This is a genomic window from Streptomyces sp. NPDC037126, assembly GCF_055605965.1.
On record NZ_JBVJTD010000007.1, the window covers coordinates 280512 to 336114 of the forward strand.

Here is a 55603-nt window from a genome sequence, read left to right on the forward strand (position 1 = left end):
CTGTTCGCCGACGACGGGTCCGGCGAGGGCCGCTACCGGCTCGTGCCCCGGCGCCGGTCGCGGCTGGCACCGGTGGACACGGCGGTGCTGGGCGTGCCGGTGGGGCTGGTGTTCTTCGTGCCGCGCTCCGACGGGACGGTCGAGGCCCAGGGGCCGAGCCCGGCCGGGGCCATGCGCTGGGAGGTGGACCCGGCGGCCTGGCAGCGGCTGGCCGCCACGGTTCCCCCACTCGCCGCCATGGCACCCGACGTGGAGGCGCTGCTGGTGAACACCGTGCGCGGCCTCGACGAGCACTGGATCGTGCCGGTCGACGACTGCTACCGGATGATCGCCGTCGTCCGCCGCGAGTGGCGGGGCCTCTCCGGTGGCGGCCGGGTCTGGCCGGCCGTAGAACAGTTCTTCAGGGGGCTGACCGAGCGGTCGTGAGACCCGGAAGGAGAACCGACATGGGCAGCATCCGAGTGGGCCGCGCCCAGGCGAAGCCCGACACGCCCAGCCATGTGCCCGGACTGCACCAGGGCAACAGGGGTCCGTACAAGCACCAGACCGGACACCACAAGGACGGCAGCTCCGACGCGCGCCGATCCACCGGTGTCCAGTGGAAGCGGCACGACGCGCTGATCAAGGACATGCCGAACATCTCGCCGGGATGAGGGAGCGGAAAAGTGACCGTCATGAACATGGGCACGAGACGAAGGACCGCCCGGACCGGAATGTCGGGGCGTCAGCTGCTGGCGGCCCAGGCCGCGGTGGTGGGCAGCGTGGTCGTGGCCCTCTTCGTCAAGGAACTCCCGGGAATCCTCCGCGAGTTGCGCATCTACCGGATGACCGGCGGGCTGCGCGCCAACCGCCGCTATCCCTGAGCCGGCCGTGCACGAACTGTCGATCGCGACCGCGATCGTGGAGCAGGCCGCGGAGATCGCCCGCGCGGACGGTTCGGACCGTGTGTCGTCCGTGACCGTCCGCGTCGGTGAGCTGGCCGGAGTCGTGCCGGACGCTCTCCACTTCGCCTTCGAGGTGGCCCGCGACGGCACGGCGCTCTCCGGCGCGCGGCTCGTCGTGGAACCGGTGACCGCGCGGGCCTGGTGCGGGGGGTGTGCCGAGGAGTTCGCCGTCGGCATGCCGCCGTTCTTCTGGTGCCCGGGCTGTGACCTGCCCTCGCAGGATCTGCGCAGCGGACGGGAACTGGAGATCACCGGCGTCGAAGCATGAGCTCCGGCCCCGCTGCCTGCAGCGGGGCCGGAGGCCGGTCAGCAGATGCGGGGCAGCTGCTCCCCGAGCGGCAGGTCCACGACCCGGGTGCCGCCGAGGCCGGTGGCGACGACGACCATCCCTGGGTGGTCCTCGACGCACTCGCCGATGACCGCAGCGCCGACGCCCTGCGGATGCGCGTGCATCGCCGCAAGGACCGCCTCGGCGTGCTGCGGGGGCACGAAGGCGACGAGCCTGCCCTCGTTGGCTACGTACAGCGGGTCGAGACCGAGGAAACCGCAGGCGTTCGCCACCTCGTCCGGGACGGGGACGGCCCGCTCGCGCAGCCGCACCCCGGTGCCGGAGGCGCGGGCGATCTCGTTCAGGGACGTGCCTAGGCCGCCCCGGGTGGGGTCGCGCAGCACATGGACGTCCTTGGTGACATCCAGCATGGCCGCGACCAGGCCGGCCAGCGGCGCGGTGTCGGAGGCCAGCTCGACCCCGAACTCCAGGCCCTCGCGCACGCTCATGATGGCCACGCCGTGCAGCCCGATGGGGCCGCTGACGATGACGGCGTCACCCGGCCGGGCGCGCTGCGGGCGGATGTCGACCCCCTCGGGGACGAGGCCGATACCGGCGGTGGTGACGTAGACGCCGTCGCCGTGCCCGGACTCGACCACCTTGGTGTCCCCGGTGGCCACGGTGACGCCCGCGGCCTCGGCCGCCGCGCCGATCGCGTACGCGATCCGCCCGACGTCGGCGAGCCGCACCCCCTCCTCCAGGATGAAGGCCGTGGAGAGGTAGGCGGGCCGGGCGCCGCTCATCGCCAGGTCGTTGACGGTGCCGTTGACGGCGAGGTCGCCGAGGCAGCCGCCGGGGAAGAACAGCGGGCGTACGACGTAGGAGTCGGTGGAGAACGCGATCCGGGCGCCCCCCATGCCGACGACGGCCGAGTCGGTCATCGCGGCCAGGGTGGGGTTGCCGTAGGCGGGGGCGAAGACCTGGTCGATCAGCTCGGCGGACAGGGCGCCGCCCCCGCCGTGGCCCATGACCACGACGGGCTGGTCGCGCAGCGGGGCCGGGCAGGTCCAGTTCGCGGGGTCGACGGCCGCCGCTTCGGTGGGAGCGAGGTCAGCCAACGGTGTTCATCTCCTCCTGCGGGATGCGGGATCCCTGGGGTGCCGGGGCGTTCATACGGCGGTACAGGTAGTAGGCGGCGCAGGCACCCTCGTTGGAGACCATGGTGGCTCCGAGCGGGGTGCGCGGGGTGCAGGCCTTGCCGAACGCCTCGCACTCGGTCGGCTTGATCAGGCCCTGGAGGACCTCGCCGGCCCGGCACACGGCGGGCTCCTCGGTGCGGATGCCGGAGACGTCGAAGCGGTGCTCCGCGTCGAACGCGCGGAAGGCGTCGCTGAGCCGCCAGCCGCTGTCCGGGATGCGGCCGATGCCGCGCCAGTTGCGGTCGGCGACCTCGAAGACCTCCTCGATCATGCGCAGGGCGGCCGGGTTGCCCTGGTCGCGCACGGCCCGCGGGTAGGCGTTCTCGATCCGGTGCTCGCCGCGCTCCAGCTGATGGACGGCGCGCCGGATGCCCTCGAGGATGTCGAGCGGCTCGAAGCCGGTGACGACGATCGGCACCCGGTGCCGGTCGGCCAGGTCCGGGTACTCGGCGGTGCCCATCACGCTGCACACGTGCCCGGCGGCGAGGAAGCCCTGCACCCGGCAGCTGGGGGCGGTCATGATCGCCTCGATGGCCGGGGGGACCCGGACGTGGGACACCAGCAGGCTGAAGTTGTCGATGCCCAGGCGGCGGGCCTGGTGCACGGTCATGGCGTTGGCGGGGGCGGTCGTCTCGAAGCCGATGGCGAAGAACACGACCTGCCGGCCGGGGTTCTTCCGGGCCAGGTCGAGCGCGTCCATCGGCGAGTACACCACCCGGACGTCACCGCCCTCGCCCTTGACCCGGAACAGGTCCCGGTCGGTGCCGGGCACACGCAGCATGTCCCCGAAGGAGCAGAAGATCACCTCGGGACGGGCGGCGATCTCCAGGGCCTTGTCGATGACCTCCAGCGGTGTGACGCACACCGGGCAGCCGGGGCCGTGAATCAACTCCACCTGCTCGGGCAGCAGTTGGTCGATCCCGTGCCGGATGATGGAGTGCGTCTGGCCGCCGCAGACCTCCATCAGGGCCCACGGCCGGGTGGCCGTGGCCCGGATCTCGTCCAGCAGCCGGCGTGCCAGCTCGGGGTCGTTGAACTCGTCGATGTACTTCACCGGATCTCACTCCCGCTCTCCTGCCGCGCGGCCTGTTCCCACGCGTCCCCGAACTCCTCCTCCAGCAGCCCCAGTTGCTCGAACAGCTCCAGGGACGCCCGGGCCGACTCCTCGTCCAGCCGCTGCAGCGCGAAGCCGACGTGGACGATCACGTACTCACCGACCCGCACATCGGGCAGGTACTCCAGGCAGGCCTGTTTCTGTACGCCGCCGAAGTCGATCAGTCCGGTGAGGGGGTCGGCGCGGTGGTCGATGGACACGACCTTGCCGGGCACAGCCAGACACATGGGTCACTCCGTCTCGTGGTGGGTTGCGGTTCCCGCGACCACGAGCTGGCCGAGCGCCAGTCCGCCGTCGTTCGGGGGCACTTCGCCGTGCCGCAGGATCGTGAAGCCGTCGGTGCCGAGCAGCCGCGCGCACTCCTGCTCCAGCAGGGCGTTGGCGAAGACCCCGCCGGTCAGGGCGACCGTACTCAGGCCGGTCGCCGTCCGGGCCCGGCGGCAGATCTCCGTGACGGCCCGGGCCACGCCCCGGTGGAAGCGGACCGCGAGCACCGGGGCGGGGGTGCGCCGCCGCAGGTCCGCGAGCAGGGCCTTGAACATCGGGGTGGGGGTGCAGGCGAGGACGTCCCCGCCGGTGAGGCCGAAGGGGTACGCCTCCGCGTCGGCGTCCCGGGCCTGGGTCCCCGCCGCCTCCAGCTCCAGGGCCGCCTGGGCCTCGTAGCCGGCGCGGTGGCACACGCCCACAAGGGAGGCGACGGCGTCGAAGAGGCGGCCCATGCTGGACGTCGGCACGCAGGCCACCTGCTTGTCCAACTGCTGTCGCAGCACGGCGAGTTCGGATGTCGAGCAGGCGGCGACGCTGGGCAGTTCCGGGTCCCACGGCAGCCCGGCGGCCCACAGCCGGGCCAGGGCCAGCCGGCAGGGGTTGGCCACGCCGGCGTCGCCGCCGGGCAGCGGGGCGGGGGCGAGGTGGGCGAAGCGGCGGTAGCCGGTGTAGTCGGCGAGCAGGATCTCGCCGCCCCACACCGTGCCGTCGTCGCCGTACCCGGTGCCGTCGAAGGCGATCCCGATGACCGGGGTGGTGCCGTCGAGGCCGTGTTCGGCCATGGCTGAGGCGATGTGGGCGTGGTGGTGCTGGACCAGCCGCACGGGGAGCCGCCCGGCACGCCGGCGGGCCCAGGCGGTCGAGTGGTAGCCCGGGTGCCGGTCCGCCGCCACCAGGCCCGGGGTGACGCCGGTGAGCCGGGTGAGGTGCAGCTCGGCCCGGCGGGCCGCTTCGAGCGTCGCCAGGTCGCCCATGTCACCGATGTGCGGTCCCAGCCATGCCTGGTCGCCCTCGCCGAGGCACAGCACGTTCTTCAGGTCGCCGCCGACCGCGAGGGTGGGCGGGACCGGGACCGGCAGGCGCAGCGGGCGGGGTGCGTGTCCGCGGGAGCGGCGCAGCACCTGTTCGGTGCCGTCGGGGCGCACCCGCACCAGGGAGTCGTCGCAGGGGGAGGCGATGGGCCGGTCGTGGGCGAGCCAGGCGTCGGCGAGGCCGGCGAGCCGGGTCAGCGCCTCGACGTCGTCGGTGACGATGGGTTCCCCGGACCGGTTGCCGCTGGTCATGACCAGCGCGCGGGGGCCGGGCGGATCGCCGGGCAGCCCGAACAGGAGGGTGTGCACGGGGGTGTAGGGCAGCATCACACCGACGTGCGGGCTGCCGGGGCAGACCTGGTCGGCCAGCCGGGGGCCGTCCGCCGGTGTGCGGCGGCGCAGCAGGACGATGGGGCGGCGGGCGCCGGTGAGGGCGGCCCGTTCGGCGTCGGAGAGGACCGCGATGCGCTCCGCGGTGGCCAGGTCGGCGCACATCACCGCGAAGGCCTTGCCACCCCGTTCCTTGCGGTCGCGCAGGGCGGCGACGGCCTGCGCGTCCGTGGCGTCGCAGGCCAGGTGGTAGCCGCCGACCCCCTTGACGGCGACGATCCGCCCGGCGGCGAGCAGCTCCCGCGCGGCGGCGAGGGCGTCCGCGTCCCGGGCCGGGCGGATCCCGAGGCCGTCGGCGGCGGTCAGGGTCAGCCGGGGTCCGCAGTCCGGGCAGGCGACGGGCTGGGCGTGGAAGCGCCGGTCGGCCGGATCGCCGTACTCCCGGGCGCAGGCCGGGCACATCGGGAAGCCCGCCATGGTGGTCGCCGCGCGGTCGTACGGCATGCCGGTGGCGATGGTGAAGCGGGGGCCGCAGTGGGTGCAGGTGATGAACGGGTGGCGGTGGCGGCGGTCGGCCGGATCGGCCAGCTCGCGCAGGCAGTCGGCGCAGGTCGCGGTGTCGGGCGGCAGCTGGGTGCGGCCGGTGGCCCGGTCGGTGGAACGGATGGCGAAGGGCCCGGCGTCGCCGGTGGCGGGCAGGTCCTGCCCCGCGATGTCCGTCACCGTGGCCAGGGGCGGTGGGCGGTGGGCCAGCAGGTCGCAGAAGCGGTCCACCCCGTCCGGCGGGCCCTCGACCTCGATGAGCACGCCGTCCCCGGTATTGCCGACGAACCCGGTCAGGGCGAGTTCGGCGGCCAGGCGGTGCACGTACGGCCGGAACCCGACGCCCTGCACGGTCCCGCGCACGGTGAGCCGGCGCCGGACCACCCCGGTGGCCGGCGCGGTCATGCGACCGGCGCCGACGGGCTGTGGTGGTGGCCGTGCGGGTGCGGGGCGAGCGGGGGCCGGTGCGCGGGGGCGCCGTCGAGGGTGGCGAGGGCCCGGTCGAGGAGGGTGCCGACGCCGTCCCCGGTGCGGGCGCAGGACCGTACGATCTCCACGCCCGGGTTGACCCGGTGGACGTTCTCCCGGAAGGCGGCCTCGTCGAAACCGGCCGCCCCGGCGAGGTCGGTCTTGGTGATGACGACCAGGTGGGCGGAGCCGAAGGCGGTCGGGTACTTCAGCGGCTTGTCCTCGCCCTCGGTGACCGCCATCAGCACGATCCTCAGGGTCTCGCCGAGGTCGTAGGAGGCCGGGCAGACGAGGTTGCCGACGTTCTCCACGAAGAGCACGGAGGTGTCCGCCGGCAGCCAGCCCGCCAGCCGGGCGCGTACCTGGCCGGCCTCCAGGTGGCACAGCCCGTCGGTGAGCAGCTGCTGCACGGGCGCGCCGGACCGGGCGAGGCGGACGGCGTCGTTCTCGGTGGCGAGGTCGGCTGTGAGGGCGGCCACCGGCACGCCCCGCTCGACCGCGGCGGCCAGTACGCGGCCGAGGAGTTCGGTCTTGCCGCTGCCCGGGCTGGACAGCAGGTTGACCACGGTCACGCCCTGCCGGGCCAGGTCCTCGCGCAGGCTGGCGGCAAGGTCGTCGTTCTTCGCCAGGACGGCCTGTCTGACGTCGGACCGGCACATGGGCGCTGCTCCTCGGATTCGGCGGCGGGGCCCGGGCCGCGTCCCGCGCGGCCCGGGGTGTCACCGATCTTCGGCGGTGCGGGCCCCGTGGGCGGGCAGCGCAGCCGCGTGCGGGGGCCCGGATTCCACCGGGCGGCCCAATGACGGTGCGGGTGCGTGCGGATCGGCCAGCAGGACGGGGACCAGCGTGTGCAGCGCGTCCACGGCATGGTCGACGGCCGCCCGCACGGGTGCGCTGAGTCCCGGCAGGATGTCCTCGCCGCCGCCGGGCAGCACCTCCGGCTCGCAGGCCAGGACGAGCACCCGGGGCAGCGGCTCGTCGCCCAGGTGGGTGGCCAGGGCCAGCACCTTCGCGGGGTCCATCCCGTGTGCCTCGGGCGGCACGGTGCCGTCCGGGGGTTCGGCCTCGATCAGGGAGAGGGTGCCGGGGCGGTGGCCGCGCCGGGCCGCGTCGACCAGGACGGCGGTGACGCAGCCGCCGAGCAGGGCGTAGGCGAGATCCAGGCCGCGGATGCCGAAGTCGTGCACCCGCGCTCCGGGCGGCAGGGGCCTCTGGTCGAGGGCACGGATCACCTCGGGGCCGAAGGCGTCGTCCGCGAGGAAGATGTTGCCCACGCCCGCGACCAGCAGCGGCGCCGTCATCGGACCTCCCCGGCGGGCGCGGCGAGGGGCCGGGGCGAGCCCGTCGGCACCTTGCGGACGAAGGCCGAGCGCAGGGCGTGGTAGGGCGCCGCGGGGTCGAAGAAGATAGCGTGCATCCGGGCGAGTTCGGCCCGCCGGTACTCGGCGAGGGGCCGCTCCCGTTCGTCCGCCGCGTGTGCGGCCGCCTTGGCGGCGATCCGCAGGTCCAGGTCGGGGGCGGCGGCGAGGCCCGTCGCGAGCCGCTCCACCTCGACCGCGAAGTGCCCGGGCGCGGCGGTCACGAGCCGGTCCACGAGCCCGAGCCGCTCGGCGGCCGCGGCGCTCAGGGGCAGCGCCTCGGCGGTCAGCCGGTGGGCGTGCTCCGGCCCCACGCGGCGCGGCAGCGAGTACGTCCAGAACTCCGAGCCGTACAGGCCCATGCGCCGGTAGTGCGGGTTGAGGACGGTGCCGGTGCGGCACCACACCTGGTCGGCGGCGAGGGCGAGCATGACACCGCCGGCGGCCGCGTTGCCGGCGAGCGCCGACACCACCAGCCGGTCGGTGGTGCGCAGGACGGCCTCCACGAGGTCGTCCATGGCGTTGATGTTGCCCCAGGACTCCTCGGCCGGGTCGGGCGCCGCCTCGATGACGTTCAGGTGGATGCCGTTGGAGAAGAAGTCGCGGGCGCCGCCGAGCACCAGGACCCGGGTGGGGCGGGTGAGGGCGTGCTCGTAGGCGGCGAGCAGGCGGCGGCACTGGCCGGTGCTCATCGCGCCGCCCGGGAAGGAGAAGGTCAGCAGGCCGACGTCGCCCTGTTGTCGGTAGCGGATGTCGGTGAACGTGCGCCGCCCGGGCGGCAGTTCGAGGGGCACGGGGGCCTCGGGCAGGGTACGGCCGGGCTCGTGGGCGGCGAGGACCGAGGCGGCGGGGCGGCGGAAGGGCGCCGGGTCGCCGGAGCTCTTGCGCGGGCGGAGTTCGGGGATCCAGACCGCGCCGTCCCGGGTGGCCCGGCAGACGGCACCGGCCCGCTGGGCGAGCAGCTCGCCCGGGCGGCCGCGCAGCACGTCCTCGGGGTGCCCGCCGTGCAGGAACACCTCACGTCCGTGGAGTTCGTCGAGGACACCGGGCTGCGAGTCGGCGCCGCGGAGCTTGCCGAGGACGGTCTCGGTGTCGTCGTGCTCCCAGTCGATGCGGCGCCGCTCCTGGCGGAAGAAGTCCCGCCAGACGACACCGATCGACGGGTCGCTCTGCGGGCGGGGCTTGTACGAGCCCTCGGCGTGGCGTCGTACGGCCGCGAGGACGGCGGTCACGGCGGCGTCGGAGGCCTCGTTGCGGTACAGGTCGCTCTTGCCGACGGGGGGCACGGGAAAGGGTTCCGCCGCCCAGACGGGGCCCGCGTCCATGCCCGCCTCGGCCTGGAGCACGGTGACGCCCCAGCGGGGTGCCTGTTCGGCGATGGCCCAGTCCAGCGAGGAGGGTCCGCGGTCACCGGGCGGACCCGGGTGCACGACGAGGCAGGTGTGCTCCTGCCAGACGTCGTCGGGCAGGGCCGTCCTGAGCATCGGCGCGACGACCAGTTCCGGGCGCAGCTCCTGGACGGCGGCCCGGACGGGGTCCGGGCCCTGCGAGGCGAGGACGACGTCCACGCGGTGGCCCTGGTCCGACAGTTCGGCGTAGAGGCGCTGGGAGAGGCTGTTGAACGCGCTGGCGACGAGCAGAATGTCCATGCCACGGCATATTCGTCCCTGTGCCGGATGCCGTGAAGGACCGCTGCGGCGTTTCTCCCCGCCCGGCCGGGTCTCTTCCTCCATCCGGATCGAGCCGCCCGGATCCTGGAACGCGCCGACCCGGTCCAGGGTGCTGGGCGGGCGCCGCCGGCCGGACGACGTCAGGCGGTCGACCTCATGCGGTCGACGTCAGGCGGACGACGTCAGGCGGCGAGGGCGCTGCCCGGCCTGAGCAGGTCGATGAGCCCGCCCTGGTGGAGTTCGGCCACCGGGGCGAGGAGGTCGGGGTGGCGCAGCAGTGCGGCGGCGCGCCGGTCGCCGTCGTCGGGGGCGAGCAGCCGCCGGAACTCGGCCGGTGCGCCCGAGGAGTGCTCGCCGTCGGCGAGGGCGGCGACGGCGAGCCCGGCCAGCTCCGGATCGGTGAGCAGACCGGCCGCCCAGCTGGCCACGACCTCGTCGACCCAGGTCCGCCAGGCCTGCTCGCCGGCCGGTGCGCCGTCGGCGGGCTCGGCACCCGTGATCCAGTCCAGTCGGCCGGCGCCGCCGGGGCCGGCCATCGCGACGAGGGCCGCGTCGACCTCGGTCGGGTAGCGCAGCCATGCCGCCACCGTCGCGGCCTGCCGGGCCTGCGCCTCGCACAGCGCCGTGGCCAGCGCGCCGCCGGACGCGGGGTAGGCGACCGTCAGCCAGCGCGCCGTCGCGGCTATCAGGGGGGAGAGATCAGTGAGCACAGCCGGGCCGTCCGAGATGCGAAGGGGAAACAGGGGCTCGACGCCACGGTAGCCCGGCGCGGGGCACGGCAGGGAGGGGGTGCGAAACAGGTCATATGTGGCCTGCCCCACGCCACGGCACCACCGGCCCTTGATCACGTGTCGCCCGCACCCCCGGGGAACTCGGTCCCCGCCGCTGGCGGGGCCGGTCACGCGCGGGGCACGGAGGAGGTCCGGGAGGCCCCCTGACGACGGACGCCGCACACTGCGACGACGAGGGCGAGGCGCCCCTCGCCGGCTGAGCCGTCCTGGCCTCCGTGTTCGCGGCGGGCGCCGGCACGTTCGCGACGCTGGCCCGGCGCCGGGGCGTGCGGCTGCCGCAGCAGGTGCCGCCGTGGGACGTCGTACTGCTGGGCGCGGCGACGTACAAGACGTCCAGGCCGCTGACCCGGGACAAGGTCACGAGCTTTCTCCGGGCACCGTTCACGCACCGCACGGGCGAGGGCGAGGCGCGCGAGGTCACGGACGAGCCGCGGGGCAGCGGGGTCCGGCGCTACCGGGTTCACCGGCGCCCCGCCCGACGGCGGGTGCCCGGTCGTGCTGTCCCTGCCGTCATCGGGGGTACTCGGCGGGGGCGGCCGTGTCGGGGTGCCGCGGTGTCGAGTGGGTTCGTGAGGAAGGGGTTCGGCCTCATGCATCACGACGAGATGATCGGGAAGGTGCAGGCACTCGCCCAGCTGCCCGACCGGGGGACCGCCGAGCGGGCCGCGCACGCGGTGGTGAGCACGCTGTCGGAGCGGCTGCCGTCCGGACTCGCCCGCCATGTGGCCGCGCAGCTGCCGCCCGACATGGCGGACGCGATGGTGCGGGCGTGCGACGCGTCCGGCGACTCGGGAACGTCGGCCGAGCGGTTCGGGCTGACCGCCTTCGCGGGACGCATCGCGGACCGTGCGGGCACCGACGAGGACACGGCCCTGCGGGAGGCCGCCGCCGTGATGGAGGTGCTCGACGCCGCCCTCGCCCCCGAGCTGACCGAGCGCATGGCGGGCGCGCTCCCCGCGGACATCCGCCAGCTGCTGCCGGTCGGCCGAGCGACCGACGACACGGGGACGGCGGGCTGAGCGGGAGGGCCGGGCACCGGCCCGGTCGGGCGGATCCGGTGCCGAGGGTTCGACCCGCGGCTCCGGTGTGCCCCGGCGGAGTGGCGCCGGCCCGGGCGCGCCCAAGGCGTCGGAGAAGACGACGCCGGTCAGCGCCGGTGCGTCGCCGGCAGCTCGGCTCCGGGGGTGGGGCGGTGCCCGATCGGCCACACGCGGCGGCGCCGGTGGGCGCGGGCGTGCCGGGACGGCCTCGCCGGGCGCATGACCCATCGGTCCTCGACCTGATCGAGCCCGAACAACAACACGCTGAGCACGGGGAGCAGCAACACCGCCACGGTGATCACTGGAGGTCACCCCCTCCTGGCCGAGGACAGCTCCCGAGTGCCCCCGGCCGTCCGCGTCCACCCGGAATGCCTGTGAAGGTCCTGTGACCACCCGCCCGTCGACCAGGGCCTCCGGGGACCCGCACGCGGGCGCGTTGCGCGAGCCCCTCCTCCGGCTTGCACTTACGGTGCTGTACATGTGACCGGCCGTGACCGGGGTGACGGAGCAGGCGGGAGCTGAGGTGGGCGATGAGCGTCGGCGGGCGGCGGCCGGACCGGGAGGCGGAGGCCGGCCGGGGCGTGCGGTGCTGGGCAGCCGGCCGGCGTACTCGGTACGGCTCTCGGCCTCGCCGCGCCCCGAGCCGCAGGCGCCGGTGACCGAACGGACGGTGCCGTGGCTGCGGATCGCCGCGTCGTACGCCTGGCGGCTGATCCTCGTCGGCATCGTCGTCTACGGCGTCTTCATGGTCCTCGGCAGCTTCCAGCTCATCGCCGTGGCCCTGTTCCTGGCGCTGGTGATCACCTCGGTGCTGCGGCCGCTCACCGATCTCCTCAACCGGGTGCTGCCCAGGCCGCTGTGCGTGGCGATCGTGCTGGTGGGCAGCCTGATGCTGCTGCTGACCCTGCTCGCCCTGGTGGGCAACGCGGTGGCGGGCGAGTCGCCCCGGCTCGCGGGCGAGTTCCGCGGCGGTGTGCACCGTATCGAGCAGTGGCTCCAGCGGCCTCCGTTACGGCTCAGCCCCGGCAGGCTCTCCGCCCTGGAACGCCAGGTGACCAACTACATCGCCGCGCATAGGTCGAACCTGCTCAGCAGCGCCGTCTCCGGCCTGGGCAGGCTGGTCGAGCTGATCACCGGCGGGGCGCTGGCCCTGTTCGCCTCGGTCTTCTTCATCCACTCCGGGGAGCAGCTGTGGGGCTGGATCCGCGACCAGCTGCTGCCCCGCGGCGCGCGCCCGGCCTGGGACCGGGCGGGGCGCGCGGCCTGGCGGAGCTTCGCCGGGTACACGCGCGGCATCATCATCGTGGCCGCCACCAACGCCGTGCTGGTCGGTGTCGCCCTGCTCGTGCTGCGGGTGCCGCTCGCGCTGCCGCTGACGCTGCTGGAGTTCTTCGCCGCGTTCGTGCCGCTCGTGGGATCACCCGTCGCGCTCGCGGTCGCCACGGTCGTGGCGCTCGCCGGGCGGGGCCCGCTCACCGCCATGGCCGTACTGGCGCTGATCGTCGTGATCGGCCAGCTGGAGGGCCATGTGCTGCATCCCCTGGTGATGAGCTGGGCGGTACGCCTGCATCCGCTGGTCGTCGCCGTGTCGGTCCTCGCGGGCAGCATCGTCGCGGGGGTGATCGGCGCGATCGTCGCCGTCCCGCTGATCTCGGTGGTCTGGGCGGTGCTGCGCGCCCTGCGCACGGCGCCGGCCTGACGGTCCGACGCCGGTGGCCGTCGCACGGGCCCGCCGCGGCACCGAATGCCACCCACGGCCGGCCTTCGCCGCCACCCCGGCCCGCGAGCCGCGACGGCGGTCGGGGCGGTGCGCGCTGGCGCGGGTGTACCGGCCACCTGGGCGGTGTGCGAGGTGTGCGTGCGGCCACCTGTGTGCATGGGACGGGGCCGGGGTGGCACCCGGGCCGCTGTGCGTGGGATACGAGGAAGGCTGCCGGCGATCCGGCGCGGCCTGTCGGCGAAGATGAGCGCCGTGCGCCGGGCCTGGTCGGGGCCGGGCCGCGAGCGCGATCTGGCGGTCCAGACCGGGAAGGCGGCGCTGGCCGCGTGGCTGGCCTGGGCGGTGGCGGGCTGGTGGCTGCACGCGCCGGTGGCGTTCGTCGCGCCGTGGGCCGCGGTGGTCCTGGTGGAGTCGACCGTCTACCGGTCGTTCGCGCACGGGCTGCAGCAGCTCGCCGCGATCGCGGCGGGCACGATCGCGGCCACCGCGGCCGGGCTGCTGCTGCACGGCACGGTGACCGCGATGGCGGTGGTGCTGCCCGTCGCGATGCTGCTCGGCCAGTGGCGGCGCCTGGGCAGCCAGGGGATCTACGCGGCCACGGGCGCCCTGTTCGTGCTCACCAACGCTCCCGTCACCGTCGCCACCTCCGCCGCCCGGCTCGCCGAGGCCCTGTTCGGCGCGGTGGTCGGCATCGCCGTCAACGCGTTGGTGCGCCCGCCGCTCTACGTGCACGACACCCGGGCCGTCCTGCGGGACGTGACCGACGAGGCCCACGACATCCTGTGCGCGGTGGCCGACGGGCTGAACGACGGCCGCTGGGACCCCGAGGAGGCCGGCGAGTGGCACGAGCGGGCCCTGCGGCTGCACCGGCTCGTGGACCGGGCCCGCTCGGCGGTGGGCTGGAGCCGGGAGAGCATGCGCGGCAACCTGCGCAGGCGCCGTACCGGAGGGGTGCCGCCGCCGGGCAAGGGGTACGACGACGCGATCGTGGTGCTGGACTACGCGGCCGTGCACACCACGGGCGTGACCCGTACGGTGCTGGAGGCCTCGGCCGAGGAGCGCACGGCACCCCGCCCGCACCCCGAACTCGCCGGAGACTACGCGCGGTTCCTCTGCCAGAGCGCCCACGCGCTGCGGCTCTACAGCCACAGCCGCTTCGGCGACGCCGGCGAGGACGAACTGCGCACGGCGGTGGCGGCCCTGCGCGACACGCTCGACGGACTGCGCCGGGACCTGGCCCGCTCCACCACGGACGACCCCGACGAGGTCGCCACCTACGGCGCGCTCCTGACCCAGGCCAACCGCCTGGCCCGCCAGCTGCTGGTCTCGGGCACGTGACCGCGTGCGGCGACCGGCGCCCGCAGCACGGCCGCGGCGGCCCGGCTCACGTGCCGGCCCTGGGCGCGCGCCGGCTCCGTGCGCACGAGCCGGGCACGTCACGGCGCGGTCAGTTCTCGCGTTGCCGCAATTCCGCGCCGGTGGCGCCGCCGTGCCGGGCGCGGGCCGGACGGGGCGGAGGTGGCCGCAGTACGCCCAACTCGGCCGGGCCGACGGTGAGGATGCCGTCGGTCAGGGGCCGGCAGCGGACTCCCCCGCCGCCGCGCAGGGCGCGCTGGGCGCCCGGACCGAGGGTGGTGTCCATCCAGGCGCAGGGCCGGGCCGCGCTGCGCACCTCCAGCTCCACCGGTCCGGAGCCGCAGTCGAGGAAGACGATCGCGCCGATGTGGGCGTCGATGTCGATCCCGCGCAGCAGGACGTTGCGGCGGGTCCGGAGCAGGTCCGCCTCGTGCGGTTCGTGCCGCGGCCCCGGCCGTGGGAGCCGTTCGGCGGCCATGAGGGTGATCGACGCGTCACGGTGGGCGGGCCGGTTGAAGTAGCGGTCGCCGACGATGCCCAGTCCCGCGCGCACCTCGGCGGTCGTCACCAGCTCGTCCGGCGGCAGCTCCGGCAGGCCGTCGCCGGGCCGGCCCGAGAGCCGGTGCACCGGAGACACCAGCAGCTGAAGGATGTCGACATGGGGCACACACCGAGCCTAACCAGCGCTCCGGGTCAGCCCGCCGCGCTCCTGCCGGCTTCCGCGCTCCGCACGAGGAGCCGCCCGCTCGCCCCGGCCACCAGGAGTCCGGCCACCATGCCGATCAGGCCGAGCCCGGGCCCGGACGACCAGTCGACGTGCGGGGCGCGGGCGGCGAGGACGACGGTCATGGCGACGGCCGTGCCGGGCAGGGACAGCAGTGCGGGGCGGATGCGGTCGAGGTCGTCCTCGGTGAGGGAGCCGAGGACGCCCACGCCGAGGGCGAGCGCCCAGACGCCGAGGGCCTGCGCGTCGACGCGGTCGGTGTGACAGGGACCGAAGTCGGCCCAGAATCCGGGGCGGACGAGCAGGCCGGTGCCGATGCCCAGCCAGGAGGAGCCGGGCACGCCGAGGGGCGGCTTCGACCAGGCGGGCAGCGGGGCGGTGCGCGGTGCGGCCGGCTTGCCTCATACGACCGGTATCGGCTTCAGTGGGCCCACTACCTGCGCCGCCGAGCCGCCGAGGTCGGCGACGATCATGGGCTGATCCGCCTGGTCCGGATGCGGGAGGAGACTGGTGACCGCTCGGGGGCGGATGCCCTCGCGCGGCAGGCCGCGGACGCCGGCGACGCCTTCGCCCTGAGGGAACCAGCCCGCATGCGGGAGGCGGCGGGGGTCCGCTCGGGGCGCCGAGACCCTCTACCTCAAGGCCGCCGACTCCGCTCTTTTCCAGATAGAACCGGTAGAACTCGATCTTCATCTGCTCCAGGGTCTGCCCCTGCAGGGCCAGCTCGTGGGTCTGTGCCTGCCGCTGCATGGCCAGCTCGTGCTGCTCCCGCAGGAGAGCTGACTCGAACTCCACCCTCTGGTGCTCGATGGCCTGGAGCCGGCGCTGGTGGTCGATGTTCTCCTGGTCGCGCCGCAGCCGCAGTGTCCAGGTCGCCCGCAGTCCCGCGGCCGCCCCGAGCGGCTCCCACGTGGTGCCCTCCTGCAGCAGCGTGCGCTCGGCGTCGGCGCTGGCGGCGATGGCGAAGCGCCGGGTCACCCGCCGGGCCGCACGCTGCAGCTCGCCGAGCAGCAGCGCCTGCACGTCCCGGTGTCCGCCGGCCACGAACCGGGCCGGGTCGAGACATTGCCAGGACAGGTCGACCGCGGCTGTGAACTCGCACGCGTCGTTGTCGCTGGGCAGGGCCAGCTCGGCCGAGAACGAGTGCACGCCCATGTCCACCTCGTACACGGCCGTGTACCGCTGCATCGCCATCTCGACGCGCGTGGGCCGCCGACCCGGCAGATACGTGTCGTAGCCTCCGCTCGGGGTCACGAACACCAGCGCGTGATCGATGCGGACGGCTTGTGACCTGGTCAAATCGGCGCGTGACAGCCGACGTACGGTAAGGACCGGATCCACCAGCGCGTACCGGTCGGCCGGCGGCTTCCGCTCGGGGTGGCGGTCTCCGGTGTCAGGCATGTCTGTGCGCTTTCCGCTCGGCAGCGGCCTCTCGACACGAGTGGACCGCGGCAGTTTCGGACAGGACCTTCGTCATGATGCTCCCCGGTTGCGGGACTCAGCGTGCGGTGTCTCTCCAGGACGCGCCCATGACGTCACCGATGACCGAGGCCACGGCAGGGAGGTCCCAGTACGCCGAGTGCGTCCACATACCGGTGCTCGCCCGATGGCCGACCGACAGATCCACCGGCTCCGTGCCGTCGTGCAGCCGGAACACCTTCGAAGCGGCGAAGGCCAGGACATCCAGGGGTTCCCAGAGATTGGTCCAGCGGTTCAGCGAAGCCGGCAGCTGGACGGGCAGGCTGCCCTCGTAGGGCCGCAGTTGCCCCCCTCTGGGATCGCACACGTGGAAGAAGGCCGCCTGGGAGCCGAAGGTGACCAGGGAGTCGGTCCACAGGGGTGTGGCAGCGGTGGCCATGTCGACCGCGATCACACCGCCGAGGCTGTGAGCCACCATGCGCACCGGCCGAGAGGGACTGCGCCCGAGGTCGGGATGCACTTGGTCGATGACCTCGCGGATCCGTGCGTGGATGGTCTGCTGGTGGCGTTGGTAGACAAGCACGTCGCCGAGAAAGCGTGTGGTGCCGGGCCCGAAGCGGCTGCGCAGGGCGTGGTTCATCCGGGCGCCCGCCGCCTGGATCGCGGCGCCCGCGACACGGTCCAGGTCCTGCAGCCGGCGCCGCACCAGAGTACGGAGGTGGGTGTCGCGCCCGGTTCCTCCTCCGCGCAATCCGTCAGAGGCGTCACCGCCGTCAGGGTCGGTCTCGTCCAGGAGGGCATGCGCCAGAGAGCGTCCCGTCTCCAGCAAGAGCTGCACGTCGCCCGTACGACACAGCCACTCGGTGTCGCCCCACACGTCTCTTACGCACTCCAGGACCTGTCCGGCATCGAGCCGGTCTCCCCCGCCCTCCCGCAGCTCCTCGTCCTCCCCGTCGTCCACCGCGGCCAGGCGTTTGCGTACGGCGGCCTCGACCTGGGACAACTGCCAGTCCTCGTCGACGGGTTCGGGAAACAACGCCGCGGCGTAGCGATCGGCCGCCGGGGGTTCTGCGGTCTCACCGTCACGCAGCGTCGCCGCACCGGTCCGGTAAGCGGGTAGAGCGGCGGCGATGAACTCCTCCTGGGCACCCAGGTCCCCCCAGTGCACCGGGACCATCTCAACTCCGGATGCTGCAGCGAGGGCCGCCACGGCGGAGGAGAACCCATCCCGGTCGCGGTTGGCGACGCCGTGAACGACGAAAACGGGATCTGCCATGGCCCGACTCCTCCTAAGCGGTGGCCCGCACAGTGGCAGCGGGGCTGCCGTACACGGCGTAGGCCAGCCATGTCGGATCGCCGCCGTGCTGGTCGCGGATGGTTTGCCGGGCCGACAGCGAAGCCTGGCCCAGGGTCCGGTGGTGGCTGAGCAACTGCTCGTAGAACGCTTCGGCGAACTGCAACGCGGTGTGTGACCGCACCGGCCAGAGGGTGCCGATGAACGCCCCCGCGCCGGCGTTGAGAAACTGCGGCGCCCACCCCAGGCTCTCGCCGAACCAGTCGATCTCCCCGGCGCTTCGGCAGGCGTTGAAGAACACGAGAGGACGATGGGCTCGCAGCGTACGGAGCTGAGCCGCGGACGCCAGGTCGATGGGGTCGAAGGGACCGTCGGCCATGGTGACGCAGGAGCCTGTCCCCGTGAAGGCGTTATGACAGGCGAAGTGGATAAGTCCGGCGTGCCCGCCTTCGATGAGGGCGGCAAGTTCCGTCCGCTCACTCAGCACACCGGCGTCGGCCACGCCGGCGCCCAACCGGGCCCGCAGGCTGGTCACTTCCTCGCCCGCGTCGGCGGGCGACCCGGGCGGTACGACGAACGCCGCGGTCGGCACGCTGAGACTGCGGACCCGGTCCTGGCCGAACACGCGACGAACGACGGGCAGCCATTCGGCCAGGAACCCTCTGTCCTCACGTCCTTCGTTCAAGGGGTAGAGCAGTTCCCAGGGGACGATGTCGTGCTCTCCCAGGACCGTGAAGGCGGTCACGCTGTCCGCCTCCTCCCAGAACTGCCGCTGGACTGCCTGCGGTACGGCTGAGGTCCACAGTTGGACGCCGTGATTGCGAAGGCGACGACGCACCCGCATCCCATGCCCGTCGTCTCCGCCTGTCACGACGGCTTTGGCGGCTCGCCTCAGCTCCGCGTAGATTTGCTCGGTCGCCCGGCGGGGGTCGCCCGCACGGAAGTGAAAGGGCTCCGGTGCGTAGAACCGCTCGCTGATGAGTTGAAAGCTGTACGTGCCGGCCACCTCGTCCTTGAGGACCTGCAGGGTGGCTTCGCCTGGATCGAAAGCCATGGAGGGCAGTGGAGCGTGATGCTGCGGACCGTCTCTCGTGACGCTGCCGTGCTCCACCGAGATCTGACAGGCCACCTCTCCGAGGAAGGTGCCGCCACGGAAGACCCGCACCGTCACCTCATGGAGGCCGGGCGTCGGGGCCCGCAACCGGAATCGCAGCACATCCGAGTCCTGCCCGGGCATCACGTGCAGCTCCTGCTGGAGGTCGTCGACGACCACCAGCCCGGGGGCATGGATGGTGACCAGCACCCGGATCCCGTCCCGAGGGACGGAGAAGGAACGCAGCTGTACGCCCTGTCCACCGCCTCGCACGATCTGTACGTGCAGGGGTACGACGCGCCCGGGTGCGGTCTGCGCGGTGAGCTCGGCGACCAGCGACCGCGGCTCCGCCGAGGCGCCGGCGCTGTCCGTGCCTGTCCCCGGCGGAAACTGTGGCGGAGCATCGATGCGGGAGTGGTCCATCGGGAGCCCGCCGGGTCGGTCGGCACGCGCTTCGGCCGGGGTATCCCTCTCCCCCGTCACCCCGAGCACCTCGTCGATCTGCGCCAGGTTGAGTCGGTCGTTCGGGGAAGCCGACGCCGCGAGCATCAGCTCGGCGCACAGTTCGATCTCCGCAAGGGCCACTTCGTCGCGAACTGCCCCGGCCTTGCGGGCAGGTTCCGCATCCCGCGGGGCTGTGGTCACCCGACCGGCCTGCCCCGCGCCACGGCTGATGTGCGCGAACTCTACGGAGTCGGCGCGCTCGGGCCGGGGTGTGACGCTGTGGACGGTGTGCTTGGTGCCGCTGCCACCCGGACGCGGGGCGGCGGTGGGTGTCGGGTGCGAGGGTTCGGTCGACGCCTCTGCCGGGATCGCCGGGGCGGGCCGGCCGGGCAGGTGGAACCAGGCGCTGACCTCGCCGTCTTCGAGGCGCAGCCTGGCCGGGGCGTAGCGCGCGTGCCGGACGGGTCCGGCGCCGTCGCTGACCCAGCCTTCATACAGGGATCGGGAGATCACCAGCACCAGGTCGGCTTCCTCGGCGTCAAGGAGCCGCCGGGCGAGGGGGGCTTCGGCCAGCCGGCAGGCGAGGGCGACCGCCTGCCCCCGGATGCCCCGCTCGTCATGCGAGATGGGACCGGTATGCATACCGATGCTCAATCTCAGCGGTCGGCGCAGAAGCCGGTTCTCGTACGACAGGTTTGCGTGCACCTCCACAAGCCACGACCCGAGCAGATGGATCGGACTGATATGGGGTGCCACGACTACGAGTACGGCGTCGCCTCGATCGTCCAGGTACAGGGCGTCACCCGTGACCCCGGCGTTCTCGAAAGCCGTCTTCAGCATACGGTGGACACGGTCGCGCAGGGACAGCTTGTAGAGGCCGTCGCACTCGGCAGAACACATGGTTTCGACGGCTATCACCAGGGCGTAGGAGTACGAAAACCCGCGAGCGTCATGCCTCACGCGTCACCCCTGCCCCAGGCCGTCGCCGTTGCAGAGCTTGCGGGTGTTCGGGTGGCGCGGTGGACGCGGCCGCCTGGCTGCGGGCGGCTTCGATCGAATCACAGCATCCTCCCCCCGGTCCTTCCGCGATGACCTTCCACAGTAGGTGGGGCGAGTCGCGGTATGGGCCAGTTCGCGGATTATGCCAAGGGAGCACGGCTGTGACGGGGCGCGATCGGATCGGCCTCCTACGGCAGTACGTCGCAGGCTTCTGCGGATCAGTGCGGGGCGTCGATCGCTCGAACGGGGGCGTGCCTTTCCCCTCTGCCATCAGTTGATCGACGAGCGGTCGGCCGCGTTCCGGAGTGCGGTTGCCGCCGCGCCCGGCCTTGACACGCCGGTGCCGTCCTGCCCTGAGTGGACGTTGTTCGATCTGGTGCAGCACCTGGGTACGGGTCAGCGCTGGTGGGCCGCGATCGTCGCCGCGGGCCCGGCCGAGGCTCCGCCGGCCAAGGATGCCGCGGAGGTGCCGCACGAGCTCGAGGCGCTGCTGACCTGGTACGCCGAGTCAAACGAGCTGCTGCTGAGTGCGCTGCGCGAGGCTGGCCCGGAGCGCGAGTGCTGGGCGTGGTGGGGCGCCGGCGTGTCGCCGGTGAACGCCTGGGGCGTTGCCCGGCGCCGGGTGCACGAGGTGCTGGTGCACACCTATGACGCCCAGCTCGCCGCAGGCGCCCTGCAGCCGATGCCGGCGGACGTCGCGATCGACGGCGTGGCCGAGTTCCTCGACACCTGCAACTCCACCCCGGCGGCCTGGCCGCACGAGGCCGCCACCATCCACTACCACGCCACCGAGGGCCGCTCCTGGCTCCTCGCGCTGGACAGCACCGGTGCCTGGCCCGCACCCCTCACGGACGACGCCGCGCCCGCCTCCGCTTCGGCCACGGGCACGGCCGAGCAGCTGCTCCTCTTCGTCTGGGGCCGCCGCACGCTGAGCGACCTGAAGATCGAGGGCGACCAGCAGGTGTTCGAGCAGCTGATCGCCTGGGAGCCCGAGGAGTAGCCAGTCAACACCGTGCCTGCGAGACAGAGGCACGGCGGGCGCTGGCGTCGTGATCACTGAAGACGGTGCTCATGTTCCAGCAGACGCATCCTCCTGAGGTGCGAGGCGTGGTCCCGGCGAGCGACTTCACGAGGTTCCATGAAGTCCGCGAGCCCACCCAAGATCACGCAGTACCCGCTCGCACTCGCGGTGATCGTGGCGACGCACGTTTCCTGGACCCCTGTCGGGCCGCGAAGTACCTGCGCGGAACCTGCTGGCGCCTGCCTCGCGTCGGGTCGCTTGGGCTGACGTGCAGAAGAATGCGGGCTCGCCCGTGGCCGTGCCGTCCGGCCTGGCGAACGCCCTGGTCATCGTTGCTGACAACACTGTGCACCTGGCGATCAACGCCGCCGCCCTGGTGTGTTGGGGGTGATGGCGATGACTGCGTCAGGGCGACGGACCGGAATGCGCCGGGAACCTGCCGTGGTGACCGGTAAGCACCGGCGGTGGAGCTTGGTAAATGGTCACGGCCGAGCGGCTCGGGCTTGCGGTACGGAGTCGCGGTTGCCAACCAGATCACTCCGTTATGGGCAGGCACTCTGCGAGCAGGTTGACGACGTCACGCCACGCTCGCTGCGCGTGCCGTGGGTGGTAGCCGACGCCGGGTCGCACGGTGTGGTCGACCGGTGGGTGGTGGAAGGCGTGCAAGGCGCCGCCGTAGACCACGAGGCGCCAGTCGACACCCGCGGCCTGCATCTCGGCGGTGAATGCTTCCCGTTGCGCGGGCGCCATGATCGGGTCTTCCGACCCGACCCCGGCCCATACTGGGCAGCGGATGCGCGTCGTCTCGCCCGGCCGGCCCGTGGTCAGTGCGTTGACTGTCCCGATCGCGCGCAGGTCGACGCCGGCGCGCCCGAGTTCCAGCGCGATTGCGCCGCCGGTGCCGTAGCCGACGGCGGCGATCTGGTCGGGGTCGGTCCGCGGTTCGGCGCGGAGCACGTCGAGCGCCGCGTGGCCGATGCCTCGCATCCGGTCGGGGTCGGCGAGCAGTGGCATGCAGCGGGCAAGCATCTCCTCGGGGTCGCCCAAATAGCGCCCGCCGTGGAGGTCGAAGGCCAGCGCCACGTATCCCAGCTCGGCGAGCGCATCGGCTCGGCGGCGCTCGACGTCGCTGAGCCCCACCCCCTCGGGGCCGACCAGGACCGCGGGCCGGCGGTCGGCACCGGCCGGGAGCGCGAGGTGCCCGATCATCGTCAGGCCGTCGGCCGCGTATTCGACCGTGCGCGTTGTAACCGTCGTCATGAGCCTGGACTGTAGTGATCGCCGAGCCCGGTGGGGCCGGTGTTCTGCCGCTGGCAGAGCTCATGCATCACGCGCTTTCAACGACACCTACGACGTCCACGACACGGCGACGTGCAGCGTCGTACACACCCCCCCCACCTGCGGGTGATGCGACAGCGCACGACGCTTCCGCGAACCAGAGAGAACGTCGCCTCGTACACCGCCGTGCAGCTCGGAGCGACCGTCGCGATCACCCACGCGCTCGGCTACCGCGTCATGCCGACCGCGCTGCTCGCGGGCGCGGCCGTCAACGCCTCGACGCACGCCGCGATCGGCCGCGGAGCCGTTCTGCTGTGGCTGGCGGAGAAGACCGGCAAGATCGGATGCATCGAGCACTGCAAGGCCGCCCGCGTTGACGACGACGGCCAGGCCACCTCGGAACTCACCGGGCCGGCAGCGCGTGGCTGGAGCTGGACGCAGCCCTGCACCGCTCCATCGGCATCGCGGCCGCGGCCGTCACCACCTGGCCCACCACGCGTTCCGGGGTCCGCCGGTGAGCCGCACCCGCATCGAACGCGTCCGCGCCGCGGTAGGCATCGCCTCGCCGGCCCTCCAGCAGATCACGGACGACCTCGGCGCCGACGACATCGACCAGGAGGAGCTCGCCGCGATCCTGCGTGAGCTCATCGAGGACGACGACCGCCCGGCGGCCTCATCCCGACCCTCGCGCAGATGGTCACCGCCGTCGCGCGCCGTGCCGAGCAGATCGAGCCGGACCGCGACAGAGACGCCTCCTGCCCGCTGCAACAGGCCGCCGCCCTGATCACCGGCTACGCCGCGCGCGCCTGACCTGGTCCGCCCGCTCCCTCGACACGCAAGGAGCCAGCTGAGATGGCGAGCGGGAGACGGAATGAGGCCCCAGCCGCCGCACCCGCTCCTCCCCGGCCGATCTCCCGGCCGTGCACCGGGCGGAACGTCAACGAATCGGGGGCTATGGAAAGCCGTCCGGGAAGAGATGGGTGCCGAAGTCAGGCGCCCGCGATGGCTGTAACTCACGGGTCCGTGCGCAGGTCGTGCGTGATGATGCCCTGAATGTCGGGACGCCCGCGCGCCGCGAGAGTGCTCACCCGGCACAGTCAGGAGACGCCGGAAGATTTTTTGGGCGCCGATGTCGAGATCCGGTGGCCGGCCCCGTCCCCGTGGTGAACCCTTCCACAACGAGGAGCGCGACATGAACCAGCCGGCCGGTGGACGCCGTATCGTCACCAACATGGCCCTCTCCCTCGATGGCCGCTACGCTGCCCCGGACAACCCGCTCGACATGAGCTGGGTGATGCCCTACGCGGTGTCCGACGTCGCACGCGACCATCTCACCAGCCTGTGGGGGACGGCGACGACGGCCCTGCTCGGTCGCGTCAACGCCGAGGTTTCCTCGGGTTCTGGCCCAGCGTCATCGGCATGGAGGGCGCCGACCCGCGCGACGAGGGCTTCGCGAAGTGGCTCACCGGCACCGACAAGGTCGTCCTCTCCTCCACCCTCGACACGGCACCATGGGAACGGACGGTGATCGTCAACAAGCCGACCGCCCAGGCCGCCGACGACCTCAAAGGCAGCCCAGGCGGCGACATCCTCGTGCTCTCCAGCGCGAGCGTCATCAAGGCACTGCTCGCAGCCGACAAGATCGATCGGCTGGCCCTCACCGTCTTCCCCGTCCTCCGCGGCGGCGGACCGCGCATCTTCGACGACGGCCTGCCCGCCGGCAAGTGGACACTCGTCAGCCAGACCGCCGGCGAAGACGGCACACTTGCGCTGATCCACGACCGCACCCACTGAACCGAACGGCGACCGAGCGCGGCATGCACCCCGCCGCCGTCTCCAGTTCCTGCATCGCTTTGCCCAGGGCAATTCGTCTCGGCACGGCGGAACTTACGGTTTGTGGGTTACCCAGAGCAGTTCCGCCGGCCAGCGGTGTGCCCAGTCGGGTGGGTGGGTTTCGTTGTAGCCGTTGGGTGTTCCGAGTTCGGGCCGCGGCTCGATGAGGTCGTCGATGATGAGACCCGCGCCGCGCAGGACCTTGACCCAGTCGCCGTAGGTGAGCTGATAGCTGGTCGCGTCCTCGTCTTCGGCGATGGTGTTCAGCCCGAAGTAGTCCTGCTGCAGCGTCGTGGTCACGCGGCTGGCGGCTTCGTCGTAGCAAGCTTCGAACCATGGGCTGGCGACGTTGAACACCAGGCGGCCGCCTCGGTCCAGGACGCGTGCGGCCTGCGGGACGGCCAGGTGCGGGGGCGCCCAGCTGAGCCCACCGAAGTCGCAGAACACCAGGTCGAAGCTCTCGGCGGCGAAGGGGAGTTGTTCGGCGGCGCCTTGCACCAGCGGGTAGCGGGCCGCTCCCATCGCGCGAGCTGCTGCTGCGAGTTGGGCTTCGGACAGGTCGAGCCCGACCACGGTGGCGCCCTCGGCGGCGAGCGCCTTGGACCACTGGCCGGCGCCGCAGCCGAGTTCGAGGACGCGCTTGCCGGTGACGTCGCCCAGGGCGTGCAGGTGCGCGTCGGGGATGGAGTACATGCCCCACAGCCGGGGTGTGGCGCCGATTTGCGGGTCGTGCTCGTGCTGGTATGCGCTGCTGATCTGGTTCCAGAGCCGCCGGTTGGCGGGGATGCTGTCCACGTGCCGACTCCAGCACTGCCCGCCGGGGGCGGTCAACACGAATTGGGGCACTGGCCGGCCCTCGCCTCGGTCCGTCCCCGTCCCGGCCCCAGTCGGCCACCACCGGGTCGCCGTACGCTACCGGCCCGCGATCGGCTCCCTCAGCGTCTGCGACGACTGATACGACCTCGTCGAACTCCACGACGGCGACAAGATCGCCGTCGCCGTCGGAGACGTCGTCGGTCACGGCCTGGAGGCCGCAGGCGTCATGGGCCAGCTGCGCAGCGCCCTGTCCGCCACCTCCCGGGTCGCCACAGGCCCGGCGCGGGCCCTGCAGGTACTCGGCCGGTACGCGCACTCCCTCACCGGCGCCGAGTCCACCACCGCCGTCACCGCCTTCCTCGACTTCAGCCGCCACCTCATCACAAATGGAACAAAATTGAGCACCGGCTGTTCTCCCACATCACTATGAATTGGCGCGGACGCCCTCTGACCAGCCACGAAGTCGTCCTCAACACGATCACGGCGACCACGACCCGCACCGGTCTGCGCGTCGAGGCCGCTCTTGATGAGGACTCCTGCCCGACCGGCATCGCGGTCAGCCGCGAGCAGATCCAGGCCCTGCCGATCACCGCGCATGACCAGCACGGCAAGTGGAACTACAGCATCGCCCCGACCGGCACCACCGCCCCCGCGCCACGCGCCGACGAACGGGCGAAGGCCCGTGCCCAAGCCCTGCAGATGCTCGCCGACCCCCGTCTGACCGGCATGAGTACAGACGAACTAGACATACTGCGGGCCCAGTTGGCCCCGGCCCAGGCAGCAGCGCCCGAGCAGCACCGTTACGTGCTCCGCACAGGACGACGCGTCGCCACCACCGGCCGCAGCCGAGCCCTGCGGTCGGACGCGGACGAGGTCCTTCTCACCGTCATCTACCTGCGTCAGGTCTGCCCGCAGAAAGTACTGGGCGACCTGCTCGGGATGAATCTGGTCACCATCGGCCTCAGCATCAAGGCCATCCGGAAGCTGCTGGACGAGCGGAAGATCAGCATCACGCCCACCGTCGTGCGCTACTTCACCCGCGCCGAGGACCTCCGCGCGTGGGTCACCGGCAGCGGTCCGGTCGGGCACGCTCCCGCGACGCTGACCCGTCAGGCACTGACGGATCCGAGCCTGACCGGCATGTCCCGCGAGGCACGGCATGCCCTGCTCGAAGAACTGATCGTGCCCTATGCCGCCGCGATCGAAGAGCGCCGCCACCGTCAGCGCGGGGGCAACCGGCGTCCGGGCACCCGCGCCGGCGTGTTCCGGCAGAAGATCACCGACGGCGACCGGATCCTCGCCGCAGTCCTCTACCGCCGCCGCGTCTGCGGCCTTGACGCGCTCACCGAGCTGTTCGGTGTCTGCAAGAGCACCCTGTGGAACGCGATCCGTGATGTCCTGCCGATCCTCGACGACCGCCACATCGACGTTGCCCCCGCCGACCACCGCCACCCCAACGCAGCCGACCTGCTCGCCTCAGTCGGCGCCGATATCCACCAGGTTGTTTCTTGACGGCTTCACCTGCTGCGAGACTCCTTCCGCTATGCCGCCCGGCAGGACTGGGACAAGATCGCGCGTCTCCTCAAGCCCGTCTGCACCGCCCCCACCGGAGAGGCCGCCCTGGACCGGTTCGCCAAGTTCGCCGACGCGTGGGGACGGAAGTATCCGGCGATCGTGAAGCTGTGGGAGAACGCCTGGGAAGAGTTCACCCCTTTGCTGCGCTTCGACACCGAGATCCGCCGCATCGTCTGCACGGCCAACGCGATCGAATCCGTGAACGCGCGCATTCGCCGGGCGGTCAGGGCTCGCGGCCACTTCCCCAACGAGCACGCCGCCCTGAAGTGCATCTTCACGGCGATCATGTCCCTCGACCCCACCGGCAAGGGACAGGCCCGCTGGAGCATGCGCTGGAAGACCGCACTGAACGCCTTCGACGTCACCTTCGACGGCCGCCTCTCGGCAGCCCGCCAGTAACCCCAACAACCCCAGTCACACCGCTCGTTTGACAGGCCCGTCTTCCCGGTTCACGACACCGCCCAGGCAGCCGAAGCTGCCTGGCGGCCTCCGGCAGACTGACCCACTCGACAGCCGAGCCCGCAGGACTGCGGGTCGGTCTTCAGCGGTCGGGTCATGCGTCGGCGCCAAGCAGTCGATCTGGAACGACGAGGGACCCCGTTGAGCGCCGGGGCCCTCGGTGTCGCGCTGAGTCAAGGCGCCGACGTCGCGCCGGCGTCCTGATCAGGCCGAGGTCTTGGGCTGCGGCTCGCTGTCTTGGGCGCGCAGTTGCTCGTTGATGCGCTGGGCTTCTTCGAGTTGGTCTTCGAGGATGACGATGCGGCAGGCGGCCTCTATGGGGGTGCCCTGATCGACGAGCTCGCGGGCGCGGGCGGCGATGCGCAGCTGGTAGCGGGAGTAGCGGCGGTGGCCGCCTTCGGAGCGCAAGGGGGTGATCAGGCGATGTTCGCCGAGGGCGCGGAGGAAGGCGGGGGTGGTGCCGAGCATGTCGGCGGCCCGGCCCATGGTGTAGGCGGGATAGTCGTCGTCGTCAAGGTTGTCGACGGGACGGTGACTGGCAGGGGGCATAGACCTCTTCTTTCGGAAACGCGACGGGGGGCCCGGGTGCCAGTACTGGCACCCGGGCCCCGAGCTTTCAACACCATCTACCGGCAACTGCGCCGGACTTCTGTGTCCGCAGGATCCGCCTGGTAGGGCGGGGCTGCGGGGATCGCGAATGCGTGACCGGGGACCACCTTCCAATCCGGGGCCTGCGGTACCCGGGCGGACTCCTCTTGCCCGGGCGATCCCGATGGCGTTCTGCTCCTCACCTTCGGCTACTCGGTTGTACTGCTTGGGTACCGCGGGTGCTGCTCACGGTCCCTGTGGACCGCGTTCTTCTCTACCTGCTCGCACAGCAGTTCGTGTCTGCCGTGCCCACTTAGACTTCCTGGGTACGACAAGACAGTAACTCCGTGATGCGCCAATGTCTACTACTGTCATGACAGGTTTTCTCCATAGGCCCTGGATGGAGTTCGACCTTAAATGCACACGAAAGAGTGATGTCCGGGTTTGCGTTCCGGCTCGGCGAGCGCACGCTGACTAGGCCGGACGGCTCATCCGATCCAGGCGGGGTGGGGGCGCAGGACCGACGTCGAGGCGACACATACGCAGGCCCGCGGGGCTCGTGTTGTGGCCGAGAACAGTCACGCCGGCACTGCCCATGCCGCGCCTTTGGGGAGGCTCTGGATTCGGCTACGGGCCGCAGAAACGGTGGAGACCTTGACTCTCGTAGTCGCACAGCTCGCCTCAGACGCCCTGCGCCGCGGCGGCCGCTCCCCCAGCCGGGAGGCCGTATCCCGATCACGCGCCCTGGACGTGCCCTGACGAGCCGACGGCGACAACCGAGTAGCGCGGGACCACCGCCCCGTGCGCCCCGGCTCCTCACCGAACCGTTGGCAGCAAATGGTGCGCGGTTCACGTACGCCCGCATCGGCCGGACGCCACCCGCTGCGGCGCCCTGTACCTGCCAGCCGTGCATTACCAGCAGTCACCCTCGAAACCGGCCTCGGCGAGTGCCAGCATGTGCGCGGCCGTCAGGGTGTTCGCTGGATCAGCCGCTGTGGCCAGCAACCAGGTTGCTGCCGCTCTCGACTCACCCGGCGGGATGACCAGCAGCTCTCGGTGTCCCGCGGTGTCCCAGTCCAGGGCGATGGCATGGACTTCGGCATCCACGGCGGACAGGACGACTTCGATCACGCGGCCGGGCAGCGTGACCTTCTGCGGGACGTCGGGCCAGGCGACGGAGTCCACGGTGACGCGGGCGACGATGCCGAGGCCGGGATCCAGCGAGCCGAGGAGCGCCGGCAGCTCCAGTTCCAGCATGTCGCAGCGCGGCCACCAGGCTCCCTGGACCGGTCCGTGGCCCCCGCCTGGAGCAAGTGCCACCCTGGCGGCCGGCATCCGGTAGGTACGCGCTCCGTCCGAGGAGACACCCTCGGCCGGCGTTCCGGTGACGTCCATCGAGCGATCCCGTCCCGGCCGGCTCCTGGCCGTCCGCTTCCGTCGTTCGCCGGGAACGGCACCGCCGTGGCCGCGCTGCGCGAGATGCTCTCGGTGCAGTCAGGGTACGTCCGGGGCAGCGGCCGCCGGTGCCGTCCGAAACTCAAACGGTCCGAACGAGACGCGGCCGACGAGAGGAGGCGGCGTCGGTATCTCACATGACGAGGCCAGTCCGGTGACGGAGGGACGGGCGTGGCCGCAGCGAGGATGTCACCAGCCCAGCAGGTCCTCATTGACTCGCGTTTCCGGCACCGAGGAGACCGGGGGCGCGTCGTGGCAGGTGAAGCCGAGCTGGGTCAGTGCCCGGCGCACCTCACCTGTCGTGAAGTCGCGGCGGTCCAGCTTGGTGATCACGCCACCGACCTGCATCACAGGGTAGACACGGCGGCCGATGGTCACGGCAACGCCCGTGACCGGCTCGGCCGTGATGCCACTCATCGACTGCTCGACCTCACTTTTGATCAGGTCGAACGGGAAACGGGCGATGACACAGCGCATGGATGACTCCGCAGGTTGGGGAGGAAGACGGAGGGGTCGGCCGCGCGGCGGCGGTTAGCAGGGCAGGGCGAGGACGCCGAGGGCGTAGCCGTACTCGTCGGTCACGGGGGAAGCATCCAGGGTGCGGGCCCGCATGGCGGCCACCGCCTGGCCGAGGACGGCCACGGCCGAGGTGAACGGTCCGCGGTCGAGCGGGATGTCCCGCAACCGCGTTCGTTCGGTGTACCAGGAGCCGCCGCGGTGTGCGGCGAGCTGGGCCCGGGTGACCAGTCCCGTGCAGCGCCCGTCCTCGTCGCGTAGGAGCAGGTGCGGGACGCGGGCGCCGATGAGCACGGACAGGGCCACGTCGACGGTCATGTGGTCGTCCACCTGGGGGCCAGGTGCGTGCATGGCGTCGCGGGCGGTCAGACCGGTGCCGTCGGTGTCTTCTGCCTGTGGTGAGCGGGTCGGAATCGGCGTCAAGGGCTTCTCCTCTTCGTCGGGGCGGCCAGGGCCGGGGGAAAGCTCGCCCGACCGCCGGGATCGCCCTGCCGGGGCCTGGGCTAGGGGTTGGTCCTCGGGGCGGAGCGACGGGTCCTGGCGGCGGCCTGCCCAGCCCCGCCACGGGCGGAGCTCCCTGCCCTGCGACCCCGACCGCGCGTGGCGGCCGCCGCGCGCTTGCTCCGTTCGGCTCGTTCGCCGACCGGTGCGGTGACGGTGACGGGTACGCCGGACGGCGTTCGGGCGCCGGTGATGCGGTGCAGCTCGGCCTCGCCCGGGCGGATCCGGGCGGTACGCGGAGTGATGTCGGCATCGGCCATGAGACGGTCCATCGCGCGCCGCTGGTGCGGCAGGACGAGGGTGACGACGGTGCCGGACTCACCGGCGCGAGCGGTGCGGCCGCCGCGGTGCAGGTAGTCCTTGTGGTCGCCGGGAGGGTCGACGTTCACGACGAGGTCGAGGCCCGCGACGTGGATCCCGCGGGCGGCGACGTTGGTGGCCACCAGGGCCGTGACGTGGCCGTCCTTGAACTGGGCGAGGGTCCGGGTGCGCTGTGACTGCGACTTGCCACCGTGCAGGGCCGAGGCACGCACCCCTACGGACAGCAGGTGCTTGGTCAGCCGGTCGACCGCGTGCTTGGTGTCCAGGAACATGATCACGCGTCCGTCGCGCGCGGCGATCTCGGTCGTCGCGGTGTCCTTGTCGCCGTCGTGTACGTGCAGCAGATGGTGCTCCATGGTGGTGACGGCCCCCACGGACGGGTCGACCGAGTGCACCACGGGGTCGTGCAGGTAACGGCGCACCAAGAGGTCGATGTTGCGGTCCAGGGTGGCCGAGAACAGCAACCGCTGGCCACGAGCGGGGACTTGGTCGAGCAGTTCGGTCACCTGCGGCATGAAACCCATGTCGGCCATCTGGTCGGCCTCGTCCAGGACGGTGACGGCGACCTGGTCCAGTCGGCAGGCGCCCCGCTCCAGGAGATCCTTGAGGCGGCCGGGCGTCGCGACGACGACCTCGGTGCCACCGCGCAGTGCGTTCGCCTGTCGGCCGATCGGCATGCCGCCCACCACGGTAGCGAGCCGCAGTCGCAGGGCGCGGGCGTAGGGGGCGAGCGCGTCGGTGACCTGCTGGGCCAGTTCCCGGGTGGGGACGAGGACGAGCGCGAGCGGCTGCCGGGGCTGGGCGCGCTGCCCGTCCAGACGGGCCAGCAGAGGCAGGCCGAAGGCGAGCGTCTTGCCCGAGCCGGTACGCCCCCGGCCCAGGACGTCCCGGCCCGCCAGCGCGTTGGGCAGGGTGGCCGCCTGGACAGGGAAGGGCACGGCCACGCCCTCGGCACCGAGCGCGGCCAGCAGCAGTGCGGGCATCTCTAGCTCGGCGAACGACTCGACGGCGGCCAACGGTTCGGTGAGGGTGACCGGCAGGGCAAACTCCTGTCGGCGCGGAGTGGAGCGTCCGCCTTGGCCGCTTTTTCGTCCGGGACGGGGAGGCTGGTGGGCCGTCCCCTGCGTCCGGAAGCGGCTGCCGGGAGCGGAGGCTGTCGAACGCGAGGACCTCTTGGTCCCGCGGAAGCCACCTGGCGTGCCCTCAGTGCGACGGGTGCGGTTTATTGAGGAACCTTCCTCGATGCGGCGTATCGAGGAATTCCGTCAGGCGGTGACGACCGCACGAGGATTCACAAGAATGAGCCGAAGAAAAATGCGAAGTGCCACGTCTCGTGGTGTTGAGACAGGGGCGGTCGGCAGTCCGGGAAAACCGCAAAGCGACGGAACCGATGAGGCTGGGGCCCGCACCCCAAGAGTGCGGGCCCCAGCCTCATGATGCGCGAACCACGGGTTCGCTGCGATCGCGTCAGTGTCAGGCGGGAACGATGTTCTCTGCCTGCGGGCCCTTCTGGCCCTGCGTGACGTCGTAACTAACCTTCTGGCCTTCCTGAAGCTCGCGGAAGCCACCGTTGCTGATGATGTTCGAGTAGTGGGCGAACACGTCAGCGCCGCCACCGTCCTGCTCGATGAAGCCGAAGCCCTTTTCCGCGTTGAACCACTTCACGGTGCCAGATGCCATATTGAATCTCCCTTGGGGGCAGTGCCGGACTCCGCACTTTACGAAGCCGAGTCGCCGCGATGATCACCCCTCCGGAGAGATCCGGAAATCTCTGCAAGGAAAAGTTCCCTGGTAACCAACTGCAACTACTGCCACGCTAACACAGTCGACCGGATCCTCATGCATTTTGCCGAGTTTCCAGCGATTAGTGTGATGCCGCGGTGTGCATTTCTGTACCGGCGGGACGAGATTTTTGTGCTCTGCTCGTCCAGCTTCTGGTGCATTACGCACATATCTCGGTGCACGTGTAGGGCGTCGTCAAGTTGCTCCTCGAGAGAGGTGGGGTACGCGATCCCGAGAGGGTTGGCCCTGATCGACGACCTCCGCGGGCACTGCGGCGATGCGCAACCGGGTGCGCCAGTACCGGCCGTGGCCGCCCTTCGAAGACAGAGTGATCAGCCCGGCCTCGCCGGCACGGGCGTCGTTCCGAGCACGCTGGCGGACACCCCATCGTGCAGGTGGAAAAGTCGTCATCGTCAGCGCCGCAATGAGTCCCGGCTCGATCCCTCGCGCGCCGTTCTTTCCCTGCGCGCGGGTGAACGAGGTCTCCAGCCTGGCGGCCGTCTGAGCGACTGAAGCCTCACGTTCCGTCAACTGTCGTGCAGCGTGTGGTGCGATGCCCACGTGAAATCCGGGGAAGGGCTCGAACGGTGACGCCCGTCCTGGATCCGTGGACGATGAAGGGAAGCCCATGGTGCTCCGCGCGCTGGCCGCGACTGGTATCGCCGCATCGTTGTTCGGTTCGTCGGCCGCCGGTGGCAGCCCGCCCCCGCCGCCGGAGCGGATCGTCATCGACAGCGTGGCGGCCAACGGCTCCGGCTGCCCGGCGGGGACGGCCGCCGTGGCAGTGTCCCCTGACAACACCGCCTTCACCGTCACCTACAGCAACTACCTCGCCCAGGTGGGGCCCGGCGCGGCGCCGACCGACCGGACGAAGAACTGTCAGCTCAACCTGCAAGTCCACGTCCCGGGAGGCTACACCTACGCGATCGCGTCCGCCGACTACCGCGGCTTCGCATCACTGGCGCCGGGAGCATCCGGGACCCAGCGTGCCAGCTACCACTTCCAGGGCAACGCCCACACCACCAACTCCACCCACCGCTTCAAGGGCGGCTTCACCGACAACTGGCACACCACCGACACCGCGAACGTCGCCGCCCTGGTCTTTGCCACCTGCGGGCAAGAGCGCAACCTCGACATCAACACGGAACTGCAGGTCGACCCCGGCACCTCGAGCCCGAGCGCCACCAGCTTCATGGAAATGGACTCGACTGACGGCAGCATCAAGACCGTCTATCACCTGACCCTGAAGCAGTGTCAGTGATCTCCTGAGTCCTCGTCACGTGGCCCGAAACGGGCCACGGTGAGCGGCTGCAAGAGTACGAGCGCGACTGCGGGTAGTGCAGCCAGGCCGATCACCCGCCCAGGCCCGCGCCACTCGGTACAGCTGCGCTTCCGACGGCGGCCGCGACGGTGAGGCGGCGGAGGAACACCACGTACGGCTAGGGGCATGGGTGAGCAACCAGAGATGCAGGGCCGCGGCCCTGTCACCTGAGCGCGTAGAGCGGCTGGCCGCCATCGCCACGCGAGGGTCCTGACCATGAACGCGATCCCCGGTCGCCATGGCGCCGACAATATGTAGCCAGTAGGTGCCGGCGGCGGCCGGGGTAAGCGTCATGCCTCGGGGAGCCGGTCGAGGAAGCCGAGGACCGAGGTGACCCGGCCGTCCTCGGCCAGAGTGATCACATCCGAGCCGGCGACCGGAGCGGATCCGTCCGCGGTGGACACCAGCTCCCAGCTGAAGCGGGCGATGTGATGGTTGCCGTCCACCGCACCGGCCAGCTTGAACTCGAAGCCGGGGAACTGCTCGTGCGCGGCCTGGATGACCGCGGCGATCGCCGCGTGACCGCGCACGTCGGCCAGCGGGTCGGTGTAGGTGCCGTCCTCGGACCACGCCACGGCGACCGCCTTGGCCAGCGCGTCGGCGTCAGCGGCGTTCCACGCCTCGAAGTAGCGGGCGACGGCAGCAGCATAGATCGTCACGTCAGAACTCCCTGTCGAGTGAAGTGGGCCTGGAGACCAGGCACGTTGGACCAGGTCCCGGACCGGAGTGCGCCGGCCCGGAACCCGATGACTTAACCCTGCCGCACCCCCGCCGACCACGCGATTACCGCACAGGTAATGACAGCCCGGACCCACTCAGGCAACCCGTCCACCCCGGACTCCACGAACGGCACCGGTGCGAGGCGGCACGCCACTCCCCCAGCCGGCTGCGGCGCCTCGGGCGATCTTCTCCGAGGTCGCTGCCACCGCCCGCCGCAGGTGTGCTCACTGACACGAAGCCGCCACATCGCACCGCGGACCCGGACCTGACTGCGGAACTAATGGTGTGTCCCCTTCCGGTCCGCGAGCCCGGTCTGGCCGTGTTCGCGGGATGACGAGTCCGATGGCGGTAAGCACCGTCGGCGATCGTGAGAATCCCGGCGACGGCAGCCTTGCCGCGAGACGCCGGCATCAGGCGTTTACAAGCCCGCTTCACGGACAGTTGGAGCCCCCGAGACGGAAACCGGGATGCGCGGGCATCCCTCAGGCGCATCTGTGGAGGACGAGCGTGACCGAGAACATGTGGAACTACGCGCCGACGGCCGGCCACACTCCCGACGCCGATCTGACCGGCTATGCGGTGGAGGCGACCGACGGACACATCGGCAAGGTCGACAAGCACTCCAGCGACGTCGGATCGCAGTACATCGTCGTCGACACCGGTATGTGGATCTTCGGCAAGGAGGTCCTGCTCCCAGCCCCGACGATCACCACCATCGACCACGAGGCGAGGACCATCAGCGTCGCCCGCTCCAAAGAGCAGATCAAGAGCGCACCGGAGTTCGACAAGGACAAGCACCTCGGCGATCCCGCCTACCGCGACCAGATCAGTGGCCACTACGAGACCGGCGGCCCCGGCCACTGACCCCGCTGACTCCCCACGCCGTGCAGCACGGTGATCGGCAGTTGAGAGTCGGCCGCGACGAGGTGGGAGAGCATGCCCGCCATCGCGGGTGATCCCCATGCCCGCGCCGGCGAAGACCGCCGGCCGCCCCGAGTCGTCGAGCACCTCGTCTCCGTACGGCAGCGACATCGACAGGGTGTAGCCCACGCCGACCGAGTCGTGCAGCAGCGTCGACATCTCGCCGTCGGGGTCGCCGCCCTCGCCGCGCACCCGTTTGACCGAGAACTGGCGGCGCTCGCCGTCGTCGGCGCGGGTCAGGCTGTACTGGCGCGGCTGGAGCTTGCCGTCGGGCATCCGCATCCGCACGGCCTGGTCACCAATGCCGCCAACCCCAAGGCCGGCGTGTTCGCGGTCTCCTTCCTCCCTCAGTTCGTGCCGGGGGGGAGTTCCCGTCCTGCCGGCGCTGCTCGCCTTCGCGGTGCTCTGGGCCGTGGCCGAGCTGGTCTGGTACGTGCCGCTGGTCTGGCCGGCCGGCCGGGTGGGCGGGGCGCTGCGCCGCCCGGCCGTCCGGCGCCGTATGGAGCAGGTCTCCGGCGCGGTGCTGGTCGGGCTGGGGGTGCGGCTGGCCGTCGACACCGCCGTGGTCACGCTGGTGCTGCCGCGCGCCTAGGACGCGGCGCGTGACCTCGGAGTGCTGAACATCGCCAACGCGGGCCCGCAGATCGTGGCGCCGTTCGTCGCCTCGGCCGTGGTCACCGCGTTCGGCGGCTACACCCCGCTGTTCCTGTTCGGTGGCGTCCTCTCGCTACTCGGCGCCCCGGCCATCCTGCCCATGCGCGGGGTGCGCTGAGGCACCGAGGCACAGGCCCGGCGCGTGTCAGCGTGACGTCAGCGGCCTCTGCGACCGTTGTTCACGTGAACGGCACGGGAGACCGGGCCGGGAGCGAGGAGAGGTGCCCGGAGCGGCTTATCGGGGACCGGGAGCAAGTCTCAAGGTCGGGCCCTCGTGGCCCACGCAGGTTCAAATCCTGCCCTCTCCGCGCGGCAGTCCGCGGGCACCCGCGGGGCCTCAGCCGGTGGCGAGGTCCCGCAGCTGGTCCTGGGAACCGTTGAACCGGTCGTGGTCGCCGACCGTCTTGCCGGTGGAGGTGTACTGCCACATGGTGTACGCCGACCAGCCGGACGGCAGCGTGCCCGCGGTCGAGGCGTAGCGGGCGATCCAGAGCGGGTTGCTCTTGCCGAAACCGCCGTAGTCGCCGGTGCACTGGCTCCACCAGCTGGTGGCCGTGTAGATGACGGCGTCGCGGCCGGTGCGGGTCTTGTAGCGGTTGAGGAAGTCGCGGATCCAGGTGACCATCGCGCTCGTGGACTTGCCGTAGCAGGCGTCGCCGTACGGGTTCCACTCGATGTCGAGCACGCCGGGCAGGGTCTTGCCGTCCTTGGACCAGCCGCCGCCGTGGTCGACGAAGTAGTCGGCCTGGGTGGCACCGCTCGTGGTGTCCGGGGTCGCGAAGTGGTAGCCGCCGCGGATCATGCCGGCGTCGTAGGAACCGCCGTACTGCTGGGTGTAGTAGGGGTTGGTGTAGTACGTCCCCTCGGTGGCCTTGGTGTAGGCCCATTTGGTGCCGGCCGCCCAGAGGGCCGGCCAGTCGACGTTCTCCTGGTGGCTGGAGACGTCCACGCCTTCGGTCTGGCCCGCGCGGGAGTTGTTGAGCGGGGTGTCGGCGCTGTCGTCGGCTCCGTCGTGGGCGAGCACGCCCATGCCCATGTAGGCGCTGCCCCGCACGGGTATCACCGGGCCGGTGTCGGGCAGGGCTGCCGGGGCGGACAGGGAGAGGAGGAGGCCGGTCAGCGTGCCTGTGACTGCCAGGCGCGGGCGGCCGCGATGAGGAGTTCGGGAGCTTCGCACGCCATCCATCTGACCCGGGGGCGGGCCGGACCGCACTCCGGATACCTCCCAACGAAGGGATTCCCGCCCGCCTTTGGGCCATCCGGGTGGTAGTCCCGCCGGATCGGCCGAACCGTGGGACGCGCCGCTCGGGCACGCCCACGGCCGGCCGGCCGGGATCAGCCGTCGATGCGGTGCTGGGTCCAGAAGGAGGTGAGGTCGGTGCTGGTGGCGGTCTGGGCGGCGGCCTTGAACTCGGCCGTGGTCGACACGCCGTACCAGTGCGCGGTCGCGTAGTCCTTCAGGACCTTGGCCATGGCGGTGTCACCGAGGACGCGCCGCAGGTCGTGCAGGGCGCATTTGCCGTAGCCGTAGACCACGGTGGAGTAGCGGGAGGAGTGCGCGTCCCAGTAGGCCATGGAGTTGGTGATCTTCTCCGCGCTCGACGCCCAGGAGACGCTGTTCCAGCAGTTGGCCCCGGTCTTGCCGAGGGCGAGGTCGGTGGCGTAGTCCGCGAACGCCTCGTCCAGCCAGGGGCTGTTGTACTCGTCGTCGCCGACGATGCCGTACCACCACTGGTGGCCGATCTCGTGGGTGAGGGCGGTGGAGCTGACCAGGTCGAGGACGAATCCGGGGTACTCCATGCCGCCGAACCAGTAGTTGTTGTCGAGCACGGCGTCCAGTTCGCCGTACGGGTAGGCGCCGAAGCGTCCCGCGTGGGCGTCCACGGCGGACTCGGCGGTGCTGAGCATCGACTGGGCGCTCGAGGAGCTGATCCCCGAGACGGAGTACACGTTCACCGCGACGCCGGCGGGCGAGGTGCCGGAGATCCTGCTGAAGGGCCCGGCGGCCCAGGCGAAGTCACGGACCTTCGACGCGGTCGCCGTGGTGACGGTGCGGCCACTGGAGCCGGGGGTGTCGGTGGAGGTCCCGGTGGCCGGGACCAGCAGGCCGCTGGGGTGGTCGAGGGTCACCTTGAAGTCGGCGGCGAGGGAGTAGAAGGACTCGCCGTTGTTCGTGTACGGGTCCAGGTGCCAGCCCGCGCCGTCGCGGACCGCGAGGACGGGCAGGGCGTTGCCGATGAAGCTGTAGGCGCCGTCGTGCCCGAACCGGTCGGCCCCGCTGGGCACGGTGATGCCGAGGTCGAAGCCTATGGTGGCGCTCTGGCCCTGGACGAGGGGTGCCGGCAGGTCGATCTTCAGGGCGGTGCAGGCCACGGTCGGGCTGCCCGCGGTCCCGCCGGTGACGGCCGTGACCCGGATCGGCATCGCGTCACAGGTGCCGTGGTAGTTGTCCCACAGCCGCAGGTAGACCTCGTTCAGCGGGGTGGCGGAGGCGTTGGTGAAGCTCACGCTCTCGTGCCCGGTCCAGACGGTGCCGCTCGTGTCGCTGCTGAGGTTCACGGTGTACGCGGGGGCGGCCGGGGTGCGGGTGGTGTCGGTGGGCGGGGGCGCGGTGCCGCCGGAGGTGTCGAGGGCGATGTCGTCCAGGACGAAGCTGGTCTGAAGACTGGAGTCCTCCGTACCGGTGAAGGAGAGGTCGACCGTCTGCCCCGCGAACGAGGACACGTCGATCGACTTCTGCACGTAGCCGGTGTTCTTGTCCAGGTTCGAGTACGTGGCCAGCGTGGTGCCGCCGATCTTGGCCGTCAGCTTGTCGTAGGCGGTGGACGAGGTCCTCTCGGCGGTGTCGATGTGCAGCCAGAAGGTGAGGGTGGCGGTGCTGCAGCCGGCGGGGACGGTGACGTGCTGGGTGAGGGTGTCGGTGTGGGTGCTGCCGACTCCGTCCAGCCAGGCGTAGGAGCTGCCGCCGTGGGCGCTCTCGCCGCTGCGGCTGGTGATCACCGTGGACGAGGACGGGGTCCACGCCGAAGTGCCGCTCTCGAAGCCTCCGTTGGTGACCACCTGGGCCGGAGTGCAGGTGGCGGCCGCGGGTGCGGCGGCCGGGCGGGCGGCGGCGGGTGCGGCGGGAAGGGAGAGGGCGGCCAGCGCGGCGACGGTGAGGACACCGGCGCCGAGGGCCTTGTGGGGGGTCGTTCTCACACGCTACTCCTTTGCGGCGGCCGGGATCCCGGCCTGCTCGATGACCGCCCGGCCGGCTGGGGGTACGCCGGGGCGGCCGCGGATCGGTCGTGCGCGATCGCTGTGCTGAGGAGCCGGTCGCGCCCTCATGGGGTCAGGGCGGCGACTGCCGAAAGGGTGACAGATTTGACCGGGGCATGCCAGAAGGGTCCCGGGAAGTGGGTGGGGTGCGCTCCGGATGCACTCGGCGCACGGGTGTGGGCCGGATCCTCCGGACGGGGAGGATCCGGCGGTCCGCGCCGGGTCAGGCGGTGCGCGTCGGTTCAGGCGGTCCGCGCCAGGTCAGGCGGTGCGCAGCGTCATGAGGACGGCCCGCAGCCGGGAGCCGTCCGGACCCGCCCAGCCACCCGCGACATGGCCGGCCACCGGCTCGGCGGGCACCGGCGGGTAGCCGGGGCCCGGGCGCGGGACGCGGTGCACGTGCAGGGTGCCCCCGCCGGGCACGCGCAGGTGCGTGCCGTCCCGGTCGTCGGACGGCTCCGGCGTGAAGCCGGCCAGGACGAGGGGGGCGCCCGCGCAGGAGCGGGTGACCTCGCGGTCGGGGGTGTCGGTGACGCTCTGGGCCTGCGCCTGGGCCCTCCCCCCGATCAGGGACAGCAACTCGGCGACCAGCACCGGGTCGTGGCAGCCGTCGTAGACCCAGCGCCTGCCCAGCACCCCGTGCTCCATCGTGCCGATCAGCGCGTGCCCGGCGCCCTCCAGCGGCGCGCCCCGGTAGGTCAACGGCACCAGGTAGGCGGTCCGTTCGGGGCTCGCGGTGTCGGTGGTCACCATGAACTCGATGCCGACCTCACCCTCGGGGTCGTCCAGCCGGAAGCCGCCGGACTTCTCCAGCACCGGGGTGTCCGGGCCGCCGCGGTACCAGGGGCGGGTGGGCAGCCAGCCGGTGAGCAGTTCCAGCTTGGTGGGTGTGACGGTGGTCTGGTGGATGACGGCCATGCCGGTGACGATCTCCCGTCGTGCGCGCGTACGGATGCCCCGATCAGCCTTCCACATCGCCCCTGCCGTCCAGCGCGGGGGTCAACTCGGCCCAGGGATTGGGTGCTTCGCCCGTCACCGGCCCGCAGACAGCCGCGCCCCGCTCGTGCGCGGTCCGCACGGCGAGCGGCACGAGGGCGTCGGGAACGCCGTAGACGAGGTGGCAGAGGCGGTCGGGCGGGTGGCGCGTGGTCCACAGCGGCCGGGTGAACGCCGAGACGTACGTGGTCCAGTGGCCCTCGAAGGTGACGGTCAGGTCGGCGAGCCGGGCGTAGCCGGGGGCCGGGTGGACGCCGGGATTCAGCACGATGGTGCCCGCGCCCAGCCGGCGCAGCTCCCGGACCAGACGACGGCAGCCGGGCAGTCCCTCCGCGATGGCGGTGACGCGGTCGAGGAAGCAGCCGTCGGCCTGGTACCAGGCCTGGTGCCGGCGTACGTCCTCGACGATCTCGGCCCGGTCCCGGACCCCGTAGTCGGTGTCGACGTAGCCGAGCAGCCGGGCGCCGGCCGCGCGCAGCGCCCCGGCCGCCGCCGTGTAGGCGGGGTCGGGGGCCGCGCCGGGCCCGCTCGCGGGGTTGAGGACGACCGCGTAGGTGCGGGCGGCCCCTCTGATCAGCCGGTGCCAGGCGCCCGGATCCTCGGCCGGGTGCACGTAGAGCGGGACCAGCAGGCTCACGGCGCCGGCTCCGTGGTGGCCGCCCACAGCGCGGCGAGGGCGTCGTCGAGGCCGTGTTCCGGCCGCCAGCCGAGGGACCGGGCGGCGGCGGAGATGTCCGAGCACTGCCAGGACACCTGGGCTGAGCGCGCCGAGCCGCCCGCGTTCTCCTCCAGCCGTCCGCGGAATCCCGCCCACCGGGCCAGCCCGTGCACCAGGTCCCTCACCGGTACGGCCGTTCCGCCGCCGATGTTGAGAACGGACGGCAGCGGTCCTGGCGCCGTGACGGCGAGGGCGACGGCCCGGGCGACGTCGCGGACGTCGACGAAGTCGCGGAAGGCCGACAGGTCCCCGAGCCGGAGCGCCGCCCCGGGGTCCCGCCCCGCCGAGCGCAGCAGCGCGGCCATCCGGCCGGGCAGGCTCGCCGGCGGGGCTCCCGGTCCCACCGGGTTGCCGATCCTGAGGACCACGCCGTCCAGGGCGGCGGAGGTCACCGCTACGGTGCCGGCCAGCTTGGTGGCGCCGTACGGGGTGACCGGGCAGGCGGGCGCCGACTCGGACACCGGGACGTCCGGCGTGCCGGGGCCGTACTCGGCGGCCGAGCCGAGATGGACCAGGCGGGCCGTGGGGGCCGCCTCGCGCAGCGCGGCGCACAGCGCGGCGGGGCCGCGGGCGTTGACCTCCGCCAGCGTCACGGGGTCGCCGCCGGTGGCGCCCGCGCAGTTGACGACGGCGTCGGGCGCGGCCGCCGCCAGGGTCTTCGCGAGCCGCTCGGGCCGGTCGGCGGCGAGGTCGACGCCGAACTCCGCGGCGGACGAGCGGCCGGCGGCGAGGAGCCGCACGCCCGGCAGGGCGCGCAGCTCCTCGGCCACGTGGCGGCCCAGGTATCCGGTACCGCCCAGGACGAGAATGCGCATGCGGTACTCAGGCTCCCTTGAGCAGCAGTGACTTACGGCTGGTGAACTCGGCGTTGGCCCGGTCGTAGTCGTCCGGGCGGCCGATGTCCAGCCAGTAGCCGTCGAACTCGTAGGCGTGCGGCGGGTTCTGCGCCCCCAGCAGGTCGAGGACGAGTTCGTCGAAGCCGAGCGGCAGCCCGGCCGTGTAGCCGTCGAGGGTGGCGCGGCTGAGGCCGTAGACGCCCATGGAGACCCGGTAGTCCATGCTGGGCTTCTCGGTGAACGCGACGACCTTGCTGGCGTCCGTGGTGAGCACGCCGAAGTCGATGTGCACCTTGCGGGCGTAGGTGGCGATGGTGAGCGGGGCGCCGGACTCCCGGTGCCGGTCCAGTACGTCGGCGTAGTCGAGGTCGGTGAGCACGTCGCCGTTCATGACGAGGAAGGTCTCGGGCAGCCGGTCGCGCAGGGTGAGCAGCGGGCCGAGGGTGCCCAGCGGGCTCTCCTCGGTGGCGTAGTCCACGGCCATGCCCCACTGGGAGCCGTCGCCGACGTAGGCGCGGATGATCTCGCCGAGGTGGCCGATGGCGATGGTGCAGCGGGTGAAGCCGGACGCCGACAGCTGGCGCAGCACGATCTCCAGGATGGCGTGCTGGTCGCCGATGGGGACGAGCGGCTTGGGCAGGGCGGTGGTGTAGGGCCGCAGCCGGACGCCCTTGCCTCCCGCCAGGATCACTGCGTGCATGGGCTCCTCCTTCGTGACATAAGGACAGGGGGACGTGCCGGACGGGTCAGATGTTGTAGATGCCGGTCTTGTAGCGGGCCAGGTTGGCCGGGTCGCGGAAGAACTCGACGGTGTGGGCGAGACCCTGCTCCAGCGTGTGCGCGGGCTGCCAGCCGGTGGCCGCGGTGAGCCGGCCGGCGTCGGCGACCAGCCGCATCACCTCGGAGGCCGCGGGCCGGACGCGTGCGGGGTCCGCGCGGACGTCGAGGGCGGTGTCCATGACCTTGCCGATCAGGGCGACCAGGTCACCGACCGATATCTCGCCGCCCGTACCGGCGTTGAAGGTGCGGCCGGCGACCTGCTCGGCGGGGGCGGTGCCGACCGCGAGGAAGGCCCGCGCGGTGTCCTTGACGAAGGTGAAGTCGCGGGTCGGGCGCAGGTCGCCGAGGGTGATGGTGCGCTCCCCCGCCGCGACCTGGCCGATGACGGTGGGGATGACGGCACGCATGGACTGGCGCGGCCCGAAGGTGTTGAACGGCCGGAGGGTCACCACCGGGGTGTTGAAGCTCGCGTGGTAGCTGTCGGCCAGCCGGTCCCCGCCGGCCTTCGAGGCGGCGTACGGGGACTGGGTGTTGATCGGGTGGTCCTCGGTGATCGGCACGGTCTGCGCCGTGCCGTAGGTCTCGCTGGTGGAGGTGTGCACCAGCCGGGGGGTGCCGAGGGCGCGCACCGCCTCCAGCACGTTGAGGGTGCCGGTGACGTTGGTCTCCACGTAACTGTGCGGTGCCTGGTAGGAGTACGGGATCGCGATCAGCGCGGCCAGGTGGTAGGCGACGTCGGCCCCGTCGAGCAGGCCGCGGACCGAGCCGGGGTCGCGGACGTCACCGAGGACGATCTCGACCTGGTCGAGGACGTCCGGTGCGAGGGTCTCCAGCCAGCCGTAGGAGGAGAAGGAGTTGTACTGGGCCATGGCTCTGACCCGGTGCCCGGAGGCCACGAGGGCCTCGGTGAGGTGGGAGCCGATGAAGCCCTCGGCTCCGGTGACGGCGGCGAGCGGTACGGAGGTCAACTGACGGATCCTTCCGATGGGTTGGTGTTGCGGGGGGACGTCTTCAGGCGTGCCGGGCGGGCCGGCCGAGCAGTCGCAGCACGCAGGCCACCAGGCACAGCAGGGCGGCGCCGCAGCACAGCGGGAGGGCCGCGGGCCCGGGTGGCAGCCGCAGCGCCGTGACCGCGCCGGCGGCGGCCGCGGCGGCGAGGCAGATCGCGGCCGGTGGCCAGGCCGCCCCGAACGCCTGGAGGAGCAGCGCGGTCCACAGGGTGGCCGCGAGGAGCAGCAGGGCGGCCGGTGCGGCACCGGTGAGAGAGGCGGCGGGCAGCAGCGGCAGGAGGTAGCCCGCCAGACAGAGGCCGAGGACGGCGGCGGAGCGCAGCAGGAACCCGGCGGCCGTGGCGGCCGCGCGCAGGGCGGCGACGGACAGGCCCCGGTAGCGGTACAGCAGCCATTCGGCGGGGCCCATGCTCACGGTCAGCACGATCACCGCGTAGGGCTCCCGCCGCCCCTCCAGCAGTACCAGCAGGCCGGCGGCCAGCCCGAACAGGCCGTAGGGCAGCGACGCGAGCAGCCGGGGCCGCTTGGCGTCTGCCGCGGCCGGGGCGGTGAGGGCGGTGCGCAGGGCGTACCCGGTGACGGCGAGCGTGGCCGTCAGCGCCAGCACCGGCAGTCCGGTCCGCACCCGCGCGCCGGGCTCCCACCAGGGCAGGGCGGCGGCGCCCGCGATCAGCGGGGTCAGCGCGGCGAGCAGCAGGCGTTCCCGGGCGAGGACGAGCAGGACGCCCGCCGCGGCCAGGTAGAGCGACTGTGCGGCTGCCACGAGGAGCACCGGGCCGCCGCCGGCGAGCGGGGCGGCGACGGCGGTGGCGAGCGCCGCCCCGAGGGGGGCGCCGGCCGTCAGGGTGCGGGCGGCCTCCCGGCGGCCGGCCGTCATCCGCAGGTGGGCGCGGTGGCCGAGCCCCTGGCCCCACGCCCAGGAGGCCAGACCCGCGACGATCAGGGCGGCGGCGTGCCGCCCGGGGTGCCACACGGGCGCGGTGAGCAGGTAGGCGAGGCCCGGCAGGGCGAACAGCACCCCGCGCAGCAGGCAGCGCACGGTGTCCGGGCGCCAGGGGTCCGCGCCCGCCGGGGGCTCGGGGAAGGTCCGGGGGACGCGGTCGTAGAGGGCGGCGGCGAGCGAGAAGAGGTCCGGATGGCCGTACCGTTCCCCGATCTGCTCGGCGGTCAGGCCCTCGGCCTCCAGCAGGGCGGCGACCTCGTAGGGGTGGACGGCGGGACCTATGCCGTCGGCGAGTTCGGCGGCCAGCCGGTTCACCTCCTCGTCGTGGGGGCCGGGACCGGGCAGCCGCAGGGACAGGGTGCGGTCGTCGTGGCGCGCGAGCCGCAGGGCCAGGGTGTCCTGTTCGGTGCCGCCCGGTTCCAGGGCCATGGGTCCGCTCATCCGGCCAGGCTCCCCGCGGCGGTGCGGACGGCCGGGCCCGCCTCCGGCGGGACGGTGAACCGATTTTCCTCGCCGCGCAGTTCGAGGTAGATCGCACGGAAGGTGTCGATCGTCTGGCGCAGGGTGAACTGCTCGATCACACGCAGCCGGGCCGCCTCCCCCATCGCCGCGCGCCGCCCGGCGTCGCCGAGCAGTTCCAGGGCGGCCGCGGCCATCCGGGCCGGGTCGCGCGGCGGCACGACGAGCCCGGTGTCGCCGACGGCCTCCCGCACCCCGCCCACGTCGGTGGACACGGTGGCCCGCCCGCAGGACATGGCCTCGATGAGGGTGAAGGGAAAGCCCTCGCTGATGCTGGAGAGCATGACGACGTTCCCGGCCGCGTAGGCGTCCTTGATGTCGTCGACGCGGCCCTCGAAGGTGACGGCGTCCGCGTGTCCCAGCTCGGCCGCGAGCGCCTCGCAGCGCTCCCGGTAGGCCTCCCCGCCACGCGGGGTGCCGCCGAACAGCCGCAGGCGCGCCTCGGGTGTCCGTTCCCGTACGAGTGCGAAGGCGCGGATGAGCGTCTCCAGGTCCTTGATGGGGTCCACGCGGCCCGCCCAGCTGAGCGTGGGGACGTCCGGTTCGGGCCCGGCCGGCGGGAAGGCGGCGGGGTCCACGCCGTTGTAGACCGTGCGGATGGACTGCGGGTCGGCGCCGCCCTGCTCCTCCCACAGCCGGTTGTAGCGGTTGCCCGGGGTGATCAGGGCGGCCCGGCGGTAGCTCTCCTCGGCCAGCAGCCGGAAGAAACTGAGGACGACGGCCTTCACCGGCCAGCGGTAGGGGGCGGTGCGGTATCCGAGGTAGCGCTCGCGCAGGTAGACGCCGTGCTCGGTGAGGAGCAGCGGGACCTCGTAGCGGTCGAGACCGGCAAGGCCGGGCAGGACGGCGACGCCGCCGCTGACCGCGTGGGCCACGCCGTGCCTCGGCGGGGGCGCGGAGAGCGGGCGCAGGGCGTGTTCGAGCAGGGCGGTGGCGGTGACGGCGTCGTGCAGGGTGGGCCGGGCCTCGCGGACGGCGAGTCCCGGGCGGTTCCACACGGCCGCGAGGGCGGCGACGGCCCGGTCGCCGCGCAGGAAGGGGCTCAGCGTGCCCTCGGCGGCGGCCCGCGCCATGGTGTACAGGGCGGGCGCGAACTGGTCCTCGGCGCCCGGGTCGAGGAGGGCGGTCAGGAAGCGTTCGTAGGCGGCGGCGAGCCGGCCGAGCGCCCGGCCCCGGGCCGGGCGGCCCTCGGGCGGGGCTCCCCACATGGGCACGGAGAGCACGTGGCGGACATGGGCGGGCAGGTCCCACACGACGGGTTCGTGTCCGGTGCCGGTGACGGCGACGACGTCGAAGTCGAGGTCGGGCATGCCCTGGACGAGCTGGTCGCACCAGACGCTGACGCCGCCGTGACTGTGCGGGTAGGTGCCTTCGGTGAGCAGGGTGACGTGCGCCGCGCCGGAGCGGCGCGCGCCGTGGTGAACGTGCATCGATGGGGCTCCACGGCCGAGGTGTGGGGTGGTCGCGCGGGTCCCGGCCGCCGGTGGGCGGCCGGGACCCGGGGCCCGTCCGGCGGCTGCCGCCGGACGGGCCCCTGGGTGCGGTGCGCCGTTCACTTGTGCGGGGTGTACGGAACCTGCTTGGTGACGCCCGAGGGGACCTTGGTGCGCGGGGCCGGGGCGGTGGTGGCCGGCCTGGTGTGGTGGGTCACGGCCGGTGCCGCGGCGGAGGACGGCAGGCCGAAGGTGAGCGGGATGCCGTAGGAGGCGGTCCAGCCCGACGCCGCGCCCGCGTAGGCGCTGCCGAAGGCGGTGAGCCCGAGGGTGGTGCCGGTGGGCAGGGTGGCGGTGACGGCGGTGCCGGCCGGCGCCTGCACGGTCACGGCATTGCCGATGCGGTAGGCGGTGACCTTCCCGGCGTTCAGGGCGCTCTGCCAGGCGGCCCTGCGCTGCAGTTCGGTGCCGATGTCCTTCATCCGCAGGTTCACCACGGGGGTGTTGGCCGCGAACAGGGCGTCGTAGCCGTCGAGCACGCCGTTCAGCACCGGGTACGCGATGCGGTCCTCGGCGAGGTTGGACTGGTGGATGAAGTGCGGCTTGGGGTCGTCGGAGAGGACGTGGCCGAGGGCGATGCGGGTCTCCAGCGGCACGATCTGGTCCTGGTAGCCGTTGCTCGTGTCGAGCGGGGCGGGCAGGCAGGTGGTGGTCGCGGGGTTGTCCTCGCAGATGCCGCTGCCGCCCTGGGCGCGGCTGGTGTAGAGCCAGTTGTACTCGTCGACCTCTTCGGAGGTGTGGCCCGCGTTGTAGAAGACGTTCATCGGGTAGCGGGGGACGGTGACGGCCGGTCCGACCTGACGCTGGCCGGGATCGCGGGAGGCGTCCGAGGCGAGCCACTGCACGCCGCTGTCGGTGAGCGCGGGCGCCAGGTTGGGGTTGTCGTCGGGCTGCTGCGGCAGGATGCGCAGTCCGGAGTGCTCGCCGGTGACCAGCTCGCTGTTGTCGAGCGGGAGTCCGGCGACCGCTGCCCAGACGCGGTTGTTGAGGATCTCGTCGTCGATCGTCGACCGGCTGACCCACTTGGTGCTGCCGTCGGGGTTGGTCTCGCACTTCCAGGGCACGACGGTGGTGTCCTGCTCGCAGCCGAGGAAGGCGTGCGTGTAGGTGTGGTTGACCCACCGGAACTGGTTGCGGTCGGCGATCAGCCTGTCGGCGAGCTGGTCGACCCCGTTGTTGTCCTCGCGCTGGTCGACGCTGCCGGAGCCGTTGAAGACCATGTCGAGGGTGAAGTGGTGGCTCTGCTCCCACGCGGTGGCGTAGTCGACGTCGGCCGGTGTCATCCGGATCGGGTTGGGCGTGACCGAGCTGTTGGTGCAGTCGATGTCGCCGGGCGTGCAGTTGAGCTGGGTGTCCCAGCGGTCGTCGGCGGCGAACACGTCGTCCACGTGCACGGCGAAGTAGTTGCGGGAGGCGCCGAGGTGCACCCCGCCGGTCATCCACTCCACGATGCCGCGGGCCAGCAGCCGGAACTGCTCCTGGTACTGGTTGTAGACGAAGGTGACGACCAGTTCGCGCCGCCCGTCGTGCCGGTACTCGCCGACGAGGGAGCCCTGCTTCGAGGTGCCCGGGATGGGGGCCTGGACGTACGGGGTGAAGTCGGCGCCGGGTGCGGGCGTCGACAGGTAGGCGTAACTCTCGCCGACGGAGGGCGAGTTGTCCTCGAACGGCACCGGCCCGTCGAGGTAGCCGAACGGCCCGGCCTTGCCGGCGGCGGTCACCTGGGCCTGGACGCCGTCGATGCTGCCGGAGTAGCCGCCGGAGGTCGGGACCTGCAGTCCGGCCTGGGGCCGGGCGTAGGTGTAGGCGTCCACCTGCGGGACGGTGTACGTCTGCTCGTACGCGGCGAGGGCGGCCATCTCGGCGCTGCCGGCCGCGAACGGGTTGTCGTTGGGCAGGACGACGGCCTGGTACTTGGCGCGCGGCCGGCCGTCGACGGTGTCGGCGAGGAAGCCGGCGTCGATGGTGGGCCGGTCGGCGCTGGTCAGGTCGACCTCGGTGTACGGCGTTCCCTCCGCGGTGAGTTCGGCGGTGATCGCGGCGGTGGCCGGGCCGCCGTCGCTCACCACCAGGACTCTGAGGTCGATCCGTGGTGCGCCGGTGCCGGCCTGGGCCGGTCCGGCCCCCAGTCCGAGCGCGCCGATGAGTGCACCCACCGTCAGGACGGTGGTGCGAATGGTCCGCTTCATGCGGTGAAGTCCCCTCCCCGGGCAGGGGTGAGCACGGCTCGCCTGGAGCGGACGCACCCCCTTGCGTGACGCCGGCGTCCCCCTCAGAAGCCGGTCGTCCACGCATCCGTCGCGTCACATGGTGATGGCGCTGTGTAGCTTTTGTGGTCGAGTCACGAAACCTGACGGAAAAGCGCGGGTGTCCAACTGCGTTGCGGAGCGACGTGGTTGAGCGCTTTCCGGTCGTCGCCGCGCGGGGGGCCGCGGCGGGCCGAACGGGCCCGTTCCACTGGTCCGGGCCACTGAACGGCGCACCGGCGGACCGTCGGGTCCGCCGGGCGCCGTACGGGTGCTCCGTGTCGTGCGGGCGGTTCGGCCGGGCGGCCGTTTCACGTCATCCGCGACACGGAACCGGGGCGTCCGTCACGCGCAGAGCACGCGCGTCTCGGGCGAGTAGACGGGCCCGCCGTTGGTGTTGGTGCTGTCGCTGAACTCGGCGTAGTAGTACGAGTAGAAGCCGATGTTGCCGTTGCAGCCGGAGTCGGCGGCGACCTTGAGGGTCAGAGTGACGGTGCGGCTCTGGCCGGGCGGGATGGTGGCGCCGTAGTTGCCGCCCAGGTTGCTCGGGCCGGTGCCGGAACAGGGCGTGGCGCCGGCGGCGGTGGCGAGGCTGCACTCGGTGAAGCTGTACTTCAGGTCCGGGCGCTGGGTGGTCAGCCAGGTCGGGTCGATCGTCTGGTACACGAACCAGATGTCGTACGTCTTGTTGTTGGTGATCGTCATCGACAGCTTCACCGTGCCACCGGGGGTGGTGGTGGCGCTGTCGGTAGTGAAGGTGAGCGCGGCCGGGGCGGGGTCGGCGGCGCTCGCGGCCGGGGCGAAGCCGAAGGCGGCGAGGAGTAACGCGAGGACGGCGGTGAGACCGAGACGTCTCAGCAGAGGTGATCGCATGGCCCGGGAGGCTAGGCACGCGTCCGGCGCGGCGTCTGCCCTGCCGGACGGGCCCCGGGCGACGATCGGCCGAAAGTGACCGCCGTGTGAAGGTGGCGCGATGAAGCTGTGAGGGGCGGTCGCGGACCGTATACGCGCACTCTACGGGCGGTTGCCACGGGGATGTGCGGGGCGAGGCGGAACGGTGGGGCGCGAACGCGGTATTGGCGGGTACAGCACGTGTGCGCGGGCACGGAATCCGGGCGGCCGGTTGCACAGCGGTGCGTTTCCCGGCCAGTCGGCGCTTTCCGGCCGCCCCGTCCTCGTGCGGCATCTCCTCGCGTCCGGATCCCGGGCGCACGCCGGGGCACACCCTGCGCTCCCGTCCCGTGGGGCACCCGAGTGCATGCGGGGCCATGACAGGGGTAACCGGGCTGCGACGTCGTACACAGGCGGCGCTCGAGGGAGGACGGCACGCATGCTCATGGCACACCCCGCGGTACTGAAGGACCTCATCGCCCAGTACGAGACCCTCAGTCTGCTCGGGGCCGAGGAGAGCACCCCGCGGGCCCGGCAGCGGCTCGCGGACATCTCCTACACCCTGTGCGTGGCCACGGGCACGAAGGATGTGGACATGGCCCTGATCGCAGCCCGCCACCATCTCTCCGGGGCCCGTCCGGAGGACGACTCCCTGCTCCAGGCGGTCACCGCGACGGAGACGGCATCCGGTGTCTGACACGGGGACCGGAGCCGGCGGCTCACGCGCCGGCCGGCTCCGCCTCGCCGAACGGTCCGGTCTCCCGTCCGGAACCCCTGAACGATCCCTGAACTCCCCCTGAACTCGTTGCCTCCCGCTTCTGGTCGGCGAGACCTACCGGACGGTATACAGACCCAGTCGAAGTGCGATGGCCGCTTTTCGCCGCCGCTGTCGCGCGGTGTACCGGTCTCAGGGGGAGGAACCATGGCGAACGACAGACTCCAGGCGGGCGGAGCGAGAGGCCGGCGGCGCGCCGCGGCGCTGGGGGCGGCACTGGGCGGTTGCGCCCTGGTCGCCGCCTCCACCACACCGGCCGCCGCGCACGCCGCCGGACACGGGCGCGATCTCGCGTACGTGTCCCTCGGCGACTCCTACACCTCGGGCCCCGCCATCCCCCGGCAGGTGGACGCCGATTGCGCGCGCTCCGACCACAACTACCCCTCGCTGGTGGCCGCGCAGCAGAAGGTGTCCGCGTTCACGGACGTCAGCTGCTCGGGAGCGACGACCGCAGAGATGTGGCAGGCCCAGGGCGACAACAAGCCCCAACTCGACGCGCTGGGACGGAACACGGACCTGGTGACGGTGCAGATCGGCGGCAACGACGTCGGCTTCGGCACGATCATCGGCACCTGCGCCCACCTGGCCGCCCAGGACCCCACGGGCAACCCCTGCGAGCGCTCGTACAAGGCCTCCGGGTACGACGCGCTGGCCCTCGACGTGCTGCGGACCGCGCCGAAGATCGACCAGGTGCTGCGCGCCGTGCACGCCCGGGCGCCGCACGCGCGGGTGCTGGTCGTCGGCTACCCGGACCTGCTGCCCGACGACGGCGTGGGCTGCTTCCCCCAGGTTCCGTTCGCCAAGGGGGACTTCCCCTATCTGCGGGACACCGAGAAGCGGCTGAACCTGATGCTGCGCGTGGTCGCGGGCGTGAACCGGGCCGAGTACGTGGACACGTACGGTCCCACGGTCGGCCACGACATGTGCGAGTCGCCCGCGGACCGCTGGATCGAGCCGCTGCAGCCGGCCTCGCCCGCGGCCCCGGCACACCCCAACGCCAAGGGCGAGCAGGCCATGGCCCGGGCGGTGCTGGACCGGCTGACACACGGGCGCGGGCGCCGCTGAGCACCGGCGGCGGCCTCCGGGAACACCGCCCGGAGGCCGCCGTCGAGCCGCTCAGCCGCCGAGCGCGCCGAGCACCACGGACTGGGCCTCCTCCTGCACCCGGGCCAGGTGGTCCGGGCCGAGGAAGGACTCGGCGTAGACCTTGTAGACGTCCTCGGTGCCCGAGGGCCGGGCCGCGAACCAGGCGTTCTCCGTGGTGACCTTGATGCCGCCGATGGCGGCGCCGTTGCCGGGCGCCTCGGTGAGCACGGCGGTGACCGCCTCCCCGGCCAGCGTGTCCGCGGTGACCTGCGCCGGTGACAACTTGGCCAGCAGGGCCTTCTGTTCACGGCTCGCGGGCGCGTCGATGCGGGCGTAGGCGGGTTCGCCGAAGCGCGCGGTGAGGTCGGCGTAGTGCTCCGACGGGGTCCGGTCCGTGACGGCCGTGATCTCGGAGGCGAGCAGGGCCAGGATGATGCCGTCCTTGTCGGTGGTCCACACCGAGCCGTCCCGGCGCAGGAAGGAGGCGCCGGCCGACTCCTCGCCGCCGAACCCGATCTCCCCGCCGACCAGTCCGTCCACGAACCACTTGAATCCCACGGGCACCTCGACCAGTTGCCGGCCGAGGTCGGCGGCCACCCGGTCGATCATCGTCGAGGAGACCAGGGTCTTGCCGACGCCCGCGTTTGCCGGCCACCGCTCGCGGTGCCGGTAGAGGTAGGAGATGGCGACCGCCAGGTAGTGGTTGGGGTTCATCAGGCCGGCGTCCGGGGTGACGATGCCGTGCCGGTCGGCGTCGGCGTCGTTGCCGGTGGAGATACGGAACCGGTCGCGCCGCTCGATCAGGGAGGCCATCGCGTACGGCGAGGAGCAGTCCATGCGGATCTGCCCGTCCCAGTCCAGCGTCATGAACCGCCAGGTGGGGTCGGTGTGCGGGTTGACCACCGTGAGGTCGATGCCGTGCTCCTCGGCGATCCGGCCCCAGTAGGCGACGGACGCGCCGCCGAGCGGGTCGGCGCCGATGCGCACCCCGGCGGCGCGGATCGCGTCCAGGTCGAGGACGCCCGGCAGGTCGCCGACGTACGCGCCGAGGAAGTCGTACCGGCCGGTGGTGTCCGCGGCGAGCGCACGGGCGTACGGCAGCCGTCGTACGTCCTTCAGGCCGCCGGTGATGATCTGGTTGGCGCGGTCCTGGATCCGGGAGGTCGCGTCGGAGGCGGCCGGTCCGCCGCTCGGCGGGTTGTACTTGAACCCGCCGTCGGCGGGCGGGTTGTGCGACGGCGTGACGACCACGCCGTCGGCGAGGGCGGAGTCACGGCCCCGGTTGTGGGTCAGGATCGCGTGCGAGACGGCGGGGGTGGGTGTGTAGCCGTCCTCGCTGTCGATGAGCACGGTCACGCCGTTGGCGGCGAACACCTCGAGCGCGGTGACCTTCGCGGGCTCCGACAGGGCGTGCGTGTCGGCCCCGAGGAAGAGCGGGCCCGTGGTGCCCTGGGCGGCGCGGTACTCGCAGATGGCCTGGCTGGTGGCGGCGATGTGGTCCTCGTTGAAGGCGGTCGCCAGGGACGAGCCCCGGTGCCCCGAGGTGCCGAACGCCACCCGCTGGCCCGGGTCGGCGGGGTCAGGGTGCAGCGCGTAGTAGGCCGTGACCAGCCGGGCCACGTCGACAAGGTCCTCGGGACCGGCCGGCCGGCCGGCTCGCTCGTGCGGCATGAGTCCGTTCCTCCCGCATCGGTGTCGTCGATCGCTCGCCGCCCATCTTTCCTCGTCAGGCGCCTGACACGCGAGTGCGCCCCGCCCTGTGATCCGGTGTTCCGATCTTCACGCCGTGTCGTCGTTTCCTGCGCCACGCCTCCGCGGAAAGGTCTCCACCGTTGTCCCGTTCCACCGCCACGGCGCCTTGGTTCCTCGCTCGGTCCGCCCAGGTCGCCGTGGCGGCTCCGAGACGGACGGGCGCTGGAGGTCCGTGCGCACCTGCCGCATCCGTCGGCCGCGGCCGCCACCGCGTCCGCCCGGGCGTCGATGGTCTACGCGCTCCCGGCGCAACGCCGACCTCCTCTCGACCGGCGCCCCGCGGGGCTCCGCCGCGTGGACCGTGCTCGCCTGGCCGATACCGGGGGTCAACCTCTGGCACCGCGCGGGCTCCTGCTCGGCGTGCAGCGCGCGAGCGGCCCCGCCGGGGCCGGCCGGGGCCGCGGAGACATCCTGGTGAACCTCTGGTCGGCACATCACGGCACGGCAGGCCGCCCTGCTGGGCTCCGGGGTTGCGGTGCCCGCGCCCGGCGGCCTGCCGCACGCTCCGTAGAGCGCGGGCTCAGCCGATGTGGTAGCTGTCCCCGTACGTCTTCCAGTCCAGCGGGGTGTTCAGGTCGAGGTTGCCCTTGCGCAGGAAGACCCGCTGCTCGGTGTCGACGCGGCTGGTGTCGCTGTGGGCCTCCTCCTGCTTCATGGCCCACACCCGCGCGTCGAGGAAGGCGTTGAGGTACGTCGTCTCGTTCCCGCCCTGCGCCGGCGGCTTGGCGCTGCGCAGGGCCCGCCCCCGGATGTTGCGGAAGCTGGTGGGGTCGTCGCCGTCGCCGTGCATGACGATCGCGTCGTAGTAGCAGAACTGGCCGAGGGCGCGCAGTCCGTCCGTCTTGCCCTGGGCGACCGCGGGGTCGAAGTAGACCCGGTCGCGCTCGTCGTTCTGGCACTGCTGGAACACGGCGTCCTGGGCGGCCTTGCGCCAGTCCCTGGGATAGTCGGGGTCGAGGCCGGCGTGCGAGTCGCTGCCGTTGACCTTCCGCAGGGCGGGCAGGTACTTGGCGAGGACGTTGCCCGGCTTGCGGCCGGCGTAGAGCTGGACGACGTCGAGCATGTCGCCGGTGCCGGAGCAGAAGCCGATGATGCCGGCGGTGTAGCCGCGTCCGTCGCCGATGTCCTCGATGTACTTGTACTGGGCCTTCCAGTCGAGCGAGGAGTTCTCCGCGCTCGACACCAGTTCCATCGCGATCTCCTTCTTCGCGGGGTCGTCGAGGCCGGGCGCGGCGGCCGCCGCCGATCCGGCGCGCTGGACGCCGAGCACGGCGCCGGAGGCGACGGCGCCGAGCAGGGCGACGACGGTCCGGCGGGAGATACGGGCGTGGGCTGCTGTCTCGCGGTCTGCGTGCACCACAGGGACTCCAAGGGAGAGTGGGGGGTGGGGAGTTGGTCCGTACCGCACTGGTAGGAAAGTTTCCTATCAGAGGCGTCGGGGTCCGGGCACCCTGGATGCGCGAAGTTCGTAGGATCGAACAGCCGTGGAGCGGGCCCGGGGCGGCTCAGCGGCCCCGGGTCTTCTCGCGCTCCTGTGTGATGGCGTACAACTCCCGCGACACGGTGATCAGTTCACGCCTCTCCTCGCTGGAACCGACCATCGGGCGGGAACCCTTGAGCGGCACCTGGGCGCTCTCCGGCAGGAACTTGACGGTCAGCAGGCCGATGACACCGGCGAGCATCAGGTAGTACGCGGGCATCAGGTCGTCGCCGGTCGCGGTGACCAGTGCGGCGGTGACCAGCGGGGTGGTGCCGCCGAAGGCGGCGACGGCGATGTTGAAGCCGATGCCCATGGCCGCGTAGCGGACGGCGGTGGGGAACAGCGCGGGCAGGGTGGCCGCGCTGGGCGCGGCGAAGCAGGCCAGCAGGGTGGACAGGATCAGCACACCGAGGACCGGCAACCAGGTGCCCTGCGCCTTGAGCAGCAGGAAGGAGGGCACGGCCAGCACGATCATCGCGGCGGCGGCGACCCCGTAGACCGGCCGCCTGCCGACGTGGTCGCTCAGTCGGCCGAGGAAGGTGATCAGCACGACGATCCACACCATGCCGACCAGCACCAACAGGTCCCCGGAACCGCTGGAGCGGTGCAGGGTCTCGGTCTGGTAGGTCGGCAGATAGCCGGTGACCATGTAGTTGGTGACGTTGTACAGCAGCACCAGACCCATGCAGATGAGCAGTGGCCGCCAGTGGTTGCGGACGATGTCCTTGAGCTCGCTGCCCGTCGACTCCTGCGCCAGGGCCCTCTCGTGCTCGTCCAGCTGCTGCTGGAAGGCCGGGGACTCCTCCAGCTTCAGCCGCATGTAGAGGCCGATGACCCCGAGCGGCCCGGCGATCAGGAAGGGGATGCGCCAGCCCCACGAGAGCATCTGGCCGTCGGTCAGCAGCAGGTTCAGCGCCGTGACCAGTGCCGAGCCGAGGGCGTAGCCGACGAAGGTGCCGAAGTCGAGCCAGCTGGACAGGAAGCCCC

At 72.2% G+C, this 55603-nt stretch carries 53 protein-coding genes and 6 pseudogenes (2 of these 59 only partly in view); 23 read left to right on the forward strand and 36 right to left on the reverse strand.

Translation table 11 applies throughout. From position 1 onward, the window contains the following. The 4 genes in view from ACZ7FF_RS18840 to hypA are tightly spaced (at most 21 nt apart) and all read left to right on the forward strand, a layout consistent with a single transcriptional unit that may run on beyond the window. A protein-coding gene (locus ACZ7FF_RS18840; RefSeq protein WP_470813339.1) for a DUF5947 family protein crosses the window boundary here: on the forward strand, nucleotides 1-426 show its 3' portion. 171 nt of this gene lie to the left of the window's left edge; only the last 426 of its 597 coding nucleotides appear in the window; its start codon lies off the left edge, out of view; it ends in the stop codon at nucleotides 424-426. Nucleotides 427-446: 20 nt separating this feature from the next. Beyond that, a complete protein-coding gene (locus tag ACZ7FF_RS18845; RefSeq protein WP_470813340.1) occupies nucleotides 447-653 on the forward strand; it encodes a hypothetical protein in 207 nt (68 codons plus the stop codon). A 21-nt stretch (nucleotides 654-674) separates the two neighbouring features. Beyond that, complete coding sequence (locus tag ACZ7FF_RS18850) at nucleotides 675-863, forward strand: hypothetical protein (RefSeq protein WP_470813397.1); 189 nt, start codon at nucleotides 675-677, stop codon at nucleotides 861-863. 7 nt (nucleotides 864-870) lie between these two features. After that, nucleotides 871-1212: a hydrogenase maturation nickel metallochaperone HypA gene (gene hypA, locus ACZ7FF_RS18855; protein ID WP_470813341.1), complete on the forward strand. Its 342-nt coding sequence runs from the start codon at nucleotides 871-873 to the stop codon at nucleotides 1210-1212. Nucleotides 1213-1250: 38 nt separating this feature from the next. Here the strand turns inward: hypA and hypE are convergent, their stop codons facing one another. The 8 genes from hypE to ACZ7FF_RS18895 form a co-directional block, all read right to left on the reverse strand. Then, the gene (gene hypE, locus ACZ7FF_RS18860; protein WP_470813342.1) at nucleotides 1251-2330 is read right to left on the reverse strand and encodes a hydrogenase expression/formation protein HypE; all 1080 of its coding nucleotides are present in this window, start codon (nucleotides 2328-2330) and stop codon (nucleotides 1251-1253) included. Then, nucleotides 2323-3465, reverse strand: a complete 1143-nt coding sequence (gene hypD / locus ACZ7FF_RS18865) for a hydrogenase formation protein HypD (RefSeq protein WP_470813343.1) — start codon at nucleotides 3463-3465, stop codon at nucleotides 2323-2325. The genes hypE and hypD overlap by 8 nt, the downstream gene beginning before the upstream one ends. Next, nucleotides 3462-3752: a HypC/HybG/HupF family hydrogenase formation chaperone gene (locus ACZ7FF_RS18870; protein WP_470813344.1), complete on the reverse strand. Its 291-nt coding sequence runs from the start codon at nucleotides 3750-3752 to the stop codon at nucleotides 3462-3464. Before ACZ7FF_RS18870 ends, hypD begins: the two co-directional genes overlap by 4 nt. 3 nt (nucleotides 3753-3755) lie before the next feature. Next, entirely contained in the window at nucleotides 3756-6101 is a 2346-nt protein-coding gene (gene hypF, locus ACZ7FF_RS18875; protein ID WP_470813345.1) for a carbamoyltransferase HypF, read from the reverse strand. Next, nucleotides 6098-6823: a hydrogenase nickel incorporation protein HypB gene (hypB, locus tag ACZ7FF_RS18880; protein WP_470813346.1), complete on the reverse strand. Its 726-nt coding sequence runs from the start codon at nucleotides 6821-6823 to the stop codon at nucleotides 6098-6100. The genes hypF and hypB overlap by 4 nt, the downstream gene beginning before the upstream one ends. Before the next feature lie 60 nt (nucleotides 6824-6883). Next, entirely contained in the window at nucleotides 6884-7465 is a 582-nt protein-coding gene (locus tag ACZ7FF_RS18885; RefSeq protein ID WP_470813347.1) for a hydrogenase maturation protease, read from the reverse strand. Continuing rightward, entirely contained in the window at nucleotides 7462-9171 is a 1710-nt protein-coding gene (locus ACZ7FF_RS18890; protein ID WP_470813348.1) for an enoyl-CoA hydratase-related protein, read from the reverse strand. The genes ACZ7FF_RS18885 and ACZ7FF_RS18890 overlap by 4 nt, the downstream gene beginning before the upstream one ends. 203 nt (nucleotides 9172-9374) lie before the next feature. Beyond that, nucleotides 9375-9902 (reverse strand): hypothetical protein, encoded by a 528-nt coding sequence (locus tag ACZ7FF_RS18895; RefSeq protein ID WP_470813349.1) that lies wholly within the window; start codon nucleotides 9900-9902, stop codon nucleotides 9375-9377. A 365-nt stretch (nucleotides 9903-10267) separates the two neighbouring features. Here ACZ7FF_RS18895 and ACZ7FF_RS18900 point away from each other — a divergent pair. Both ACZ7FF_RS18900 and ACZ7FF_RS18905 read left to right on the forward strand, forming a co-directional pair. Next, nucleotides 10268-10423, forward strand: a pseudogene (locus ACZ7FF_RS18900) (DUF1360 domain-containing protein); the annotation flags it as partial. A 150-nt stretch (nucleotides 10424-10573) separates the two neighbouring features. Continuing rightward, nucleotides 10574-11002, forward strand: a complete 429-nt coding sequence (locus ACZ7FF_RS18905; RefSeq protein ID WP_470813398.1) for a DUF2267 domain-containing protein — start codon at nucleotides 10574-10576, stop codon at nucleotides 11000-11002. A 128-nt stretch (nucleotides 11003-11130) separates the two neighbouring features. Here ACZ7FF_RS18905 and ACZ7FF_RS18910 read toward each other — a convergent pair whose 3' ends face one another. Continuing rightward, nucleotides 11131-11316, reverse strand: coding sequence for a hypothetical protein (locus tag ACZ7FF_RS18910; protein ID WP_470813350.1), 186 nt, complete (start codon nucleotides 11314-11316; stop codon nucleotides 11131-11133). A gap of 230 nt (nucleotides 11317-11546) precedes the next feature. Here ACZ7FF_RS18910 and ACZ7FF_RS18915 point away from each other — a divergent pair, with 230 nt between their 5' ends. Beyond that, nucleotides 11547-12722 (forward strand): AI-2E family transporter, encoded by a 1176-nt coding sequence (locus ACZ7FF_RS18915; RefSeq protein ID WP_470813351.1) that lies wholly within the window; start codon nucleotides 11547-11549, stop codon nucleotides 12720-12722. A 264-nt stretch (nucleotides 12723-12986) separates the two neighbouring features. Then, entirely contained in the window at nucleotides 12987-14081 is a 1095-nt protein-coding gene (locus ACZ7FF_RS18920) for an FUSC family protein (protein WP_470813399.1), read from the forward strand. A gap of 109 nt (nucleotides 14082-14190) precedes the next feature. On the opposite strand, the gene ACZ7FF_RS18925 is transcribed toward ACZ7FF_RS18920, so the two are convergent. Together ACZ7FF_RS18925 and ACZ7FF_RS18930 are read right to left on the reverse strand one after the other, a co-directional pair. After that, nucleotides 14191-14766, reverse strand: a complete 576-nt coding sequence (locus ACZ7FF_RS18925; protein ID WP_470813352.1) for a molybdenum cofactor biosysynthesis protein — start codon at nucleotides 14764-14766, stop codon at nucleotides 14191-14193. A gap of 26 nt (nucleotides 14767-14792) precedes the next feature. Continuing rightward, entirely contained in the window at nucleotides 14793-15164 is a 372-nt protein-coding gene (locus tag ACZ7FF_RS18930) for a hypothetical protein (protein WP_470813353.1), read from the reverse strand. 460 nt (nucleotides 15165-15624) lie between these two features. On the opposite strand from ACZ7FF_RS18930, the gene ACZ7FF_RS18935 reads away from it, so the two are divergent. Further along, on the forward strand, nucleotides 15625-16113 hold the full coding sequence (locus ACZ7FF_RS18935) for a hypothetical protein (protein WP_470813354.1): 489 nt from the start codon (nucleotides 15625-15627) through the stop codon (nucleotides 16111-16113). Nucleotides 16114-16321: 208 nt separating this feature from the next. On the opposite strand, the gene ACZ7FF_RS18940 is transcribed toward ACZ7FF_RS18935, so the two are convergent. Together ACZ7FF_RS18940 and ACZ7FF_RS18945 are read right to left on the reverse strand one after the other, a co-directional pair. Continuing rightward, on the reverse strand, nucleotides 16322-17518 hold the full coding sequence (locus ACZ7FF_RS18940) for a hypothetical protein (protein ID WP_470813355.1): 1197 nt from the start codon (nucleotides 17516-17518) through the stop codon (nucleotides 16322-16324). Nucleotides 17519-17531: 13 nt separating this feature from the next. Continuing rightward, a complete protein-coding gene (locus tag ACZ7FF_RS18945; protein WP_470813356.1) occupies nucleotides 17532-20033 on the reverse strand; it encodes a CHAT domain-containing protein in 2502 nt (833 codons plus the stop codon). A 256-nt stretch (nucleotides 20034-20289) separates the two neighbouring features. Between ACZ7FF_RS18945 and ACZ7FF_RS18950 the strand changes: the two genes are divergently transcribed. Both ACZ7FF_RS18950 and ACZ7FF_RS18955 read left to right on the forward strand, forming a co-directional pair. Next, on the forward strand, nucleotides 20290-21072 hold the full coding sequence (locus ACZ7FF_RS18950) for a maleylpyruvate isomerase family mycothiol-dependent enzyme (protein ID WP_470813400.1): 783 nt from the start codon (nucleotides 20290-20292) through the stop codon (nucleotides 21070-21072). A gap of 289 nt (nucleotides 21073-21361) precedes the next feature. Continuing rightward, entirely contained in the window at nucleotides 21362-21484 is a 123-nt protein-coding gene (locus ACZ7FF_RS18955) for a hypothetical protein (RefSeq protein WP_470813357.1), read from the forward strand. A 143-nt stretch (nucleotides 21485-21627) separates the two neighbouring features. Here ACZ7FF_RS18955 and ACZ7FF_RS18960 read toward each other — a convergent pair whose 3' ends face one another. Continuing rightward, nucleotides 21628-22353, reverse strand: a complete 726-nt coding sequence (locus ACZ7FF_RS18960) for a dienelactone hydrolase family protein (RefSeq protein WP_470813358.1) — start codon at nucleotides 22351-22353, stop codon at nucleotides 21628-21630. 1210 nt (nucleotides 22354-23563) lie between these two features. Here ACZ7FF_RS18960 and ACZ7FF_RS18965 point away from each other — a divergent pair. Beyond that, nucleotides 23564-24165, forward strand: a pseudogene (locus ACZ7FF_RS18965) (dihydrofolate reductase family protein). Between the two features lie 93 nt (nucleotides 24166-24258). Here ACZ7FF_RS18965 and ACZ7FF_RS18970 read toward each other — a convergent pair. Beyond that, complete coding sequence (locus ACZ7FF_RS18970) at nucleotides 24259-24999, reverse strand: class I SAM-dependent methyltransferase (protein WP_470813359.1); 741 nt, start codon at nucleotides 24997-24999, stop codon at nucleotides 24259-24261. Nucleotides 25000-25072: 73 nt separating this feature from the next. On the opposite strand from ACZ7FF_RS18970, the pseudogene ACZ7FF_RS18975 reads away from it, so the two are divergent. From ACZ7FF_RS18975 to ACZ7FF_RS18985, 3 pseudogenes are all read left to right on the forward strand, one after another. Beyond that, a pseudogene (locus ACZ7FF_RS18975) lies at nucleotides 25073-25405 on the forward strand (SpoIIE family protein phosphatase); the annotation flags it as partial. Then, nucleotides 25390-26532, forward strand: a pseudogene (locus ACZ7FF_RS18980) (ISAzo13-like element transposase-related protein); the annotation flags it as partial. The pseudogenes ACZ7FF_RS18975 and ACZ7FF_RS18980, both read left to right, overlap by 16 nt. 3 nt (nucleotides 26533-26535) lie before the next feature. After that, nucleotides 26536-26994 (forward strand): annotated as a pseudogene (locus tag ACZ7FF_RS18985) (transposase); the annotation flags it as partial. A gap of 264 nt (nucleotides 26995-27258) precedes the next feature. On the opposite strand, the gene ACZ7FF_RS18990 reads toward ACZ7FF_RS18985, so the two are convergent. From ACZ7FF_RS18990 to ACZ7FF_RS19015, 6 genes are all read right to left on the reverse strand, one after another. Next, entirely contained in the window at nucleotides 27259-27603 is a 345-nt protein-coding gene (locus ACZ7FF_RS18990; RefSeq protein WP_470813360.1) for a MerR family transcriptional regulator, read from the reverse strand. A gap of 951 nt (nucleotides 27604-28554) precedes the next feature. Next, nucleotides 28555-29037 carry a DUF5994 family protein gene (locus ACZ7FF_RS18995; RefSeq protein ID WP_470813361.1) on the reverse strand — a complete coding sequence of 161 codons (483 nt, stop codon included), beginning with the start codon at nucleotides 29035-29037 and terminating at the stop codon, nucleotides 28555-28557. 249 nt (nucleotides 29038-29286) lie between these two features. Continuing rightward, entirely contained in the window at nucleotides 29287-29574 is a 288-nt protein-coding gene (locus ACZ7FF_RS19000; RefSeq protein ID WP_470813362.1) for an SCO5918 family protein, read from the reverse strand. 54 nt (nucleotides 29575-29628) lie between these two features. Next, nucleotides 29629-29964, reverse strand: coding sequence for a CBS domain-containing protein (locus ACZ7FF_RS19005; protein ID WP_470813401.1), 336 nt, complete (start codon nucleotides 29962-29964; stop codon nucleotides 29629-29631). Nucleotides 29965-30116: 152 nt separating this feature from the next. After that, nucleotides 30117-31661 (reverse strand): DEAD/DEAH box helicase, encoded by a 1545-nt coding sequence (locus ACZ7FF_RS19010; protein ID WP_470813402.1) that lies wholly within the window; start codon nucleotides 31659-31661, stop codon nucleotides 30117-30119. A 247-nt stretch (nucleotides 31662-31908) separates the two neighbouring features. Next, on the reverse strand, nucleotides 31909-32115 hold the full coding sequence (locus tag ACZ7FF_RS19015) for a cold-shock protein (protein WP_360154462.1): 207 nt from the start codon (nucleotides 32113-32115) through the stop codon (nucleotides 31909-31911). 730 nt (nucleotides 32116-32845) lie between these two features. Here ACZ7FF_RS19015 and ACZ7FF_RS19020 point away from each other — a divergent pair. After that, nucleotides 32846-33478 carry a DUF4360 domain-containing protein gene (locus ACZ7FF_RS19020; protein WP_470813363.1) on the forward strand — a complete coding sequence of 211 codons (633 nt, stop codon included), beginning with the start codon at nucleotides 32846-32848 and terminating at the stop codon, nucleotides 33476-33478. Between the two features lie 76 nt (nucleotides 33479-33554). Continuing rightward, complete coding sequence (locus ACZ7FF_RS19025; RefSeq protein WP_470813364.1) at nucleotides 33555-33752, forward strand: helicase associated domain-containing protein; 198 nt, start codon at nucleotides 33555-33557, stop codon at nucleotides 33750-33752. A 76-nt stretch (nucleotides 33753-33828) separates the two neighbouring features. On the opposite strand, the gene ACZ7FF_RS19030 is transcribed toward ACZ7FF_RS19025, so the two are convergent. After that, nucleotides 33829-34197 (reverse strand): nuclear transport factor 2 family protein, encoded by a 369-nt coding sequence (locus ACZ7FF_RS19030; protein WP_470813365.1) that lies wholly within the window; start codon nucleotides 34195-34197, stop codon nucleotides 33829-33831. A gap of 568 nt (nucleotides 34198-34765) precedes the next feature. Here ACZ7FF_RS19030 and ACZ7FF_RS19035 point away from each other — a divergent pair. The 4 genes and pseudogenes from ACZ7FF_RS19035 to ACZ7FF_RS19050 all read left to right on the forward strand — a co-directional run bounded on the left by ACZ7FF_RS19035 (nucleotide 34766) and on the right by ACZ7FF_RS19050 (nucleotide 36141). Beyond that, on the forward strand, nucleotides 34766-35122 hold the full coding sequence (locus ACZ7FF_RS19035) for a PRC-barrel domain-containing protein (RefSeq protein ID WP_470813366.1): 357 nt from the start codon (nucleotides 34766-34768) through the stop codon (nucleotides 35120-35122). 469 nt (nucleotides 35123-35591) lie between these two features. Then, nucleotides 35592-35771 (forward strand): hypothetical protein, encoded by a 180-nt coding sequence (locus tag ACZ7FF_RS19040; RefSeq protein ID WP_470813367.1) that lies wholly within the window; start codon nucleotides 35592-35594, stop codon nucleotides 35769-35771. A 21-nt stretch (nucleotides 35772-35792) separates the two neighbouring features. After that, nucleotides 35793-35951, forward strand: a complete 159-nt coding sequence (locus ACZ7FF_RS19045; RefSeq protein WP_470813368.1) for a hypothetical protein — start codon at nucleotides 35793-35795, stop codon at nucleotides 35949-35951. A 97-nt stretch (nucleotides 35952-36048) separates the two neighbouring features. After that, nucleotides 36049-36141 (forward strand): annotated as a pseudogene (locus tag ACZ7FF_RS19050). A gap of 29 nt (nucleotides 36142-36170) precedes the next feature. Here ACZ7FF_RS19050 and ACZ7FF_RS19055 read toward each other — a convergent pair. From ACZ7FF_RS19055 to ACZ7FF_RS19105, 11 genes are all read right to left on the reverse strand, one after another. Beyond that, entirely contained in the window at nucleotides 36171-37019 is an 849-nt protein-coding gene (locus ACZ7FF_RS19055) for a lysozyme (protein WP_470813369.1), read from the reverse strand. Between the two features lie 149 nt (nucleotides 37020-37168). After that, nucleotides 37169-39031, reverse strand: a complete 1863-nt coding sequence (locus tag ACZ7FF_RS19060; protein ID WP_470813370.1) for a M1 family metallopeptidase — start codon at nucleotides 39029-39031, stop codon at nucleotides 37169-37171. Nucleotides 39032-39352: 321 nt separating this feature from the next. Continuing rightward, nucleotides 39353-40009 carry a maltokinase N-terminal cap-like domain-containing protein gene (locus ACZ7FF_RS19065; protein ID WP_470813371.1) on the reverse strand — a complete coding sequence of 219 codons (657 nt, stop codon included), beginning with the start codon at nucleotides 40007-40009 and terminating at the stop codon, nucleotides 39353-39355. Between the two features lie 43 nt (nucleotides 40010-40052). After that, on the reverse strand, nucleotides 40053-40724 hold the full coding sequence (locus tag ACZ7FF_RS19070) for a spherulation-specific family 4 protein (protein WP_470813372.1): 672 nt from the start codon (nucleotides 40722-40724) through the stop codon (nucleotides 40053-40055). Continuing rightward, a complete protein-coding gene (locus ACZ7FF_RS19075) occupies nucleotides 40721-41620 on the reverse strand; it encodes an NAD-dependent epimerase/dehydratase family protein (RefSeq protein WP_470813373.1) in 900 nt (299 codons plus the stop codon). Before ACZ7FF_RS19075 ends, ACZ7FF_RS19070 begins: the two co-directional genes overlap by 4 nt. Nucleotides 41621-41627: 7 nt before the next feature. Next, on the reverse strand, nucleotides 41628-42341 hold the full coding sequence (locus ACZ7FF_RS19080; protein WP_470813374.1) for a nucleotidyltransferase family protein: 714 nt from the start codon (nucleotides 42339-42341) through the stop codon (nucleotides 41628-41630). 46 nt (nucleotides 42342-42387) lie between these two features. Beyond that, entirely contained in the window at nucleotides 42388-43389 is a 1002-nt protein-coding gene (locus ACZ7FF_RS19085) for a GDP-mannose 4,6-dehydratase (protein WP_470813375.1), read from the reverse strand. 43 nt (nucleotides 43390-43432) lie between these two features. Next, complete coding sequence (locus tag ACZ7FF_RS19090) at nucleotides 43433-44815, reverse strand: hypothetical protein (protein ID WP_470813376.1); 1383 nt, start codon at nucleotides 44813-44815, stop codon at nucleotides 43433-43435. Beyond that, entirely contained in the window at nucleotides 44812-46323 is a 1512-nt protein-coding gene (gene pelF / locus ACZ7FF_RS19095) for a GT4 family glycosyltransferase PelF (protein ID WP_470813377.1), read from the reverse strand. Before pelF ends, ACZ7FF_RS19090 begins: the two co-directional genes overlap by 4 nt. Nucleotides 46324-46445: 122 nt before the next feature. Further along, entirely contained in the window at nucleotides 46446-48575 is a 2130-nt protein-coding gene (locus ACZ7FF_RS19100; protein WP_470813378.1) for a hypothetical protein, read from the reverse strand. A gap of 402 nt (nucleotides 48576-48977) precedes the next feature. Next, nucleotides 48978-49505 (reverse strand): hypothetical protein, encoded by a 528-nt coding sequence (locus ACZ7FF_RS19105; protein WP_470813379.1) that lies wholly within the window; start codon nucleotides 49503-49505, stop codon nucleotides 48978-48980. 457 nt (nucleotides 49506-49962) lie between these two features. Between ACZ7FF_RS19105 and ACZ7FF_RS19110 the strand changes: the two genes are divergently transcribed. Continuing rightward, entirely contained in the window at nucleotides 49963-50220 is a 258-nt protein-coding gene (locus ACZ7FF_RS19110; protein ID WP_470813380.1) for a DUF5133 domain-containing protein, read from the forward strand. A gap of 225 nt (nucleotides 50221-50445) precedes the next feature. After that, nucleotides 50446-51363, forward strand: a complete 918-nt coding sequence (locus tag ACZ7FF_RS19115; protein WP_470813381.1) for an SGNH/GDSL hydrolase family protein — start codon at nucleotides 50446-50448, stop codon at nucleotides 51361-51363. Between the two features lie 51 nt (nucleotides 51364-51414). Here ACZ7FF_RS19115 and pgm read toward each other — a convergent pair whose 3' ends face one another. The 3 genes from pgm to ACZ7FF_RS19130 all read right to left on the reverse strand — a co-directional run. Continuing rightward, nucleotides 51415-53055 (reverse strand): phosphoglucomutase (alpha-D-glucose-1,6-bisphosphate-dependent), encoded by a 1641-nt coding sequence (gene pgm, locus ACZ7FF_RS19120; RefSeq protein ID WP_470813382.1) that lies wholly within the window; start codon nucleotides 53053-53055, stop codon nucleotides 51415-51417. Between the two features lie 601 nt (nucleotides 53056-53656). Then, nucleotides 53657-54496 (reverse strand): chitosanase, encoded by an 840-nt coding sequence (locus tag ACZ7FF_RS19125; protein ID WP_470813383.1) that lies wholly within the window; start codon nucleotides 54494-54496, stop codon nucleotides 53657-53659. A 145-nt stretch (nucleotides 54497-54641) separates the two neighbouring features. Further along, a protein-coding gene (locus ACZ7FF_RS19130) for an MFS transporter (protein ID WP_470813384.1) crosses the window boundary here: on the reverse strand, nucleotides 54642-55603 show its 3' portion. Its footprint extends 583 nt past the window's final position; the window shows 962 of its 1545 coding nt (coding positions 584-1545); the start codon falls outside the window, past its right edge; the stop codon is at nucleotides 54642-54644.

Bases quoted from the DNA above. Each gene is read 5' to 3' on its own strand.
- ACZ7FF_RS18885 (WP_470813347.1), bottom strand. From the start codon at position 7,465: ATGACGGCGCCGCTGCTGGTCGCGGGCGTGGGCAACATCTTCCTCGCG.
- ACZ7FF_RS19020 (WP_470813363.1), top strand. From the start codon at position 32,846: ATGGTGCTCCGCGCGCTGGCCGCGACTGGTATCGCCGCATCGTTGTTC.
- pgm (WP_470813382.1), bottom strand. From the start codon at position 53,055: ATGCCGCACGAGCGAGCCGGCCGGCCGGCCGGTCCCGAGGACCTTGTC.
- ACZ7FF_RS18905 (WP_470813398.1), top strand. From the start codon at position 10,574: ATGCATCACGACGAGATGATCGGGAAGGTGCAGGCACTCGCCCAGCTG.
- ACZ7FF_RS19075 (WP_470813373.1), bottom strand. From the start codon at position 41,620: ATGCGCATTCTCGTCCTGGGCGGTACCGGATACCTGGGCCGCCACGTG.
- ACZ7FF_RS19110 (WP_470813380.1), top strand. From the start codon at position 49,963: ATGCTCATGGCACACCCCGCGGTACTGAAGGACCTCATCGCCCAGTAC.
- pelF (WP_470813377.1), bottom strand. From the start codon at position 46,323: ATGCACGTTCACCACGGCGCGCGCCGCTCCGGCGCGGCGCACGTCACC.
- hypF (WP_470813345.1), bottom strand. From the start codon at position 6,101: ATGACCGCGCCGGCCACCGGGGTGGTCCGGCGCCGGCTCACCGTGCGC.
- ACZ7FF_RS19115 (WP_470813381.1), top strand. From the start codon at position 50,446: ATGGCGAACGACAGACTCCAGGCGGGCGGAGCGAGAGGCCGGCGGCGC.
- ACZ7FF_RS19015 (WP_360154462.1), bottom strand. From the start codon at position 32,115: ATGGCATCTGGCACCGTGAAGTGGTTCAACGCGGAAAAGGGCTTCGGC.
- ACZ7FF_RS18995 (WP_470813361.1), bottom strand. From the start codon at position 29,037: ATGGACGTCACCGGAACGCCGGCCGAGGGTGTCTCCTCGGACGGAGCG.
- ACZ7FF_RS18940 (WP_470813355.1), bottom strand. From the start codon at position 17,518: ATGGCAGATCCCGTTTTCGTCGTTCACGGCGTCGCCAACCGCGACCGG.
- ACZ7FF_RS18870 (WP_470813344.1), bottom strand. From the start codon at position 3,752: ATGTGTCTGGCTGTGCCCGGCAAGGTCGTGTCCATCGACCACCGCGCC.
- ACZ7FF_RS18890 (WP_470813348.1), bottom strand. From the start codon at position 9,171: ATGGACATTCTGCTCGTCGCCAGCGCGTTCAACAGCCTCTCCCAGCGC.
- ACZ7FF_RS19065 (WP_470813371.1), bottom strand. From the start codon at position 40,009: ATGGCCGTCATCCACCAGACCACCGTCACACCCACCAAGCTGGAACTG.
- ACZ7FF_RS18845 (WP_470813340.1), top strand. From the start codon at position 447: ATGGGCAGCATCCGAGTGGGCCGCGCCCAGGCGAAGCCCGACACGCCC.
- ACZ7FF_RS19005 (WP_470813401.1), bottom strand. From the start codon at position 29,964: ATGCACGCACCTGGCCCCCAGGTGGACGACCACATGACCGTCGACGTG.
- ACZ7FF_RS19090 (WP_470813376.1), bottom strand. From the start codon at position 44,815: ATGAGCGGACCCATGGCCCTGGAACCGGGCGGCACCGAACAGGACACC.
- ACZ7FF_RS18990 (WP_470813360.1), bottom strand. From the start codon at position 27,603: ATGCCCCCTGCCAGTCACCGTCCCGTCGACAACCTTGACGACGACGAC.
- ACZ7FF_RS18960 (WP_470813358.1), bottom strand. From the start codon at position 22,353: ATGACGACGGTTACAACGCGCACGGTCGAATACGCGGCCGACGGCCTG.
- ACZ7FF_RS18850 (WP_470813397.1), top strand. From the start codon at position 675: ATGAACATGGGCACGAGACGAAGGACCGCCCGGACCGGAATGTCGGGG.
- ACZ7FF_RS19000 (WP_470813362.1), bottom strand. From the start codon at position 29,574: ATGCGCTGTGTCATCGCCCGTTTCCCGTTCGACCTGATCAAAAGTGAG.
- ACZ7FF_RS19105 (WP_470813379.1), bottom strand. From the start codon at position 49,505: ATGCGATCACCTCTGCTGAGACGTCTCGGTCTCACCGCCGTCCTCGCG.
- hypB (WP_470813346.1), bottom strand. From the start codon at position 6,823: ATGTGCCGGTCCGACGTCAGACAGGCCGTCCTGGCGAAGAACGACGAC.
- ACZ7FF_RS19055 (WP_470813369.1), bottom strand. From the start codon at position 37,019: ATGGATGGCGTGCGAAGCTCCCGAACTCCTCATCGCGGCCGCCCGCGC.
- ACZ7FF_RS18920 (WP_470813399.1), top strand. From the start codon at position 12,987: ATGAGCGCCGTGCGCCGGGCCTGGTCGGGGCCGGGCCGCGAGCGCGAT.
- ACZ7FF_RS19080 (WP_470813374.1), bottom strand. From the start codon at position 42,341: ATGCACGCAGTGATCCTGGCGGGAGGCAAGGGCGTCCGGCTGCGGCCC.
- ACZ7FF_RS19100 (WP_470813378.1), bottom strand. From the start codon at position 48,575: ATGAAGCGGACCATTCGCACCACCGTCCTGACGGTGGGTGCACTCATC.